Below are 57,671 nucleotides of genomic sequence, written 5' to 3' on the forward strand. Positions count from 1 at the left end.
TTTAGTCTTTTCTTGACTTTCCTTCTTTAAAAAGGAATCTCAAGGGTCGTTACTTTTTCTTATTCGCATTGTTCAATTTTCAAGATGCTGTTTACTGCCCCTTCCGAGACAGCTTTAATATTATATCACTTTCTTTCAGAGTTGTCAAGTGCTTTTTCAAAATTTCTTTGAAAAAATTTTCTCTCGACTTGCTGTTTTTTTCCAGCTCCCTGTCGGACAGTGATTATATTATAGCACCCTTTTTGAGTTTTGTCAAATCAAATTTTATGAATTTTTCAAGAACTTTTTTATATAAAATCACAACTTATAAACAACAGCACCCCATTGCTGAGGTGCTGTCAATATTACTCTGCTGCAAGAAGCTGCTTATACGTATCAATATAGAGCTCAGCCGATGACGACCAGCTGTGATCGCACTCCATAGCGCGTTCAACAAGTTCTTCCCAAACCTGCTTATCTTCATAGTCACGGCGTGCACGCTTAACAGCATCAAGCATATCATTAGCATTGTATGTCTTGAATGTGAAACCGTTTCCGTTCTCGCCGCCGTTATCACGTACAGAATCTCTTAATCCGCCTGTTTCTCGGACTATAGGAATTGTTCCGTATCTCATGGCAATCATCTGCGCAAGTCCGCACGGCTCGCTCTGAGACGGCATAAGGAACATATCCGAGCCCGCATATATCTTATGCGAAAGCTCGGGAATAAATCCCACTGTCACCGACACCTTATCGGGATACCTTGCAGCCATTTCGAGGAAGAAATCCTCATATATCTTCTCACCGCTGCCAAGCACCGCAAATTTAACGCCGCTGCGCACGATCTCTTCAAATACACATCTTATCAGATCAATGCCTTTATGCTTTACAAAGCGCGTAACTATGCCTATAACAGGCTCATCACCGGGAGCAAGACCGAGCTCTGCAAGGAGAGCTTCCTTGCATTTTGCCTTGCCTTCGAGCTTTTTTGAAGAGTAATTTTCTGCTATCATTTTATCCTTATCAGGATCATACAGCTTTGTATCAATACCGTTCATTATACCGCGCAGCTTATACTGCTTGGTAACGAGTATCCTGTCGAGGCCGTGAGCATACCACGGGTCAAGTATCTCCCACGCATAGCTTGGGCTGACCGTTGTTATCATGTCACTTGTCTCGATAGCCCCCTTCATCATATTGACAGAGCCGTCGTACTCGATAAGTCCTGCATTGTACATAGGGATACCCATGAGTTCGCTGAGAACTTCTTTTCCGTATTTGCCCTGATACTCTATATTGTGTATGGTATAAACAGTCTTGATACCATCATATCCCTGCTGATACTTGTAGTAAACATTATAGTAAACAGGTATCAGCGCAGTCTGCCAGTCATTGCAGTTGATGATATCCGGAGTAAAATCAATATACTTCAGCATTTCAAGAACAGCCCTGTCAAAGAATACAAATCTTTCACAGTCGTCGTAAAATCCGTAAAGTCCGTCTCTTGAAAAATAATACTCATTATCAATGAAATAATAGGTCACACCATCTTTTATTGCCATGAATATGCCGCAGTACTGCTTCCTCCACGAAACATCTACTGTGATATTTGTGAGAAATACCATCTTATCGCGGAATTCAGGCGCAACTGATTTATACAGAGGTATTACCACTCTACAGTCATGCCTTTTTGACTTTATAGCCTTTGGAAGTGAACCTACTACGTCTGCAAGTCCGCCCGAAGCTGCAAAAGGTACAGCTTCACTGGCAGCAAATAGTATTTTCATATTTTATCACCGCCGTCAGATCTTACCGCCTTTTCCTATATATAGCGGGTATGTCTCGGAGCCTGTAAGCACCTTTTCATTGCTTATCTCAACGTTTTTATCGGTTATTACCGATGCGATGCTGCAATTCTCTCCCACCTTTGTTCCCTGCAGGAGCACGCAGTCCTTGACCACTGTATCCTTTCCGACTTTAACGCCTCTGAAAAGTATAGAATTGATAACTGTACCTTCAATGACGCAGCCGTCTGCAATAAGCGAATCCTTTATATTTGACTCAAGACCGTATTTTACAGGTCCGTTATCACCTATCTTTGTAAGAACAGGCATATTCTTCGGGAAAAGTGCGTCTTTCTTTGCAGGATCAAGAAGAAGCCTGTTAGCCGCATAGTATTCCTGTATGCTGTCTATCCTTGTGAAGAAGCCTTCATGCTTATAGCCCATTATCTTGAATTCGTCCTTCTTGCGCTGGAGTATCTCACGGGTAAAGCTGTACTGATTGCGGCTTGCCGCATCGGAAACGATCTTCTTTAAGAAGTCCTTTGTAACGATACACATTTCCAGCCAGATATTGCACTCGCCTGTTATCTGCGGATCAACAAGAACGTCCTTTAATCTGTTCTCGTCATCGAATTCAAGAACAGTTGTGCAGTTATCCTTCTCACAGTTATAAAGCCCTCTGCTGTACACAAGGGTAATATCAGCCTCTGTATCCATATGCTGCTTGAGCACAGGATTGAAGTTAAGGGTAGTAACTACATCACAGCTTGCCATAATGACATATTTGGCATTTGAATGCTCAACATATCCCCATATATTATTCAGCGCGTCCAGTCTGCCGTTATAGATACCGCCTGTCTGGCTGTACGGCGGCAGAAGATGAAGTCCGCCCTTTTTACGTGAAAGGTCCCATTCACGTCCTGAGCCGAGATGATCGAGGAGCGAACCGTAATTCGACTTTGTGATTACGCCCACCTCTGAAACTCCCGAATGAACGAAGTTTGAAAGCGGAAAATCTATCAGTCTGTAACGTCCGCCGAACGGGATAGAACCCATAGTTCTTCTCTTAGTCAGTTCACTGACATAAGAATCATGCATACTTGCAAAGATAAGTCCCAAAACATTATAATTAACACTCATAGTAACATTCCCTCCGTCAGATATTTTCGCCGATGATCTGTTTTGGCTCAACGACCTTTTCTGCCGAAACAGTCACGTTATTACCGACAACGGCAATGCCCCATTTATCCTTGTCCTCAACACTTTCGGGACTTGATCCGACATGAGCACGGTTTTCGATAACGCTGTCGCTTCCGATTATCGCATACTCAACAACAGCGCCCGATTTTATAACAGTTCCGGGCATAACGATACTGTAGTTTACAGTTGCGCCTGCCTCGATGGTAACGCCTGAGAAAAGTATTGAGAAATCGACTGTTCCGTCGATAGTGCTTCCCTCTGATATCATTGAGTTTTCAATGCAGGCATTGTCGCCAACATACTGCGGAGGCATATTGCTGTTGCGTGAATATATCTTCCAGTTGGGATCGTAAAGATCAAGAGGAACATTCGGGCTGAGAAGATCCATATTTGCTTCCCAGAGTGAATCGAGAGTTCCTACGTCCTTCCAGTAGCCCTCGAATTCATATGCGAAAAGTCTCTGCTTATCGCGGAGCATAGATGTGATGATATCCTTTCCGAAGTCCTTTGACCACGGCTCACTCTTTTCGCGTTTTGCGTTAGCTTCGTTTTCGTTTTCGATAAGGTATTTGCGGAGCTTCTCCCATGTGAACACATAGATACCCATTGAAGCCAGTGTGGACTTTGGCACCTTGGGCTTTTCAACGAAATCTGTGACCTGCTTCTTTTCGTCACAGATCATTATACCGAAACGTGAAGCCTCAGCCTTTGGAACATCAATTACGGAGATAGTACAGTCCGCATCATTTTCAACATGGAAATCCACCATTTTTGAATAATCCATCTTGTATATGTGATCTCCCCCGAGTACGACTACATACTCAGGATCATAACGCTCGATAAAGCGCATATTCTGGTAGATAGCATTAGCAGTACCTTCATACCATGAAGCACCTGCCTGAGTCTCGTAAGGCGGGAGAACGTGTACGCCTCCGTTCATCTTATCAAGGTCCCACGGCTGACCGCTTCCGATATATTCATTCAGTACAAGGGGCTGATACTGAGTAAGGACACCCACTGTATCAATACCCGAATTTGTGCAGTTTGAGAGAGGGAAATCTATCAGACGATATTTACCGCCGTATGGTACTGCGGGTTTTGCAACATTTTTGGTCAGTGCATATAGTCTGCTGCCCTGACCGCCTGCAAGGAGCATTGCAACGACTCTTTTTTTAGTATACATATTCTTCCTCCTGGATATTAAAAAACATAATGGAATTTATTTTGCCTTGGCAGAGATCTTTTTCTTTGCTGAGGTCTTTGGCTTTTCTGCATTATCAGTCGCCTTTGCCGACTTTGCAGAAGTTTTGACTGCCGAGGCAGTGCGCTTCCTTACGGGAGCTTTCTTTGCTTCGGCATTTTCAGCCTTTGGCTCTCGCTTTTTCACAGGTGAATATTTAAGATATATCACCGAGAGAGGCGCGAGGGTCATTGAGATACTGTTATCATGTCCATGCATCGGCACACTATCCGACTTGAACGAGTTTTCGGTAATACCCGAACCGCCGAAATCGGCAGCATCGGTATTGAATATGAGCTTGTATCTTCCCTTCTGCGGAACGCCGATCCTGTAATCGCGGCGTTCAACGGGAACGAAATTGCATACCGCTATTATCTCATCACCGTTATCATCGGTACGCCTGAAGGAAATAATGCTCTGCTTGTAATCGTCATTCGATATCCAGCTGAAGCCGTTCCATGAGTCATCATTCTGCCAGAGGGGCGGATTGTCAACATAGAATTTATTCAGTTTTTCCGAGAACTTTATCAAATTCTTGTGCGAATCCAAGTCCATCAGATGCCAGTCGAGCTGTGCTTTATAATCCCACTCCTTCATCTGACCGAATTCCTGTCCCATAAACAGAAGCTTCTTTCCGGGATGCGCCATCATATACGCAAGGAATGCACGGTACGAAGCAAATTTCTGCTCATATTCCCCGGGCATTTTATTTATCATCGAACATTTTCCGTGTACTACCTCATCATGAGAGATAGGCAGGATATAGTTCTCAGAGAACGCATAGAAGAACGAGAATGTGAGCTTATCGTGGTTAAACGCACGATATATAGGGTCGAGCGACATATAGCTCAGCATATCGTTCATCCAGCCCATGTTCCACTTGAAGTTGAAGCCGAGTCCGCCTAAATCTGTAGGCTTTGTGACCAGCGGCCATGCCGTAGATTCCTCGGCTATCATAAGTGCGTCGGGGTGCTTGAGAAAAACAGCTTCGTTAAGATGCTTGAGGAACTCCACAGCTTCAAGGTTTTCGTTGCCGCCGTAGATATTTGCAGCCCACTCGCCCTCACGTCTGTCATAGTCGAGATAGAGCATTGAAGCTACGGCATCAACTCTGAGACCATCAACATGGAATTCATCAAACCAGTAATTTGCGCTTGAAATAAGGAATGAGCATACCTCAGCCTTGCCGTAATCGAAAACTCTCGTTCCCCATGCCTTATGCTCCTTTTTGCGGTCATCTGTATACTCGTAGCAGCAGCTGCCGTCGAACTCGTAAAGACCTGCTTCGTCCTTAGGGAAATGGGCGGGCACCCAGTCAAGGATAACGCCTATCCCTGCGGCATGGAACATATCTATCATCTTTCTCATATCATCGGGAGTACCGTAGCGCGAAGTAGGCGCAAAATAGCCTGTTACCTGATATCCCCATGAACCATCATAGGGGTACTCAGTAAGGGGCATGAACTCCACATGAGTGTATGACATTTTCTTGAGATACGGGATTATTTCCTTTGCGAATGTCACATAATCGAGGAATACCTCTTCGCCGTAATTCTTCCACGAGCTTAGATGTACCTCATAGACATTCATAGGGCTTTTGTAAATGCTCACATTGCTCTTGTTTTCAAACCATTTTGTATCTTCCCATTTGTAGTCGCTCTCATATATCTTTGAAGCCGTGCCCGGACGGGTCTCATAATGATGAGCATAAGGATCGGCTTTCATAAGTATCCTGCCGTCCTGAGCCTCGATGCTGAACTTGTAAGTATCATACTGTTTAAGTCCTGCGATCTCAGCCTCCCAGATACCATCTGAAATAAGCGACATAGGGTTTTGCGTTCTGTCCCAGTCGTTGAAATCGCCTACAACAGATACGCTTACAGCATTAGGAGCCCAAACTCTGAAAGTGAAAACCTTGCTTCTTCCTTTTTTCTTAGAATGAACGCCAAAAAATTTATATGCTTCATAATTTTTTCCCTGATAAAAAAGGTACAGAGGAAAATCGTTAAGATTGTTATTTTTATTAACAGACATAATTCAGCCTCCTTTGCTATAATACATTTTATCAGAATCAGCAGAATTATTCAAGCTTTTTTGAAAATCGCACATAAATTTTATAGGTTATGCTAATATTGCCATATCTAATTAGTGCAATTTGACATATTTGTTTTGAAGTTTTCTCCTGCACTCTTGTCAAAATGCACAGCTATCGACCTACTTTTGCTTATGCTGTATGACATTTGAGTTAATATTTTGTTAACAAAATCCTTTACTCCCTTACTCTGAAGGCAATTACTGTAACATCATCGGAATGAAGTGTCTGATTGAAAACATCAGCTTTTGTGCAAATTTCGTCTACGATATGCTTTATGTCATCACCTCCCATCAGCAGCTCCTTGATGAAGGGATAAGCGTTCTCTGATATGCCGTCGGAAAACATTATTGCTATGTCGCCTGCTTCAAATTCGCACTCTCTTGTGAACAGCTCGGAATGCTCGTATATTCCTATGGGGAACGTGGGTGCAGTTACTTTCAGTACATTGCCGCCGTGACGTATGAGCGTTGCCGCAGCTCCTGATTTTATCACCGTAAGACTGCTGTCGTCAAGGTCGATGCAAAGTGCATCAAGTGTAGCAAAGCTCTCCTCACGGGACTTTGTGACCATGAACGAATTTATCAGCTTTACTGCCGAAGCTACGCTTACTCCGCCGCTGACAAGTCTTCGGAAAAGTCCTGCTACCATTCGTGATTCCACGGCAGCATTCTTGCCTGTACCCATGCCGTCGGACAGCACAACATATCCCATTCCTGCACCGTCAGTAAACACAGTATAAGTATCACCGTTTGCAGCGGAATTATCAGCACATGATGATGAAGCATACACCTCCATGCTGTAATGAGGGCATTCATACACTCTGATACGCAGCTCATTTCCCGAGCGGATCAGCTCCGTGCATGACATCTGCAAATGAAACTCATCTGCTATAAGATCACATATCCTTGTACCGTTTTCGGGAGCATTTTCAGATGAAAAATACACCTCTGCAATAAGCCTGCTGCGGCTGTTGTAGTAAGCTATTACTGATGACGGGATATAGCCGAATTTTTCAAGCTTCAGCCTGATACTTCTCCCTGCTGTTTCCGAGCAGCGTATATCAAGCTTTTCGCCAGTTGATCTTATCAGCTCCTCGGTTATGAGCATCTGTTCATGCAGAAGCTGACGGCTCTCGGAGAAACGCATTTCCATAAGCTTTGCAGCTGCCTTTTCTCTTGCACTTTTCACAAATACTTCCGATATCTTCTCCTTGTGCAGACAGTCCGCAAGTTCCTGAGGAAAGCTTTCCTGTGCGAACTCGCCCATTTCCGCAAGCTTAGCAAATCCGCGGTAGGTATTGCCCTTATCAGACTTCCAGCAGAAGGGTCTGCGATAGCAAAGAGAGCAGACCTCTGCCGAATTTGCTTCGATCTCATCTTCCGTATCACAGCTTTTCGAGAGCATCTGCGATACCTTTTCCGACTCTCTTCTCAGCTCTCCCACAGTCTCGGAAAGAAAGCCCATTCGTGTATTTATCATATCTGACAGCGAACTGTCTTTAATATCCGTCCTTACCCATTTATCTGAAAATACCGATGCAGCAGGAATAAAAACAGCAACGGCGCATATAATATCTATCATGTCTCCCACATTACCACCGGACAGTCCTGTGAGCACCGTAAAAATAAAACATATCCCCACGAAAAAGACTGCCGCAGTCATGGTCTTCTGCCTTCGCATATATCCTGTCAGAAATCCTGCGGCAGGCAGAAGAACTACGCCAATGCCTGAATCTGTTGAAGATAAAAATGCTCCGCAAACTGTGAGCGCACCGCAGATGACTCCGCCTGTCTGACCGTAAAAATATGAGCCCATAAGTGTAACGGCTGCACCGAGAACTATCCCTGCATTCACTATAGGTATCTCAGCACTGCACAGTGAAGATACTGCAACTATGTAAACAACAGCACATGACAGTCCTCCGCTGCCCGAAATGTCTATGACCTTTTTATGCTTCAGATCCATAATAAACCTTGCAGCCGAATAAGCTGCAAAACCTGCAAGTCCGCCGTAAAAAACATAGAACATCAGCTTCTGCGGCAGCTCGCCTATTACTGCCGAAACAGCCGCTCCGGATATAAGTACGCTTACACCTGTATTAATGCCGCATATCTTCTCATCGTTTTTAGGCTCAAGAAACATTTTTATGATGACCACAAATGCTATAGACGAAAGCTTGACGATATTCCTTCCTACAGCATCATTTATGATACTGCGGACCATGCTCCCTGCAAATACCGCCGCAGAATATGGAAGTCCCACTGCTCCTGCTATAGAAATATCCGCAAAAGAAGAAACTCCTCCCACCTTTGCCCCCGACAGCATAAAGCCTGCCAGTACACAGGCTGCAAAGGAAAATACAAAAGGCGAATACTGCCATTCCCTTAGTTTTTTTATATTTATCATTGCACATCACCTCGCAAAATATACCAATGATTATACCATAATTTTTGCGTGTGATATGTCGAAGTCCGCTGTCGGAAATGCACTGTTTCTCTCAGGTTCTGGCACAAAAGAAAAAGCTGTGCAAATGCACAGCCGAATGAATTTTTCTTTTGTTTGATAAGAACAAAAACATATATTGATTTTATGCAAAACAGAGAAATCAAAAATTTCTTTTCTGATATTCAATGGTTTCCCATTGATTTTTTACATTTTTTCCCCCTTTTACAGAAGCACATTGTTCACCACATTGTTAAAATGTCATTATTATTCTCTGCCTGCTGCCATGTAAAGCAGGGCATTGCATATAGCCGCAGCTACATTGCTGCCGCCCTTTCTGCCTCTTGCAACAATGCAAGGTATACCGCTTTCGATTATGAGTTCCTTTGACTGCACCACGTTCACAAATCCAACAGGAACACCGATTATCAGCCTCGGCACAAAGCTGCCTGCATCAATATGCTCGCGCAGTCTGATAAGTGCAGTAGGTGCATTCCCAACTGCATATATAACAGGCTTGCCAAGCCTTGCAGCCTTGTCCACAGATGCAACGGCTCGGGTAGTACCGTTTGCAGTTGCAGTCTCTGCTACGTCACTGTCAGCCATGAAACATTCAACTGTACAGCCAAGCTTACCGAGAGCTTTTTTGTTCACTCCCGACTTAGCCATATTGGTATCGGTAACTATGACAGCTCCCTCTGAAAGTGCAGCAAGCGCCTTCTGAACAGCCCCCTCAGAGAAGTACATATTGACATAGTAATCAAAATCCGCTGTAGTATGTATCGCCCTCATAACTATGGGACGTATATCCTCGGGAAGCTTTCTGTCTCCAAGCTCAGACTCTATTATTTCAAAGCTTCTTCGTTCGATATCCTGCGGAAGGACATATTCAAGCTCCATTATATTCCCTCCTCGATTATCCTGTAAAGCATATCCGTATCAATACTTCTGCGTACTCCGTCAGCAAGCATATCGAACTGTGACTGCTTGTATTCTTCCCTGTTAACATTACCGCCTCGGTAAGCGATGCCTTTGCGTTCATACAAATGTCTGACAAGTCTTTCAGACACGTACTGACTGTCAAAAATTCCGTGTATGTAACAGCCGCAGACATTGCCCTCATAAGCACCGCCGCAGTCCAGAAGCTCAGGGCTGTCGCTTTCCGTAGTTCCCATATGTATCTCGTAGCCTCTGAACTCCGCACCGCTCAGAAAACTCCAAAATCCGTCGATATCGGAAAAATTGCCCTCTGACTGAGTCTGTACCTTTTCCACACCGAATACGGTCCTGCATTTCATCAGTCCCATGCCTTTTATACTTCCGCCGCCTTCACAGCAAAGCGGGTCTGAAATGCTTTCACCAAGCATCTGAAAACCGCCGCATATACCGAACACCGGAACACCTTTTGCAGCGCACCGTCCCACAGCCAGTTCCATGCCGCTCTCACGCAGCCATTTCATGTCCGCAATGGTACTCTTTGTACCGGGAATTATTATCATGTCGGGAGTTCCAAGCTCATCGTATTTCTTTACATATCTTACGCCTACACCGTCATACTGAGCAAACACATCAAAGTCGGTAAAATTTGACATTCTCGGCAAACTAATAACAGCGATATCAATAATGCCTTTACTGCTTTTGCTGTCAAGCTTGTGTGAAAGGCTGTCCTCGTCCTCAATGTCGCAGCCGAGATACGGAACAACTCCAAGAACAGGCTTTCCGCCTCGCTGCTCAAGTATATCTCTGCCGCTGTCAAACAGAGATATATCCCCTCTGAACTTATTCACCACAAGCCCCTTTACCATATCAAGCTCATGCTTTTCAAAGAGACCGAGAGTACCGAGAAGCTGCGCAAAAATGCCGCCCCTGTCTATATCTCCCACCAGAAGTACGGGAGCTTTCGCAAGCTCCGCCATACCCATATTCACGATATCGTCTGATTTAAGATTAAGCTCCACGGGACTGCCTGCACCCTCGATAACTATAATATCATTCATAGCCGAAAGCTTGGCATAGGACTCCATTATCTGCGGTACAAGCTCTTTTTTTCGTTTGAAGTATTCGGCAGCTGTCATATTTCCTACGGCTTTGCCGTTGACTATGACCTGTGATCCAACATCAGTGGTAGGCTTTAAAAGCACGGGATTCATCAGAACCGACGGAATAACTCCTGCTGCTTCCGCCTGCATAGCCTGAGCCCTGCCTATCTCGCAGCCATCAGAAGTTATGTAGGAATTAAGTGCCATATTCTGAGATTTGAAGGGGGCGCAGGAATAACCGTCCTGCTTGAAAATGCGGCAGAGAGCAGCCGCAAAAAAGCTCTTTCCCGAGTTGGACATCGTCCCTTGAATCATTATAGCCTTAGCCATTCAAACACCTCCCGAGTGCAGAAATAAATACTTCATTTTCTTCATGTGTCTTAACAGCGATACGATAAAAGCTGCCGTCGAGTCCGCTGTAATCATCGCAGCAGCGCAGGAGTATCTTCTCTTTCAGCATACTCTCTCCGAGTTTTTCATCTGACTTGAAAAGAATAAAATTCGCATCTGAATTATAATATTTTATCCCGAGATCATGCAGTTCTTTTTGCAGATATTCTCTTTCATTCTTCACAAGCTCAGCCGCTTTGCGAACATATCCTTCTTCATCTAAGGCAGCTATACCTGCCCCCTGTGCAGGTGCGGAAACGCTCCAGTACTGCCCTGTACAAGCGATCTTTTCTGCTATGTACTTATCTCCGCAAATAACGTATCCAAGCCGCAGACCTGCCATTGCATAAAGCTTTGTGAAAGACCTGAGAATTATAGTTTTATCGTTCATGCAGTTCATAGCTGAAAGCTTTTCAGCACTGTCTGTAAACCCAATAAAGCTTTCATCGCAGAACAATAGTGCTCCTGCATTTTGGCATTCACAGGATATTTTTCCGAGGACGTCAGACGCGATAACTCTGCCTGTTGGATTGTTGGGAGTACACAGAAACACCATATCATTACCGCTGATATGTGAAATAATATCTTCCGTGACTTCAAATCCATTTTCTTCGGAAAGAGTGTATTCATGTACCTTGCAGCCGTTTTCGGCAAGAGCTTTTTTATACTCGCTGAATGCAGGCGAAACTATAAGTGTGGTATTAGGTTTAAGTGCAGAAACAGTACGGTAGATAAGATCGTCAGCACCGTTTCCGCAAACTATATTATCAGCCGAAATGCCATACTTTTCCGACAGTTTTTCACGAAGCTCCCCACACATCGGATCAGGATATCTGTCAGAATAAACAACTGAATCCACAGCAGCCTGACGAACTCTTTCAGGCATTCCGAGAGGAGAAAGATTTGCAGAGAAGTCATGCTGTATATCCAGTGAAAGATCGTTGCCGCCGTGTTTTCCGTTCAGCATAATATACCTCCCACAATCACACATCTGACTGCAAGAGCAGCTGCGAATACAAGTGCAGAGCTTGCATACATGAGCCTGTTCGCACGACGTATATCCTCATACTCGATGGGGCGTTTCCTGTCCCCGATGAACTCCTTTTTGTGGAGCTCTCCGAAGTAATATGCATCGCCTGCGAGCTGAACTCCGAGAGCACCTGCACAGGCAGCTTCTGTCTGCGCAGAATTAGGACTTGCGTGTTTGCGTCCGTCTCGTATCCATATACGGTAAGCGTCCCTGCCGCTGAGTCCTATAAAAGGCGCGGTAAGCACCATTGCAAGAGCTGTCAGGCGTGAGGGAAAATAGTTGAGAACGTCATCGAGCTTTGCAGCAAATCGCCCTATATCGGCGTACTTCTCATTTGTGTAGCCTATCATGGAATCCATTGTATTTACGCATTTATAGAACGCTCCGAGGACTGCACCTCCCAGAGACATATACATGATCGGAGCTGTAACGCCGTCGGAAGTATTCTCAGCTACAGTCTCCACAGCAGCCTTGATGATACCATCTTTGTCGAGGACTGCTGTGTCGCGTCCCACTATCATGGAGACCGCCTTTCGTGCCCCCTCGATGTCATCTTTTTCAGCTGCATGATACACCTTAATGCTCTCATCTCTGAGGCATTTTGCCGCCACAAGATAGTAGCACATTATGCCCTCCGCAGCAGCTCCCAGCCACAGAGATACAGAGTACAGAGCAATGAGTATAACAAGGGACACCGATACCGAAACAAGTATCACTGTCAGGGCAAGAAATACTCCGCCCTTTCGCAGATCATTGCTCATTTTTCTGCGTATAAAAGCTTCAAGGCGTGATATGAGCCTGCCGATGAGCCTTATAGGGTGCGGCAGGCTGTAAGGGTCACCGAGGATACAGTCCAGCAGCGCTGCAATAACAAGCGGCATAGCCGCAATAATGTAATTCATATTTTCTCCGTTACAGTAATGTTTTTTCCGTCAAATTCCGTGATATAGCCGTGTCCGTTGGTAATATGCCAGTCGTAGTAGCTCTTATGCGGAACTGCAAAATGCTCAAGTATCGCCATGATAGTTCCGCCGTGGACTACAAATGTAAGGTGGTCGTCCTTGTCGGCATTTTCAAGGCACTTCATAAATCCCTCAATGCATCTTTTCTTGAATTCCGCAGGAGCTTCACCGTTGGGGAAAGCAGCCTCGCCGCCGCTGTCTATCCAGCGCTGATAACGGCTGTCCATAGAGAGCTCGATGTAATTCTTACCCTCAAAGTCGCCGAAATCACACTCTCTCAGTTCATCGCAGATCGTCATTTCACCTGACGGAAATATAAGCTCCGCAGTCTGTATACAGCGTTTCATGGGACTGCAAAACAGCTTTCCGCACTGAGGATAATCTATTTTCATCAGCTCCGCAATTCCCGAAAAAGCCAGCGGCTCGTCAGTTCTTCCAATGTATCTCAGCTCGGTATTTCCTGCTGTTTTACCGTGACGAATAAGGTCTATTCTCACTTATACTTCTCCTTTCAGGAACTCAGCTATTCCGCATATAACGCGCACTACTGTATCGCTTTCGGCAGCTATGATACAGCCGCTGCGTCCCACATTTTCACGGTATACACGCTCCCTCTTTTCCATAGGAACTATCCCACAACCTATCTCGTCCATAATGATGATACACTGACTGTTCTCACGGCAAAGACGCTGCGTAAACTCCACGGGATCATCTCCCATATCCATAAGCCTTGAAACAAGCCTGTGATAGTCAGTTATACAAGCTGCCGAGAAAGATTCTTCTATACTGCAATCCGAACCGTTTATTATCTCATCAGCCTTTATTCCAAAGAGTCTGCAGGCAGTCTCCTTCTTGTCCTGATAAGCCCCTCCTGTGATAAATCTCATGTTCAGATCACCTCCGTAAGCCTTAAAACTATGGCAGCTGTCAGTGCGATAACAAGCTCACACATTTGCAGGAACCAGCCTGCAAGATCACCTGTTATACCGCCAAATTCCCTGTATGAAATGCAACGGTAATACAGTACGGCAAGAAGCACAGCCGCAGTCACCGCCGCACCCGCACTCAGACTGACAAGCATCATGGCTGTGCATGACAAGACTGCCATAGCCGAAAGTACAATTAATGTTATTTTTTTATGTGCAGGTTCTGTGAAGCTTTGCAGCGTTCCCTCTTTTTTTGCCCCGCGGAAGGTCACGGCAGTTAGTCCGCTGAGTGAACGTGAAAGCACATATCCGAGACCTGTTATCACAGCTCCCTCAAAGGAAAAAAGCTCCGACAAAGCGGCTGTAGAAACGATAAGATATACACCAAGCTTTATAGCTGCAAATGCACCAATATGTGAGTCCTTGAGTATGGCAAGCTTTTTCTCCTTATCGCCCCATGAAGCCCTTGCATCGCAGGTATCGCAGAAGCCGTCCAGATGAATACCGCCTGTAACGAGAATATTAATCAGCATAACAACTGCTCCGAACATAAAACTGCCGAAGCACAGTCTCTCGCAAAGCAACTGCCACAGCACCGTCAGTACACCAATAACTGCACCGATAACAGGGAAAAAGCATAAAGAATAACGCCTGTTTTTTTCATTCCATTCTACCTTCGGCATTGGGATTCGGGAGTACATCTGGAATGCCGAAATAAACGACTTTAACAAACAACCTCCCCTTTCCGCGGTATGGGTATCCCGAAAACACACTCTACGACATTATCAGCAAATCCGGCTATTTTTCGGTTTATCTCCGCAAGCTGACTTATGTAGAGAAGAGTTTCTGCGGAGTAATTAATGCCGTCACAGCCAACTTCATTTGTAACGATGATAAGCTCAGAAACTTTCTCCGAAAGAGCTTTTATATCAGAAATGATTTTTTCCGCAGGCTTAATAATATCACTACCCACGAACATCTCATTTGCACAGAGATTGCCCATACATTCAATTAGAACACCGCTGTTTACCGAAACATCAGCATTGCAGATATCTCGCTGACATTCGACAGTAATATAGCCCTTTCCCTCGCGCATTTTTCTGTGGCGCAGGATTATTTCCTCAGCATCGCTCCCCACAGGAGACATAGTTGCGATATAGTATTTTTCACCGCCGAACATATTGAGAACTTTTTCGGCATAGCGCGATTTTCCGCACTTTGATCCGCCAGTAACAAGGGTTATCATTTCAGTTCAGTATACCTTTCTATACCCGAATTTTCAAATTTATGAGAATTGTAGTAAATAGACGCAGCGCCGTCAAGAAGCGGCAGGAGAAGGATTCCGCCAGTACCTTCACCAAGCCTCAGACCGCCGTTGATTATAGCTTTCAGTCCAAGCTTTTCGAGAAGTCCCTTTCCCGCCGGCTCGGCAGAAACATGGCTTGCAAGCATATAATCCTTGCAGTCATCAGAGTACATAGATGCAAGGACCGCAGAAACCGCTGATATCACGCCGTCTATGACCACAGTAACTCCATAGACTGCACCGCCGAGGAAAAGTCCGGTCATACCTGCGATCTCGTAGCTGCCAAGTTTTGAAATAAGCTCTGTCGGATCATCTGAAAACGGCGAATTAACAGCGATCGCACGCTTTACAACATCTATCTTATGATCAAGCATCTCGCTTGAAAGGCCTGCACCGCGCCCCGTAACTACTTCGGGAGAAAGTCCGAGAAGAACCGAGGAAAGAGCAGATGTTGGAGTCGTATTTCCAATGCCCATTTCTCCAGTAACTATGAGCTTCACCCGCTGTTCAGCAAGGTCTCTGACAATATCCATACCGACTTCAACAGCTCTTACAGCGTTTTCACGGGACATAGCAGTACCTATAGCAATATTGTCCGAACTATAAGCATTTTTTCGGTTGATAAGATTTTCACACTGTAAATCTTCAGCGATACCGATATCAACAGCTATAACCTTTGCTTTATAGATCTGCGCAAGAGCATTGATATTAGATTTTCCGCAAGCTATAGCCTCCGCACATATTCTTGTAACTGATCGGTCAGTCTGCGTTACCCCTTCATCAACTACACCGTTATCCGCACACATTACAACAACTGCTCTTGAAGAAATATCAGGAGTTGCAGTTTGCTGAACCGCAGCAATTTTGTTCCAGAAATCCTCGAGAACACCAAAGCTCCGCAAAGGTTTAGCAACGCTGTCCCAGTGCTCCTGCGCTAAAAGTGCATATTTTTTTTCAGTCGGAAGTATTTTATTGACCCTGTCCATATCTTTCTCCGTATTCTGCGCAGGCAGCAACAAAGCGCTCTGCAATTTTCACATTGGCGTAAAAATACAAGTGTGGAAAGCCTGCATACAGCGATTTATCAGAATGAATGCACTCCCAGTTCCTGCCGTCATTTTTCCTTGCTATAAAGTCAGAACCACAGTCGGTACTATCCCAGTAGTGAAACTCATGTGCAGCAATTTTATCCGATTTATCACATATAAGGCAGGCTTTTTTGGCTTCAAGAGTTACATAACCAAAACGCTGAAGCTTAGAAGTTGAGAAAACATTTCCTTTTATTGCTCCAACCATTTCATAACTTCTATCATCTGAAAGTATCATTCTTTCATGCAGATACATGAATCCGCCACACTCAGCAATCGTTGGCATACCGCTTTCAATAGCGGATTTTATAGTTTCCGTCATATGATGATTTTGAGACAGCTTTTCTGCGTAAAGTTCAGGATATCCACCGCTTAGGATAAGTCCGCAGCAGTTATCAGGAAGCTTTTCATCTCGCATCGGAGAGAAGTATTTAATTTTGCAGCCAAGCCTTTCCAGAAAAGCAATATTATCCGAATAGATAAAACAGAACGCTTCATCTTTTGCCACCGCAATAATCGGGTTTATTTTACGTTCTATAATGTGCAATCCTGGCTCTGAATACACTGGATAAGGCACATCTGACACTTTAATTATTTCATCGAGCATGATATTCTTCTCCGCAAGCAAGCTAAGCTCCGATAGTTTTTCTTTGATATCATCTATCTCATCAGCAGTCACAAGCCCGAGCCTTCGGCTCTCGAACGTAAAGCTGTTTGTCGGCATATAGCCAAAAAATATTGTTTCAAGTTCAATGCACAGCTCTTTCATACGCGGCACAAGTCTTTCGGGAAGTCTGTTAAAAATGAACCCTTTTATCATGTTGGGCTGCTTATATTCAAGGAAGCCTTTCATAATCGCGCCAATGGACTCACTCGCCCCCTTGCAGTCGATCACAACTATAACAGGGGTACCGGTAACAGTCGAAACCGAATGAGCAGAGCCTTTTCCTTCAACTCCGTCGTAGTATCCCATAACTCCCTCAACAACCGAAATATCTGCTTTTGCACCGTTTTCATTCATCAGATATTTCAGTGTTTCATCGTCGCAGAAAAAGCTGTCAAGGTTATGTGAAGGAACTCCGATCACCTTCTGGTGAAACATAGGATCAATGTAGTCCGGACCACATTTAAACGACGAAACATTCATACCGCGATGCTTTAATGCCGCAAGAATTGCACAGGTAACTGTCGTTTTACCGCAGCCACTGTGAGTCCCGGCAATCATTACTCTTTTCATGTAAATTTCCTTTTTATAATGAATATTGGATTTTCAGCCGACATCATAGTATATCCGCAGATTTTTCGGGTTCTGGTTACAGCTATCTGAGTAATTTCAGGCTCAATACCAAACTTATCAAAAATCTTGATACACTCTGACAATGTTTCAAGCGAAACCGCAGTTATAGTCAGTCTTATATTGCGATTTTTTTCAAGAGCTGTTTGTATTATACTATCCATTTTTCCGCCTGAACCGCCGACAAAAACGCAGTCGGGCGCTGGAAGCTCCTTAACTTTCTCAGCTGCGTCACCTTCATACACTTCAATATTGTCGCAGCCGAATTTTCGGCTGTTTTCTGCTGTCAGTCCAATAGCCTCGGGATTTTTGTCAATTGCGCAGACTTTTCCGTTTTCGCAGCAAAAAGCCATTTCCACAGACACCGAACCCGTTCCGCAGCCGATGTCCCAGCACACATTGTCTTTCCCTATTTCAAGCCCTGCGACGACATTTTCACGTATCTCCTTCTTTGTCATCGGCACCTTACCTCTGACAAATTCCTCATCGCTGATACCTCTTGGAACAAACCTCTCAAAATCCGGATTTTCAGCAAGCATCACGCTCAATCCGCCTGCACTGTACTCCGTAAGTTCACACGCACTTCCGACGGTTATCCTCTCGTCATCATAGCCGAGGTTTTCGCCGATAAATACGGAAATATCGCTTTTCCCGAAGTTGCAAAGCTTCTTGCATATATCAGTCGCTGTCACATCTCCGCCAAGCAGAAAGAATGTTTTCTCATGTGCGCAAACACTTCTGACCACGTTTCCACTCTTGCCGTGGAGACTTACAAAATGGCAGTCCGACCAATCTTTTTTTAGTTTTGACATAAAATAAACAGGTGAAGATATACCGCAAATAAATTCTGTCTCCGTATCAGGCAAAAGTTCAGCCAGCTTCTTCGCTCCGCTGAAAAATCCGCAGTCTCCTGACATGAGCACAGCAATGCGCTCACATTCACTTTCCTTGATATACCGAACTATTTCGGCACTTCTGTACTCCTCGAAAACAGGCTTTTCCAGTCCCTTGAACGGCTCGATCATTCGCTTTGCGCCGATAAGAACGTCCGCATTTTTCACAGCTTCAATCGCTTCTGCGGTCATGTTTTTCTCATTGCCCATTCCTATACCAATTATATATACCTTCACCTGCTCACCTCATCTGATATTATCTTTTTTATTTCGCCCAGTGTACAGCCCTTTTCGGCAGGTCTTTCAAGGGTGATCACCTCGACTCCGCACAGCCTTGCCGCCTCGATTTTTTCAGGGAAACCACCTGCGGCACCGCTCTCCTTTGTCACCAGTATCTCAGCTCCGCTGAGCCTCAGATGCTCCATATTCCGCTCAATGCTGAACGGACCTTTTTCTGCTATAACATGCTCTTGTGTGATACCGAGCTCCTCGCACTGTCTGATTATATCCTCATTTGGAAGCACCCTTACCCACAGTCTTTCAGCATATTTTTTCATAGCTGTAAGCTTAGGTATCTCCTTGCTTCCGAGGGTACTCAGAACCGTTTTATCTGTACTGTTCAGCAATTCCAGAAGCTGCTCCATATCTTTGACTTTTTTGCAGTCCGCAGTTTCCGAACTGCTTCGCAAAAGCCTGTAATACTGCATATTTACAGCTTCGCAGGCTTTTTTTATATTTGCGGTCACCTCCGTAGCGTAGGGGTGAGTTGCATCGACTATGCGCTTACATTGAAGCTCCGATATAAGCATCTCCATGCCGCTGCTGTCAAGTCTGCCTGTTATTATTCGCAGGTACACACTATTCGGCAGCAGCTCTGCACCGTACTCCGTAGCCACACATACAGCAGAAAAAATATGCTTTTGGCAGCAGAATTCCGCAAGCTCTCTGCCCTCTGTAGTACCGCCGAAAATAAGCAGCTCACACATTACGGTAGCCTCTCGGTGTAACCATTTTTCCGCCTATCACCTTGGTTTCTGAATTGCCTATAAATACGGTAGTGAACATATCCACCTGCGTATCACGAAGCTCTCCGAGAGTCAGCACACGGCTCTCCTGACCGTCCCTGCCTATGTTGCGCACATAGCCGCATACCGTATCCGACGGGCGGTATTCAAGGATAATATCACAGGCATTACAGAGATAGTCAGCTCGCTTCTTTGACGAAGGGTTATATATCGCCATGACGAAATCCCCCTCAGCCGCACATCTCAGCCGTTTAACTATTTTCTCCATAGGCGTAAGCAGATCTGAAAGGCTTATTATCGCCATATCATGAGTCATAGGCGAACCAAGTACAGCGCCGCCGCTGAGTGCAGCCGTAACTCCGGGGACTACCTCAACTTCCACATCGGGATAGCCTTCCGAAAGTTCTATTGCAAGCCCTGCCATGCCGTAAAGCTGACTGTCGCCGCTGCAAACAAGCGAAACTGTTTCCCCGTTTGAAGCCTTTTTCAGTGCGAGCTCAACTCTGTCCTTTTCCTGACGCATACCTGTGGAAAGACATTCCTTTTCGGGATAAAACTGCTTTATCTGCTCGATATAAACCGTATATCCGACTACGACAGAACTGCTCAGTATCACCTGCTCGGCTTCAAGAGTAAGACCGTTCCTGCTTCCGCAGCCAATTCCAACTACATAGAGCTTCATAATATTTTCCTCTCAAAATCAAGATATACTGCCCTTTCCGCAGCCGCTACAGTAACTCCGTCAACAGGTGTCTTGTGTATCACAAGCTTACCTCCGCTGCAAAGCACTGCGCTTCTCTCGCAGACATTATCTGCACCTGTAGTTTCAAGTACAAAATCCGAGCTGTCAAATTTTCCGCCTACGCTCATAAGCTCCTCGGCGGTATAAGTCTTTATGGGCAGTGCATACTTCTCCGCAAAGGCGCAAAGACCTTCCTCATTCTTTTTTATATCAATCGTAGCTATTTCCGATATCATACTGATATCAAAACGATACTGTGCAAGAGTATCAAGAACTGCTTTTTCTATAGCCTCTTCGGAAGTACCTTTTTTGCAGCCGATTCCAAGAACTATATTTTTAGGCAGAAGCCTTAAAGTTACATCAAAGGGCTTTGCACTTATATCATTTCCGACGTAAATCCCCGTGCGGCATATACCGAAAGCGGTGAGCTCATCGGGCAGGCTGCTGTGAGGATAATCCGAGGAAAAACCTATTTTCTCATCGTCAATAACTGCCGCAGCTATCTCCTTTGCGGCTTTAAAATCGGTTATTATAAGGTCGTTTGCAACTGCAAAGCTGTCGGGGGAAAACTTTCCGCCCACATCTGTGGCAGTAGTTATAACAGCTGTTCCGCCTACGGACTCGGCTATTATCTCCGCAAGGCAGTTTGCTCCGCCTATATGTCCCGAAAGTACGGGAATAGCGAATTTTCCGTGATCGTCCATAACTATGACAGCAGGATCGTCAGCTTTTGTACCGAGATAAGGAGCTACCGCCCTTACTGCTATACCGCAGGCACATATAAAAATAAAAGCGTCGGAACGCTCGAAAAGTCTGCCTACCATGCTTCCTAAATTCCAGAATACAGCCGAATCCTCATCAGCATGCTTGTGAAAGCAATACCTGCTGACGAAGTGCTCACCTCTCAGCTTTGCGGCAACGCGCTGCGAGAGCTGCCTGCCGTTTTCGGTAACAGAAAATATTGATATATTCATGTCTTATCAGCCTTTCTGAATTCAGTTTCAAACTCCTTATCGTAGAGCTTTGAAAGCTGATGATAGTCTCCGAGAAAATCTCCAACGGTTATGAGTGCTGTCTTTGTGATGCCGTTTTTCTTTGCGGACTCAGGCAGTTCACCCACTGTACAGCGTATCACCTTTTCATCGTCCCATGTAGCCTTGTATACTATTGCCGCAGGAGTGTCGCTGCTGTAGCCGCCTGCAATCAGCCGCGATGAAAGCTCATCAAGCATACCTGTACTGAGGAATATGACCATTGAAGCTCTGTGCGCTGCAAGGCCTTCGATGCTCTCCTTTTCGGGTACGGGAGTCCTGCCTGCCATACGTGTAAGTATAACTGTCTGTGATACGTCGGGAAGTGTGTACTCGGCTTTAAGTGCGGCAGCTGCTCCGCAGAACGAGCTTACTCCCGGAGTTACATTATATGCAATACCAAGCTCGTCAAGTCTGTCCATCTGCTCACGTATAGCTCCGTAAACCGAGGAATCACCCGTATGCAGGCGAACTGTATTCTTTCCTTCAGACTCAGCCTTTTTCATGACCTCTATTATCTCATCAAGGTGCATGAGAGCACTGTTGTATATCTCACAGTCCTTACGAGCGTAGCTGAGAAGCTGAGGATTTACCAGAGAGCCTGCATATATTATCACATCTGCATTGCTGAGAAGTCTTTGTCCGCGCAGTGTTATAAGGTCAGGTGCGCCGCAGCCTGCTCCAACGAAATCAACCATTTTCTTCCTCCGTTATTGCCTTTATAAGTTCATCTGCAAATGCAGTTTTTACATTTATCACACGTTTATACGAAAAAGCCAGTGCAGCTATTTTTATCTCGTTCTTTACTCGTCCGCGGAGATAATAGTCCATGCGCTGACTGAGTATATCAAGTGTTTTATCAAGATATCCTGCATCTGCAAGTATATCCATTGCCGCATCAGCCGTTGCACAGTCGGGGAGCTTTTTCAGCGTATCCGTATCAGCTCCCGCAAGGAGTCCGCAGGTGACGAGCACTTCCATTCTTCCGTCTGCCCATGAGGAATGGGTGTTCATTATGCCTGCTCCAAGCTTTACCAGCTTACCGATATGTCCCACTATGAGTATTGAACTGAAACCAAGCTCGATACCAATATCGATCGCATCACCGATAAAGTTGCTGCAAGTAACGCTTCTTTCCAGTGAAAAAGGCATTTCGTCCTGCACGAAGCTCTCACTGTAATTGCCGATAGTCAGCAGCATATTCTTCTGTCCCTCGGCACGGCGCATATTTGCTTCTGTACGTATAGTTTCTATAAGTGCGGTATTGCTCATTGGCTCAACGATGCCGCTTGTACCGATTATGGAGATGCCTCCTTCTATTCCCATTCGGGGATTGTAGGTCTTTGCTGCAAGCTCCACACCATCAGGTACTGATACTGTTACCTCAAATCCGCCTGAATAGCCGTACTTTTCGGCTATTCCCATTACTGCTGATGTTATCATTTTACGGGGCACGGAATTTATTGCAGCTTCGCCTACGGGCTGGTCAAGTCCAGCCTTTGTGACTCTGCCTATGCCGACTCCGCCTTTTATTTTCACGCCTTTCTGCGCAAAAGCAACAGCTGCAAATACCTTTACTCCGTTAGTTACATCGGGGTCATCGCCGCTGTCCTTTTCGACCGCACACGATGCCATGCTTTCGGTTATAACAGGCTCGATAATGTCTGGACGGATAACTATGCCCTTTGGCGTAAGTATCTCCGCAGCAGTCAGTACTCTTCCCGTAAGGAGCATCTCCGCTGCTGCCTTTGCTGCCGCAGCTGCGCATGAGCCGGTAGTATATCCGCATCTCATTTTCTGTGAGCCCTTGTAAATATACTCCTCAAGCTTCATCACGCTTCTCCTTATCATTTACTATAAATACCGTAAAATAGCCAAGCTCTTCATTAACTTCGTCAAGACTGTGATATATTTTTTCATCAGGCAGTCCGCAGTTTTCAACTGCTGACGTGTACTCAGAAAGACCTTTCCTGTGAAGTAAGTCTGCAAGCTCTGCTGAATGTCTGCCTGTTTTCATTATCACCTTTGTGCCGCGGATATCAAGGAGCTTATCAAAGTCCTTGCAGCCGTATGGGATAATATGCAGCGGCTCATTCCCGAGACAAAGTGGCAGTTTAAGTTCCGCTGCTGCCCCACAGAAGCTTGTAACTCCTGCGCATATCTCCGTCTCATAGTCATTTGCTTCAACTCGCTCCGCAATATAGCTGAACGTGGAATACACGGAAATATCCCCGAGAACAGGTACTGCAACATCGTTTTCTTTCAGCTCGCTGCAAAGAAACTGCGCTATCCTGTCATAGTTTTCACTGAGTATCTGCTTATCCCTTATCATAGGGAAATCAAGATATATTATCTGCTTGTCTTTAATGTCAACTGCCTGCTCAGCTATGGAAAATGCAAGAGTATTTTCACCATTTGTGCGTGGTACTGCCCAGACTTTGCAGCTTTCAAGTATATTCACCGCTTTGACAGTCATGAGCTGAGGGTCGCCTGCTCCCACGCTGACTCCGTAAAGCTTACCCATATCAGTCCTTCATCAGCCTTGCAGAAAAGTCGATGAGCTGTTCCATATCAAGCTGCTCAATACGTGCGGTTTCGGAAAGTCCCATATCCTTCAGTGAAGCATAAACCTTATCCTTTGGTATGCCCATTATGGACGCAAGTGAATTGGCAAGGGTCTTTCTGCGCTGTTCAAAGCCTGCCTTTACCACCTTGAAGAAAAATCGCTCGCTTTCTTCGTCAAGGCGGTGCTCGCTGTTAAGGTCTATCCTTATTACAGCCGAGTCAACATTTGGTGCAGGCATAAAGCTGCCGCGGGAAACGTCAAAGAGCTTCTTAACTTCGCCGTAGTAGTTTACACCCACTGTTATAGCTCCTGCGTCACGGCTGCCTACCTTTGCGCAAAGACGCTGTGCGGCTTCCTTCTGTACCATTACCGTTATGGACTCTATAGGCAGCCTGTTTTCAAGGAGCATCATAATAATAGGCGATGTGATATAGTACGGAAGATTTGCACACACAGCCACTTTAAGTCCGTCGAACTCCTCTTTTATGAGCTTGTGCAGGTCGCACTTCATTACGTCCTCGTTGATTATCTTCACGTTGTCAAATTCTTCAAGGGTCTCAGCCAATATGGGCAGCAGACGAGTGTCTATCTCAACTGCTGTCACCTTATCCGCACGCTTTGCAAGCTCTGCCGTGAGAACGCCTATACCCGTGCCTATCTCAAGAACTCCGAAGCCCTCGCAGGCATTGCCGTTTTCTGCTATTTTAGGACAGATATCGGGATTTATGATAAAGTTCTGTCCCAGTCCCTTTGAGAAGCTGAACCCGTGACGGGAAAGTATCTCCTTGACTGTGCCGATGTTAGTTAAATTCATTCGATATGCTCCTTAAACCTTGTGCCTTTCCTTTTCGGAAAACTCCTTCTGCTTAGCATCATTGAGCTTCTCCATTGTATTTACCAGATAGTCGGCAGAACGGTACGCTCTCTGAAAATCCATGTCCTTAAAATGGACCTTCAGATCTACATATTCTCCGTCTATGGTAATATCAAGCTCACCTATCTGTCTGCCGACATATTTCTGTCCTACATACTTTATGTACTCGTCTATCTCGCGTCTGTCCATTTCTCCGCCGATAACATTGATCTTCATAACTAAGCCTCCGTTTCGATTTTAAATTATAATTCTATACGCGAAACACCGAAGTCGGCGTCCCGCTGTTTTTGCATATTTTATCGCGGACGACCAATGGTCGTCCCTACAGTTTAACTGTTCAGGGCTTCAATAACTGCTTCAGCACACTTCATGCCGTCAACTGCTGCCGAAACTATACCGCCTGCATAGCCTGCTCCCTCACCGCAGGGATAGAATCCTTTCAGCGATACGGATTGCAGGTCGTCGCCTCTGTTTATCCTTACAGGTGAGCTGCTCCTGCTCTCTATGCCCGTAAGGAGAGTGTCATTATCATCAAAGCCCTTTATCTTCTTGCCCATTTCCTTTATGCCAAGTCTCAGGGACTCGCACACATAGTCGGGAAGATATTCCTCGGGAGCTGCAAATCTTATATCGGGACGATACGAGGGCTTGACTCTGCCAAGCTTTTCGCTGACTCGCCCTTCCATGAAATCACCGAGGACTGCCACAGGTGCATGATAATCGCTGCCACCTGCAATGAAAGCCTTTTCTTCAAGCTCACGCTGGAAATACATTCCTGCAAGAGGGTGATCGCTGCCGTAGTCATCGGTATTTATATTTACAAGCAATGCGCTGTTGGAGTTCTCTGCGTCACGGGAGAAGTAGCTCATTCCGTTGACCGCAAGTCTGCCTTTCTCAGATGAAGCTGCAACAACGTGTCCTCCGGGGCACATACAGAAGGTATACAGTGTACGTCCGTTGGGGAGATGTACCGCAAGCTTGTAATCGGCGGCTTTAAGTGCAGAGTGTCCTGCAAAATCTCCGTACATTGCTCTGTCAATGTCTTTTCTGAGATGCTCCGCACGAACTCCCACAGAGAAATTCTTCTGTGAAAGAGTTATTTTTTCATTATAGAGCAGTTCAAATACGTCCCTTGCACTGTGACCTGTGGCAAGTATCAGGCTCTGTGTTTCAAGACTATGCTCCTGACCGTTCTGTACGTATCTGACTGCGGAAAGGCTGCCGTTTTCAGCTTCAAATCCGCAGAATTTTGTGTTAAATCTGACTTCTCCGCCCAGAGATATGACTCTCTCACGGAGAGACTTTACAGCTCCGCGGAGCTTGTCCGTGCCGATATGTGGCTTCGCAAGATAGAGTATCTCATCGGGCGCACCGAATTCCACAAGCCTTTCCAGTATCCAGCCGATACGTCTGTCTTTTATGCCTGTGGTCAGCTTGCCGTCGGAAAAAGTACCTGCTCCGCCCTCGCCGAACTGCACGTTGCATTCGGGGTCAAGCTTTCCGCCGCTCTGAAATTCCTCAACCGCCTTTACACGGGAGTCCACATCGCCGCCTCTTTCGAGGACTATGGGCTTTGCTCCTGCCATTGCAAGTACAAGTGCAGCGAACATTCCCGCAGGTCCGAAGCCTACCACTACAGGGCGATAAGACGGATTATTCAGCTTGGGTACTCTGTAGTCTGTCTTTTCGGCTTTTGAAGCATTTTTCAGAGTTTTCAGCAGCTTTTCCTCGCCCTTTGCATCTATGTCAAGGGAAATAAGGAAATGAACATCGGACTTCTTTCGTGCGTCCACCGACTTTTTCGCAAGCTTTACACTGATTATCCTGTCACGGTTTATATGCAGTTTTTTCTCACATATCCCTGCAAGGTCGCTGAGGTCGGTATCAAGTGACACTCTTATGCCGCCTGCTCTTATCATAGTGACGCTCCTCTCAGCGACTCCGCACAGTTTCGTCCTGCGAATATTCCCGATGACCATGCCCATTGCAGATTATAGCCTCCGCAGTCACCGTCGATATCAAGTATCTCTCCGCAGAGAAAGATACCCTTTTCGCTTCTCAGCTGCAATCTGTCATCAACGCACTCGCCGCTGATGCCGCCTGATGTTACCTGTGCGTCCTTCCACGGGGCACTTCCAAGAATGTCAAAATCCATGTTCTTTATGAGCTGAGCTATCTTTCTGAGGTCAGTATCAGTAAGTGAAGCTATCTTGTCCGTGAGGGGCTTGCCCAAAGCTCTTTTGGTTATGTATGCCGCAAGATTACGCTGGAAAAGTCCTGTGAGCAGCTCGTCCGTGGTATGCTTTCCGCGCTGAAAGTGTATGATGCGGAGATAGCCCATGAGCTGTTCATTTTCCATATCTGCCGCAAGATCGAGCCTGAGTGTGAGCTTGCCATCGAACCTTGAAATAAGATGAGCCATATTAAATACGCAAATTCCCGAAAGCGAATTCTCGGTAAACTGTATCTCGCCCGTTTCGTCCTTGAGAAAACGTCCTCCCGAATAGGCTGTAACTCTGCCCTTTGCACGGACTCCTTTAAGTCCTTTCAGAAGCTCGGGACGTACTCTCAGAGGTGCTACGGCAGGGCATATCTTTGTGGTATGGCAGCCCTTGCTGCGGAGAAGCCTTATAACACTTCCGTCGGTTCCGAACTGCGGTGCAGCATAGCCTCCTGCCGCAACTATTATGCGTCTGCACGGATACTTCTCACCTGAAGCAGTAGATATCCTGAAGTAGTTGTCACCGCTCTCTATGAAATTGGCTTCAAAGCCGCATCTTTCGATGACACCAAGCTCCTCTGCCCTCATTCTCAGTGCATTGAGCACAGTTGCCGCATTATTGCTGCGAGGATATATCCTGCCCTTGGAATCGGCTGTACAGAGCACTCCGAGACTGCCGAAAAACTCCTTTGCCGAGGGAGTTGCCTGCATTATCCTCTTTGCGTTCCTGACGCTGCCGTGATAATGTCCTTCGCTGAGGTCGGTATTACTGAGATTGCAGCGTCCGTTGCCTGTTGCAAGCAGCTTCTTGCCTACTCTGTCAAGCTTTTCAAGTATGACTACCTTTGCATTCGGCATTATGGTCTTTGCTTCTATTGCTGCTGCAAGTCCCGAAGCACCGCCTCCGATTATAGCTATATCTGTGATTTTTTCCTTGCTCATACTTTTCACCTCTTTGGTTCAACGTCTAATATGACTATTTCGGGACGATTGTAAAATCTCACAGGTACGGGATATACTCCTACTCCCGATGTTATGAACATTTTCCCCCCGTCATAATCAAAAAAGCCTTTATCGTATATTTCAAGCTCCTTATCCGAGAGCTTTGGAAGCCATGTTTTTGTTTCCGTATGGTAAAGCGGTCCTATAAACGGAAGCTGTACCATATCGCCGTGAGTGTCCGCACATATTGTAAGATCTGCTCCGAAGGCTGCAAATTTCTCGTAGTTCGGTATATGTGCAAGCAGAAGATTGAAGCAGTCAGGATCATTTGAAAACTCATTTCTCAGGTCAAATGTGGGACTGTAATAAACATTGTCTATGCCCATGATCTGAACACGATTGCCGTTTACGCCGATGTATTCGCTTTCATACTCCAATACATCAGCACCAACAGCTTCAAGTTCCTTTATATACTCCGAATCGGTATCGTGCTCGCCTGTGACTGCATAGACAGGATATCCCGCAGTGGTGAATTTCTCAGCAAGCTCCACAGGTATTTTCATAAGCTCGCTGTCGCTTTCACTTGTGTACATATCACCGAGAAAAAGTATCGCATCAGGCTTTTCCTTATCAACGTTTTCAAATATCTTCTGATTTTTTATGCCATGTTTGGTGGCGTGAAGGTCACCTATTATGGCGAAACGCATTTTACTGCTGACCTTTGAGGACTCCATGCTGACGTTATTTACAGCAAGTGTATAATTATTGAACCACCATATAATAAACAATATCACTATCCACAGCCATATATGTGACTTTTTCTTTTTTGTCTCTTTCTTAGGTACTTCGCTCTGTTTTGCCTCTTTTTTTCCGCTCATTAAACCTTATCCTTTATGTGTATATCTAACTGATCAAACGGTATCTCTATGCCGTTTTCTTCAAATGCAGCCTTGACTGCTTCTGTCATACTGTAGCTCTCTTCAAGGAAGTTACTGTTATTCACCCACACAAGTACCGCTACAGATACCGAGCTATTGTTATGTGAGCTCATTCTCACTATTGGGGCAGGCTCTTTCAGTATCAGCTTTTCATTTGCGATAACATCAAGTATCACCTGCCGAGCCTTTTCAAAGTCAGAGCTGTAGCTGATATCAAAGCTCAGATCTATACGTCTCGTCGGAGTTTCGGTATAATTCACTATCTTTGCATCGGTCACCTTGCCGTTTGGTATGAACACGGTCTTTCCGTCAAAGGTAAGCATTTTCGTATAGAATATACCTATGTCACGAACTGTTCCAACAGAACTGTCAAGCTCTATTATATCTCCAGTTGTAAACGGCTTGGTAAACAAGATAATAAATCCGCCGCACAGATTTGAAAGACAGCTTTGCAGCGCAAGGCTGATAGCAAGTCCTGCTGCACCGAGTATGGTTATTATTGAGGACATAGGCACCTTTAGTACGGACAATGCCATGATGATAACTGCGATATACAGTATTATTTTTATCAGCGACACAAGAAAGCTTTTTGCTGCACCGTTTACATTTGACTTTGATACAGCCTTTTCCACTATCTTTGCTATGAGCTTTGAGATAAGTATGCCCAGAACAAGTATAAGCATTGCAACAATTATCAAAGGCAGTGCCTTTTTCAGATAGGCTGCCGCTTCAGCGAAAAATCCCGATGTCTTTTCAACTGATTCCTGTATCGTCCCTATAACTTCATTTGTTGCAGCTTCGGTAACTGATTCTCCCATAGTTGTCTGCTCTGTCATTTTATCATCTCCGTAAAGAGCAGAGCTCTGTTTTGCAGAGCTGCTTTAATATTATTAATGTATACTTATAATTATTATAACAGATTTTGCTAAAAACGTCAATATAAAAGCCATTGTCAAAATGCTCAAATCCGCAGCATATTTAAGTAAAAATATAAAATTATTTTCCAGAGCTTGCAATGAGCGGAAATATGTGATAAAATAATATACATAATGTGTCCCAATAGCTCAGTAGGATAGAGCGACTGCCTCCTAAGCAGTAGGCCGGAGGTTCGACTCCTCTTTGGGACGCTGAAAAGCTCCTCGCTGAAAAACGGGGAGCTGTTTTTTATTATTCACGAAAAATGACTTGACATTTTTCACTCATGGGTATATAATGTAAACCGCTGAAACATTAATGCAAGCTAATGCTGAGATGGAGATAATTATGGAAGATGTTGAAATTTTTCTGAGCAGACTGGCTACTATGGAAAAGCTCTATGCCGAGACTGCAAAAAAACTTGATGATCCCGATATAAACGACAAGTTCACACTGGCCGGAGCTATTGCAAAAATAGGTTCACCAGCTTCATATAAGGTCTATGTGTCAAACGAAAATACGGAAAACAAAGCCGTTGACGAGATAAAAGCGGTATTCGCAGAGGCTGCCGAGGAAAATCCCGAAATAAAGGTTGAATTCATAGTTGATGAATTTCTCAACCTCATCGACGATAAGGCAAGGATAACTGCCGACAGCAAACCGCGTACACTTGTTCACAGAGACGGTGATCTCCACCCGACTGTACATATATGGATGATAAAACGCCGTGACGGAGGCATCTTTGCACTTCTGCAAAAACGTGCCCACGAAAAGGATATCCACCCGGATTGCTATGACGTTTCGGCAGCAGGTCATGTTACACAGGGTGAGGAATTCCGTCATACTGCTCTGAAAGAAGTCCATGAAGAGCTTGGTCTCGATATCAACCGCAGCCAGCTTGAATTCATAGGACTGAAAAAAGCTGAATACTCAAACGGCAGTATTCACGATAACGAGCTTGTAGCTGTATACATATGCCGCGAGCCTATCGAGATAGAAGAGCTCACATTACAGTCCTCAGAGGTCTCGGAGGTAGGCTGGGCTGAAATAGACGAGCTTCTCTCGGTAATGAAATACGAAGATATCCCGAACTGCATCTCCCTCAAGGAGCTGGATATGATAAAAAAAGCTGTATTCTGATTAATCTTCGTTAAAAAATGATATAAGGGACGCCTTCTCTTGCAAGGCGTCCCTGTATTTAATGCTGCGGACTGCCAAATAAGCAGTGCTCCAAATCTTTGATTTGGTCAGCAATGCTATATGCAGAGCTGGCAGCCCCTACACATCGTATCTTGTTGTTTATATCGTGAGGTGCGGACGACCAATGGTCGTCCCTACTACTCACTACTTACTAATTTCTAAGTGCTAAAAAATAAGGCTTCCAGATCAATTGGAAGCCTTTCTTTGTATTATTCCGCTGTAGCAGCTCCGCCGCCTTCTACAGGTGCAGCAGCTCCGCCGCCTGTTGCTCCGCCGCCCTCTACAGGTGCAGCAGTTTCGCCGCCTGTTGCTCCGCCGCCTTCTACAGGTGTCTGAGTTTCGCCGCCGGTGCCTGTACCGCCGCCTTCTACAGGTGTTTGAGTTTCACCGCCTGTGCCTGTACCGCCGCCTGTATATCCGCCGGTGCCGCCGTTAGGTGTGCTCGTGATAGATGAACCGCCGCCTGTGTATCCTCCTACAGCAGATGTTGTTGTAGTCTGGAATGTAGGTGTGAAATAATTCTCACCGGGTGTTCCGCCTGAAGGTATCTTCTGTCCTGTATAGAACCCCGAACCCTGAGTTACCTTAGGAATATCAGTTCCTGTAGTTCTGCGGGCAGTAGTGGTTTTAGTCTTTGTAGTGGTCGCAACCACGATATCGTTATTTGAAGTTGATACTGCTGTGGAAGCAACTGTTGTTACCGTAGTATCATTTTTGTAGATGCTTTCGCGTCCGAATGCAGATATTACCTTTTCCGAAGGTGTTATTGGAAACATAACGAAGAAAAAGAGTATAGCTGCTGAAAGTGCAATGAAACAGCCACAAGATATGAGAGTTATCTTTGTGGATTTTTTCAGATTACTGAAAATTCCGTTTCCTTTACTCATGTACAAAACACGCTCCTATTTAATAAATATAGAATATTATACTACGTATTTCAGAAAAAGTCAAGCCTGAGTTTGTCTGCGTTTGTGATAGCAAAATGAAAATTCAGCTATTTACAAGGCTTTTTTCGCATATCGGGAAAAAATTACCGCAGCAGAACCGCTGCGGCTTGATTTTATTTACTGTTCTTTTTCAGCTTTGCCATTTTATAAACGAAAAGCTCCAGTGAGATAAGACCGACAACTGCTGCACCGCAGAGAAGTGCTAACTTGCCCAGACCGCCTGACTTATCGTCTTTTTCCTTCTTTGTGTCACTGCTGTCTGCTTTATCAGTCTTTGCTGCTGTAGTGTCAGACTTTGATTTTTTGGTAGTTGCCTCAGTCTCCTTCTCTTTCTCGGGCTTTTTGCCGTTGCTGTGGTGACTTATGGCAATACCCTCGTCGCTTGCTTCCTGAGCAGTAAAGGCTGTAAGCCATGCAAGTGAAGCGTTCCAGTTGATAGTACACTCATTTACAGACCATGCCTCGATGTTGTCAAGATAGCACTTCTGAGGCGGTATCTCGCCTTTCTTCCAGCCTGAACCCTGTACCCACGGATCCTGCATACCCGAGTTCGGTCCGCCGCACATTACGCCATTGGGTGCTTTCGGGAATGTATCGTCTATCTGCTTTGCCCAGAAACGGTGGTGAGGGTACTCTATAGCGTGTGAGCCGTAGCCTGTAACATAGGAGTAGTCCATAGCATTTCTGCCCAGGAGATAATCCATGCCGCCTATAGCTCCGTCAAGATACTGATCCTCGTCAGTGAGGAGATACGCATAGGACATAACAATGGCATTATCCGCAACGAATGAATTAGAGCCCCATATATAACCCTTATCGCTGTCGTTGTAGCTGAGTGTGCTTTGACCGTAGGGCAGTCCGTAGCCCTGATTTTCCTCAAGTGCGATATACTCGTCTGCAGCAGCGATTATAGCTTCCTTAACTATCTCAGCGTCGCCCTTGTCAAAATTCTCGGAATTGAGTGCTGTGCTGAGAGTTGCCAGCGCACCTGTGTTGCCCCAGTCGAAGCTTCCCACAGTATCAACGCTTTCTCCGCCGCCAAGCGACTTCGGTACACTGAGGAAGAATTTATTCTCTGCTGCGTCATCGTAATAGTCCTCATTGCCTGTTGTGATGAAAAGTTCAAGAGCTGCCCAGCAGAACTCGTCCTCAACATCATCGTCGCCGTAAGCTCCGCCGCCTACAGATTCGTCAAGAGGTGCATACATAGCAGGGTGCTTCTTTGCGGCTGCATATGCATTTTCCGCAGCTTCGAGGCACTCGTCGGCAAAATCCTTGTCGTAGTCCTTCCAGAGTCTTGCAGCCTGTGCGGCACAAGCAGCAAGATTAAGTGTAGCCGCTGTTGTAGGAGGCTTTACGATACGCTTCATATCATCATCGGCAGGAGCGATGCCAAGAGCTGTCCACTTCTCATCGTGAGCCTTGTGGTAAGCCATATCCTTGTATTCGCCCTTGTCCACTATCATTTTCAGCATCCATTCCATTTCCCAGCGGGCCTCGTCGAGAAGGTCGGGAGTACCGTTGTTGTTTTCGGGAATGAGCATAGTACCGTCGGCATAAGCCTTTTCAAAGCCGTATTTCAGTGCTGTTTCGTACTGGTTCTGCATGAGCCAGAGTGAGAAACCGCCGTTTACTACGTACTTGCCGTGGTCGCCTGCATCGTACCAGCCGCCTGTAACGTCGATAGAGCCGCTGCTTCCGCTGTAGCCCCATGTCTGCTCTATCTCAGCCATATCCTTCGGGTGACCTGCTGCACGTGCAAGCTCTGCGGTATCCCCTGACGAAATGAAGTCGCTCTCTATCTCGATGCCGCTGCGATTCTGATAGAAGTAGTTCAGAGAGTCGTAAAGCAGTGAGGAATAGTCCTCTGAGCCATCTATCTTGAATTCATGGCTTTTATTGCCGTCCTCGTCCTCGATGTAATATGTACCTGTCTTTTTGAAGTCAGAAAAATCAATGATATGTACCTCATCGTCGGAGTCGCTGTCGTGTCCGAATGGCACTGATTTTCCCTCGTATACTTTTTTGTCTGAGTCGTCTTTGATAGTGAAAGCAACAGGCTTATCCGAATCGCTGAGGAGAGTTGCCCTCTTGGCTCTGTCCTTGAAGTAGCCAACCTGATTTGTGAGTATGCTTGCACGTTCATACTTCACATTCTCGGGATAATCGTTCTCATCGCTTGTAAGGTCGATAAGGGACATATTATCAAACTTTATCTTTGTGCCCACAGGGAAGCAGTCACCGTTGGTGTACTGTCCGTCGCCGCCTAAATGGAATGCCCACTCTGCAACGTCAAGGGACTTATCGGCAGTAAATGTTAATTCCACTTTTTTTGTCTCGTTCTTGCCTATCTGTATGCAGTCCCATGTAGAATTGAAATCCGGACCGTTATCAGCCATCATGTTGTGCCATATCTCAACATCGCCGTCAAGGTTGCCTATCTTGGTGTAGTATTTTCCGCTCTCCGATGGAGTTATCTCATAGGACACCTTATACTTGTGTCCTGACACTATCTTCAGTCCTCTGTGTCTGAACTGGCAGTCCCAGCGATCCTCACCGCCTCGTGAAGCTCCGCCGGGGTTAACTATCTCAACTGTATAAACTCCGTTGTCTATCTCAAAGTCCATTTCTCCGGGGGCTGACTCCACTATATGCCACGGGAGTCCCACACCATCCTCAAAATCTGTCTGTCCAAGCTGCTGTCCTGCATTTGCGGTAAAAGGAATAAGCTCTGTCCCCGCCTGAAGGAAAGAGCTGCCTGCTATAACAGCTGCTGCCATTGCCGAAAATGCCCTGTAAGTCAGTTTTTTTCTTTTTTTCATTCATAAACCTCCGTTCATGTTTCCGTTTTCCAAATAATACTTTAATACTTTTTTTACCCGATGTAAAGCCATGAAACGGAAAATTTACAAATTCGCCTTTTAAAACAGTACATTTGCCCAGAAAAAACATCGTTGTCGATGAGATTTCGTTTATTTAGCCTATTTGTGATTATTCCAACAAAAAAGCGCAAATTTTGAACATCAGTCTACTTGATTTATTCCGTATATTATGATATAATTGAATATCGTGGAGTAATCTGCAAAAAAAATGATTTTATTTTCGGAGCTTGGAAATGAACCACATTTTTTATATCATGGGTAAAAGCTCATCGGGAAAGGATACGTTTTTCAGACGCGCTGTTTCCGAGCTGGGTCTTACCCCGATAGTCCTGTACACTACCCGTCCCATAAGAGACAACGAAAAGGACGGAAGAGAATACCATTTTGTCAGCAGGGACACCTTCGATGATATGATGAAAAACGGCAAAGTCATCGAAGAGCGCACTTATGATACCGTCTATGGCAAATGGACTTATTTCACAGCAGCTGACAGCATATCTCTCAGCAGCGGAAGCTGTATAGGCATCGGCACTCTTGAATCATACTTAAAAATAAAAGAGCATTTTTGCGGCGATACTGTCATACCGCTGTACATTGAGGTAAGGGACGACATAAGGCTCATTCGTGCCATTGAGCGCGAGCGCACACAGTCCGCACCGAAATATACAGAGCTATGCCGACGCTTTATTGCCGACAGCAGGGACTTTTCGGAAGAAAAACTGATTGAGGCAGGTATCACTTTCAGATTTGACAACAGCGGCGATGAAGAAGAATGCTTTTCGGAAATAAAAAGATATATAAATGATAAAGACGTTTTGAAGTAATTTCCCGCAAATGAAGCGGAGTTTTGGGAGGTTTATTGTGGAATCGAAAGTAAAAATCAGCGACAGCGCAAAAAGAACCCTGATAATCGGCGGTGGTTCTGCTTGCAAAATGCTCCTCAGGGAGATATTCAATGCTCAGAAATCCCCATACACAGGTGATAAGTATTCCGCACAGTTCAATCCACTGTGCATAATCGACAACGATCCTGCTAAGCTGGGTACCGATGTTCTCGGTGTAAAGATCGTAGGACGTTCGGAAGAAATACCTCGTTTCGTAAAGGAATACGATATCGAACAGCTTATCCTTGCCATACCTTCTCTTACATCTGATGAACGCAAGGGCATTATTGATATATGCAATGATACAAAGCTTCCACTGAAGATAGTTCCCTTTATCGGAACTCTTATCCTCGATGATTCCGCTACTTTGCTCGGACAGGTCCGTGATATCAAGGTAGAGGAGCTTCTCGGACGCGATCCTATCAAATTCGACAACAAGGACATAAAGGCTTTCATCAACGGCAAGATATGTATGGTAACAGGCGGCGGCGGAAGCATTGGCTCGGAGCTTGTACGTCAGATAGCAAAATATCACCCACAGCAGATAATCATTGTTGATATATACGAAAACAACGCTTATGAGATACAGCAGGAGCTCGTTATGGAATACGGCAGCGACCTTAACCTCGTTACCCTCATAGCTTCTGTACGTGATTATTACCGTATAAATCAGATATTTGAAAGATACAAGCCTCAGATAGTTTTCCATGCAGCTGCTCACAAGCACGTTCCTCTCATGGAAGTTTCTCCTATGGAGGCTATAAAGAACAACGTTGTAGGTACATTTAACGTAGCTACACTTGCTCAGTTCCACAATGCAGAGAAATTTGTCATGATATCCACCGATAAGGCTGTTAATCCTACAAATGCTATGGGTGCTTCAAAGAGATGCTGCGAAATGATAGTACAGTACCTCTCTCAGCAGCATGAGGGCAAGACCGAATTCGTTACAACACGTTTCGGCAACGTTCTCGGCTCAAACGGCTCTGTTATCCCGCTTTTCAAGAAGCAGATCGAGCAGGGCAAGCCCGTAACGGTCACACATGAGGATATCATACGCTACTTTATGACTATACCCGAGGCTGTAAGCCTTGTTATGGAGGCTGCTGCCATTGCTCACGGCGGCGAGATATTCGTACTTGACATGGGACAGCCTGTAAAGATAGTTACACTTGCCGAAAACCTCATTCGTATGTACGGAAAAGTACCTTATAAAGATGTACCTATCGTGTTTACAGGTCTCAGACCCGGCGAAAAGATAAAGGAAGAGCTTCTCATGAACGAGGAGGGTCTGAAAAAGACTTCAAACAAGCTCATCTTCATCGGCAAGCAGATAGATATCGACGAGGAATGCTTCGCTGCAAGTCTTAAAAAGCTCCGCGACGCTGCACTCAAGAACGATGAGGCTATCGCTATAAAGGCTCTTCACAAAATGGTGCCTACATTCATCACTCCCGAGGAATTCAATACCAAAGAGCTCCATATGCTTGAAGAATGTACGGAATAAACGTCATCATAACACCGCAGTTTAACAGCTGCGGTGTGTTTTATATCAGGCAGGGGAAAACAAGTTGTTAGCCCTTAGCCTATAGGGACGCGCAGTGCGCGTCCGCAAACATGCACATCAATCCGGCACGGACGACCATTGGTCGTCACTACAAATTGTTATCTATAATTCTTGAGTTATTCATTATTTTGTTTGCATATATAACAAATATAAAAAACTTTCAGTATTATACCTTTTATCTTTGCTTGACAGTGTTAAAGTCAAGTGCTATAATTACGTTATAAATGAATATTTTGCAGTCCGAAGCTGAGGGAAGCACGGTGAAATCCCGTCGCAGCAGTCACTGCCGTACAGTCGGATCGCTCGTCGGACATTGCAGGTATTTACCGTTTTTGGACAATGAAAAACGTATGCCGCCTTTTCTTCGCTGTGATGCGAAACTGCCCAGCTGCGCTTTTCTGCCCTGCGGAAAGGCTTTTTTGTTGCCCTATTAAATTTAAAGGAGTCGGTCTATATGAAAAAATCAATCGCTATGGCAGCTTCTCTGCTCATATCCTTCTCTGCTATCGGCATGACAGCAGGTGCAGAAGATGTAACAACAGTATATGTTACTATCTCTGACAATAACAGCAAGCTCGTTCTTACAGAAGAGCCTATTGAAGTCACAGATATCGACAGTGACGGCAAGCTCACTATCAATGACGCACTCTATATCGCTCACGAAAAATTCTATGAGGGCGGTGCAGCAGCTGGCTATAAGTCATCTGTAACTCAGTGGGGTCTCGGTCTCGACAAGCTCTGGGGAGTAGAGAACGGCGGCAGCTACGGCTATTATGTAAACCATAACATGGCTTCTGGATTAGCTGATATCGTGGCAAACGGCGCAATGATAGACGCTTACACATTCCCTGATCCGAAAAATCTTGATTATCACTACAGCTTCTTCAGCCTCAGAAACAATGCTGATCAGAATGCAGGCTATGAACTGGAGAACAGCCTTTCTTACGTTGATTTCGATGAGAACTGGGCACCTGTCAACAAGCCCATTGCAGGCGCAAAGATAACTGTAAACGGCAAGGATACAGGCGTAGTTACTGACGAAAACGGCGGTTTCAAGGTCACTCTTACAGAACCGGGCAAAAATGTTGTAAGCGCTGTTTCGGATACAGTAAACATCGCTCCCCCTTCATTTGTTGTAAATATCAACGGTGAGGCTGCATCAACTACTACAACTTCAACAACTACTACTGAAACTACTACAACTACCGTAACAACTACTACAGAAACAACAGCAAAAACTACTGCAAAGACAACTGCTAAAACTACAGCAAAGGCAACTACTGCAAAGAACAACTCGCCAAAGACAGGCGATAAAGGTGCAGGCGTAACTGTTTTCGCTCTCGGTGCAGCTGCCACAGTTGCTTTCGCTTTAAGACGCAAAGATGAGGAATAAGATACTTTCGGGTATCCTGTGCTCTGTCATCACTTTGATGCTTGCTCTCAGTCTTGTTCCGTTAAAGGCTGAATGTTACGAATATACCGCCGATGATGTTGATTCCGTCATCGGCGGTATCGTTGATTATAAGCTAAGACAGACAGGCTCGGGCAGCGTACAGGAATGGCTGCGCGGTGAAGCAGCAGAGGGTGCAGGCAGGACTTCCGACTGGTACGCTATCGCACTGAGTCAGGACGGATATACCGATCTTTCGGCGTATGAAAGCTCCCTGAGAAGCTATCTTGCAAATAATAACGTTGCTTCGGCAACCTCCCGTGAAAAGTACGCACTTGCTCTGTGTGCGGCAGGAAGCTCAGACAGCTACATCTCCGATATACTTGACAGCTCCATAGGCGAACAGGGCATGATGAGCTGGATATACGGACTTCATGTGCTCAATAACGGCTACACCTGCCATAACTTCACCGCCGACTCTGTGGTTGACACTATCCTTTCCATGCAGTACGATGACGGCGGCTGGGCTCTTTTCGGCAGCTACGGTGATATAGACGTTACGGCTATGACAGTTCAGGCTCTTGCTCCAAGCTGCGGCAGGAGCGATGTCTCGGAGGCTGTAGACAGGGCTCTTGACTTCATGTCACGCCGTCAGGAGAACAACGGCGGTTATCAGAGCTTCGGAACTCCCAATCCCGAAAGTGCAGCTCAAGTGCTTACTGCACTGTCGGCTTTGGGGATAGATTGCAGGTACGATGACAGGTTCATTAAGGACGGAAATAACGTCATAGACGGAATAACGGCTTATCAGCTGGGTGACGGAAGCTTCTGTCACGCTATGGGCGGAGAGTCCAACGAGACAGCAACAGTACAGGCACTATACTCCCTTATCTCGTTCAAGAGAATGACCGAGGGACGCTCTCCCCTGCTTGTGCTTGACAATTGCAGTCTCCACAGGCAGACTCAGCCCGATACTCACGAAGATAACCACAGCGACGGACATGGGGACAGCAGCGATAACAGTACAGATAAGCCCAATAACAATGCTCAGACTACTTCTGCAAAAAGCGGCAATTCTGCAAAGACTACTGCTCATACCACAGCTGCAAATGGTACGACATCAAAGACCGTAACGAAAGCTTCTGCGACTTCGGTAACTGTAGTTACAACTACTGTAACGGTCAAGGCTTCACACACTCAGATCACTGTAACGACTATTGCTCCGAGCACGGACAAGCATGGCAGCTATAAGCCCACTGTCATACTCATAATCCTTGTGGCAGCTGCGGTGATAGCTCTTATACTTTTTATCACAGGCAAGCGCAATTACAAGAACTTTATCTTCCTTGCAATCGTCGCAGGAGCTGCTGTTGTAATAGTCCTTGTTACGGATATATCCTCGCCCGAGGAATACTACAGCGGTGAGAAGAAGCACAAGGAAAATGCTGTCGGCACTGTCACTATGGAAATAAACTGCGGCACTATAGCAGGCAGGGCTGAACATATCCCCGAGGACGGAGTTATTCTTGCTCCTACAGCCTTTGACATTGAGGCAGGTGATACTGTATTCGATATCCTTACGGAAGCTGCTCAAACCTACGGCATACAGGTGGAGAATACAGGCAGCTCTGGCGGTTCACACGGCATGGTCTATATCGCGGGCATAAACTATATCTACGAATTCGACTTTGGCGACCTGTCAGGCTGGGTGTACCACGTAAACGGCATCACTCCCTCTCGCAACTGCGGTGAATATGTCCTCAGTGATGGCGATAAGATACAGTGGCTGTACACCTGCGAGCTTGGTCACGACCTTGATGAGGTATACGAAAAATGAGGAAATTCTCTGAATACAATCCCATAGTCGTTGCTGTATGGTTTTTCAGCGTTACGGGAGTCGCAATGTTCTGCAACTATCCCATACTTATGGCTATATCCCTTGTGGGAGCGGTTCTCTTCTTCACAGTCAGGAACGGTCTTTCCCACGGCAGGGAGCATCTTTTCTTCTGGGTGCTCTTTGCCGTGCTGGCTCTTGCAAATCCGCTTATTTCACACAACGGAAAGACTGTGCTGTTCGTTATGAACCATAATCCCGTAACTCTTGAAGCTCTGCTTTACGGCGTGAATTCGGCAGCTATGATAATCGGAGTACTGTACTGGTTCAGGTCGTTCACTCAGATAATGACAAGCGAGAAGCTGCTGTATCTCACAGGAGCGCTATCGCCGAAGCTGTCTCTGGTACTTTCAATGGCACTCAGATTCGTTCCCCTGTTCGGAAGACAGTCCGAGAAGATAAACAACGCTCAGACCGCTATGGGACTTTACAAGGACGACAACATCATTGACGATATAAAAGGGCGTTCGAGAGTTTTCTCGGTCATGGTCACATGGGCACTTGAAAACGGCATAATTACTGCCGACAGCATGGAGGCAAGAGGCTTCGGCACAGGCAGACGCACTCAGCTGAGGCACTTCGGCTTCCGTGCGGGTGATATAGTCCTGCTCATCGTAACGCTGCTGCTTCTCGGAGTTACCGCAGCGGCTGTGGGTACGGACTCGCTCAGCATCGACTTTTATCCCGAAATAAATATAAAAGCTCCCGATATCCTCGGCATATCCGGTATACTCTCATACGGCGCACTTATACTGCTGCCCCTTATCATCGAAACGGAGGTCAGATTAAAATGGAAATACTTGCGGTCAACGATCTGACCTTTACTTACCCGCTGTGCAGCTCTCCTGCCCTCAATAATATAAGTTTTCACCTTAACAGCGGCGAATTCACTGTACTCTGCGGAGCTACGGGCAGCGGCAAGTCCACTCTGCTGCGTACGCTGAAACGTGAGCTTACTCCTCTCGGAGATGTCAGCGGAAAAGTTATTTTCTGCGGAAAGGAATTATCTGCCCTCGATGGCAGGACTTCCACAGCGTCCATAGGCTTTGTGATGCAGCGTCCCGAACAGCAGATAGTCACGGATAAGGTGTGGCACGAGCTTGCCTTCGGACTGGAAAATCTGGGCGTAAAGTCCGATGAGATATACCGACGCATTGCGGAAATGGCAAGCTATTTCGGTATCGGGGACTGGTTCGACAGAGATACTGCGGAGCTTTCGGGCGGTCAGAAGCAGCTCCTCAATCTTGCTTCCGTACTCGTTATGCAGCCGCAGCTCCTTATCCTCGATGAACCTACTGCACAGCTTGACCCAATTGCCGCTGCGGACTTCATCGCTACACTGAAACGTCTCAATCAGGACTTCGGTCTTACTATAATCATGGCTGAACATCGCCTCGAGGACGTTGTCCCCATATGTGACAGGCTCATTGTTATGGAAAATGGCAGTCTCATCGCTGACTCTCCTCCCTCAGATGCCGTAAATACACTGAAAAGCCGTCCCGATATCCTCTGCGGTATGCCTGCGGCTTCGCGCCTGTACGCGAAGCTCAGCGGCAGCGAAAGCTGTCCGCTGACAGTCCGCGAGGGCAGGTCTTTCATCGAAAGCAATTACGGGAATACTACTCGCGGATTTGCGCAGGCATCATACGTGCATTCGGACACAGCTGCACTTGAATTCAGGGACGTTTATTTCCGCTACACACGTGACGGCAGGGACATTCTTGACGGCCTAAGCTTCAAGGTGTACAGCGGTGAGATATTCTGTATACTGGGCGGCAACGGTTCGGGAAAGACTACGGCTCTGTCCGCAGCAGCAGGACTTCTCAGAGCATACAGCGGCAGGATAACAGTGCTCGGCAAAAAGCTTAAGGACTACAAGAACCGCTCACTGTACAGGGAATGCCTTGCTATGCTGCCTCAGGACGTTCAGACCGTGTTCCTGAAAAATACTGTCCGCGAGGAACTGGAAGAATGCGGCGCGGAGCTGTCTAAACTGCCATATGATATCTCTCATCTTCTTGACAAACACCCCTATGACCTTTCAGGCGGCGAGCAGCAGCTTGCTGCACTGGCTAAAGTCCTTGCCGCAAAGCCGAAGATACTTCTCCTTGACGAGCCTACAAAGGGTCTGGACGCTGCCGCAAAGCTGAATATGATATCAGTCATGCAGTCACTGAAAGAAAAAGGCGCGACCATTGTAACTGTCACTCATGATGTAGAGCTCGCTGCTGTATGCGCTGACAGGTGCGCCATGTTCTTCGGAGGGAAGATAGTTTCAATAGGTACGCCAAAGGAGTTTTTCTCGCAGAGCAACTTCTACACAACGGCTGTAAGCAGAATGACCCGCGGTTACTTCGACAATATCATCACCGTGGACGATGCTGCCGAAATATGCCGTATCAACGGCAGAAAGGAGTTTTACGATGCTCCTGATAAAAAATAAAAGTCTCAGGGACTTCATAAGGTTCGCCGTACCATTGATCGCAGTTCCTGTTATTACAATTGCGGGAGCTGTCGCCTTTGACGAGAAAAAACACATCATCATATCCCTTGCAGTTGCAGTATCGGCACTTCTCCTCTTCGCGGCAGGCTTTGAGAAAAAGTCCACGGGAACGCGCCGAATGGTAATAGTTGCGGTAATGGCGGCACTTTGCTTCGCAGGACGCTTTATACCCTTTCTTAAACCCATAGCTGCACTGACTATAATCACTGCCCTGTATCTGGGCGGTGAAGCAGGCTTCCTCGTTGGTTCGCTGACGGCTATACTCTCGAATTTCTACTTCGGACAGGGTCCGTGGACTGCCTTTCAGATGCTTGCATGGGGACTAATCGGCTTCTTCGCAGGACTCCTTGCTGATAAGCTCCTAAAAAGCCGTGCGCTCCTGCTCATATACGGTGCTGCGGCAGGTCTTGCTTACTCCTTCATCATGGATATATGGACTGTCCTGTGGTACAATCAGGGCTTCGATGTTAAGCTCTACCTTGCGGCACTTGTGACTGCTATCCCCTATACTGCGTCATATGCAGTGTCAAATGTGCTGTTCCTGTATCTCCTTGCCAAGCCCTTCGGCGAGAAGCTGCAGCGAATAAAGGTGAAATACGGAGTGTAAGCTTTTAGTGATTAGTGGTTAGTGCATAGTGATTAGTGGAGGTGGTGCCTTTGGCAGTCCGAACCTTACGCTACAAACAACAAGATACGATGTGTAGCGGCGGATATTATCCGCCACTACTTAGTTCTTAGATCTTAGAGCTATATTACAATTATTGCTGTTTTTTACAATAATTATTGACAATTAGCAAAATGTGATGTATAATTCTTTGCATAAGGTGTTCACACCTTAAATATTTAACAAAGGAAGTAATACAAATGAAGAAAATCGTCAAAAAAATCTCAGCATTCGCAATGGCATTCACTATTCTCGGCACAGGTACATTCATTACAAAAGCATTCTCACCTGACTCTGACACAACCTTAGTTGCAATGGCAGCAGATATTAACTGGGACGTCTGGAATTACACTATGCCTGACTCTGATGACTGTATAGGCTATGGAAGCAGAGGCGATAAAGTAAAGTGGATACAGGCTGCATTAAACTATATTTCTGAATTTAACTGGTACTTGGGAGAGCCTTTGAAGGTTGACGGCATATACGGTTCAAAGACTAAACAGCGAGTTAAGGACCTTCAGAACTATGTAAACGATGTATATAAAAAATATAAAAAAGAAGGAAGAATAAAACTTTTAGAAGAAGCAGGAATAGAACTTTTAGCAGTTGACGGAATATTTGGTCCCAAGACTTTTCATGCAGCAGGTTTATGTTTAGATGGCTGTGATGATTGTCACTGATCTTCCGATACATATCTATAAAAGAAAGCTCTCCATAACGGGGAGCTTTTCTATTTTCCGTTTTTACAGTCTGATGGACTTCCCCACCGAGTATACACTGCTTTCTTAATCAATACTTATATTACATTTATTGCTGTTTTAAGTTACAAATATTGACATTCATAATAATATAGTATATAATTAAAATAAGGTTTACCTTAAATATTTAATAAAGGAAGTAATACAAATGAAGAAAATCGTCAAAAAAATCTCAGCAATTGCAATGGCATTCACTATTCTCGGCACAGGTACAGCTATAACAAAATACGTATCACCAAAGTCAGACAATACACTCATAGCACACGCTGAATGCAGAAACTGTCACAATATATTAACCTGTTGGTTTACTTACACTACAAAAACCGGTTCAGGTAATTCATATTTATACACAGTACACTGCGGTTCTTGCAGAAGAGCTCTTTATTCTTATTGGTGGTTCAGCTAATAACACTTAAACCTTTCCCTGAACGGAAAGGTTTTTTTGCAGCGTGACGCCGCCCCTACAGCGCAGAGCCTGCGCCCCCTTGCTCGTCCGCATATCATCAAAAGGGCAGTCGCTTCTCGACGCGGGAAGTATTATCGGGATTAACGGGCGAGCGAAACTCGCCCCTACACATGGTATCTTGTTATTTACATCGTAAGGGATATACGGGAGCCCGAGGGCGACTCCCCTACAATCTACTTTCTACTCTCTACTAATCATTAACAACTAACCTCTAATAACTGATTGACTTTACGGGGCAACTGTGATATAATAGTAAGGTAAAATTTAAATCCAATGGAGGTATCCTAAAATGGGAATGTTTGACAAGCTTATAGCAAACCTTAAATCCAGCAAGAAAACTATTGTCTTCACTGAGGGAAGCGATCCGCGTATCCTCTCAGCAGCTGACAGACTTATCAAGGAAAACCTTATGGGCGTTATCCTCTGCGGCAACGCTCAGGAAGTAAAGGCTGCTGCTAAGAACGGCGGCTTCAATATCGACGGTGCAGAGATAGTTGACCCTGCTACATATCCTGAAATGGACGCTCTCGTTGCTCAGATGTTCGAGCTCAGAAAGGGCAAGATGACAGAGGACGAGTGCCGCGCAGCTCTGGCTAAGTCCAACTACTTCGGTACTATGCTCGTTAAGGCCGGAAAGGCAGACGCTCTCCTCGGCGGTGCTACATATTCTACAGCTGATACAGTTAGACCTGCTCTCCAGATCATCAAGACAAAGAAGGGTTCTAACCTGGTAAGCTCTTCATTCATTCTCTTCCGTGAAAAGGACGGCAAGGAAGAAAAGATAGCTATGGGCGACTGCGCTATCAACCTCAGCTATGAGGACACAGTTGACAAGGAAGGCAATGTAGTTCTCACAGGTGCAAGAAAGCTTGCTGAGGTAGCTGTTGAGACTGCAAAGACAGCTGATTTCTTCGGCATTGATCCTAAGGTTGCTGTTCTCAGCTTCTCTACATACGGCTCAGGCAAGGGCGGCACAGTTCAGCTCAGCCACGATGCTGTTATCGAAGCAAGAAAGATAAACCCTGACCTCGTTATCGACGGTGAGTTCCAGTTCGACGCTGCTGTTTCAGCAGAGGTCGCTAAGACAAAGTGCCCTGACTCAAAGGTTGCAGGACAGGCTAATACTTTCATCTTCCCACTTATCGAGGCTGGTAACATCGGTTACAAGATAGCTCAGAGACTCGGCGGCTATGAGGCTTACGGTCCTATCCTTCAGGGACTTAACGCTCCTATCAACGACCTTTCAAGAGGCTGCAACGCTGACGAAGTTTACAAAATGGCTATCATCACAGCTGGTATGGCTTAAGCGCAGAGCCTGCGCCCCCTATCTCCGCGTAATTATTCTTATGCACGTATAATTATAGCCGCGAGGGATAATAAACCGCGCTATACTCTCATCGCGTGAGCGCAGAGCCTGCGCCCCCTTTCTCCGCGTAATTATTCTTATGCACGTATAATTATAGCCGCGAGGGATAATAAACCGCGCTATACTCTCATCGCGTGAGTGCGTGACGCTGCACCCTTGCTCCGCGATATAGTCAATACGTATGGCTGATTATATCCGCGAGTGACAATAAACGAAAGATGTATATCATCGCGTGAACTCTAAATGCGAAACATTGATCATTAATGCGTAATTATAAAAAATCGGGACTGCGTTTTTTGCAGTCCCTTTTTGTTTTATTTCGTAGGAATGGTATTTGTTGTTTGCATCGTAAGGCGCGGGACGCCGAGGGCGGCGTCCCCTACAAGCTAACGGCTTATGTTGCAGTCCCATTTTTGTTTATTGATCGCTTTCGCTTTCATCGACAGGCTTTTCCGTAACATCACTTATGCGCCAGCCGTTTTCGGTGTTCACGATAGTAAATGTGGTCTCAAGAGTAAAATCTTGTGACTCGATTTGATGCGTATGTCTTATAGCTGCAATTATATTGCCATTCTCGTCAAACTCACTATTTAAATCGTATCCTTCCCATTTTAATGTTTCTACACCGATATCGTGGATACCTTTTTCGATATAGTATCCATTATCCGTGGTGCACACGAATGTATGCTTTTTAGTATCTTCATCAATATCAGAACACATTTCAAGTACTTTATGTCCCAATTCATTATCCAGTATTTCTAAACAGCGCTTTTCGATATCAGCCCATGTAGGATATCTCGGGTCGGTAACACGATAGAACTCTAACTGATACTCATACTGACCGTCCTCTGTTTTCATTGTCTTTGTAATGGTATCAGACTTGTCAACTTCAAGGTCTCCTGCGTGAAGTGCACACATAAACTCCCTGTAAGAGTCTATAAGGTTCTTTGCTATAGCGTCAGCGTTGGCGTCTTGACTGCCCTCAGAAGACTGTTCATAATTCTTTTCTTCAGCCTTGCTTATTCGCCAACCGTTTTCGGTATTCACGATAGTAAACTTTGTTTCATAAACATGATCAGGGTCAACATCTAAATCAATATGCCTTCTGGTCGTGATTATATTTCCGTTCTCGTCGAATTCGCCCTTTACATCGTCATCTAACCATTTGTACAGCCTGTCACTGGTATCGCAAGTCTCTGTATTAACGTAGTATCCGTCAGCTGTAGTATATATCAGAGTCGCATAGTCAATATCCTCTTCCTTTGCACAGGAACAGTTATCAATAACGATCTTTCCAAGCTCTGCATCGCATACCTCATAGCAGCGTTTTTCAAGGTCTTCCCATGTTGGATATCTCTTATCGGTAACACGATAGAAGTCCCTCGTCATCTCATCGCCGCCGTAAGAAGTTATTGTCTTGGTAACAACAGATGACTTATCGACTTCAAGTGTTCTTCCGTGAATGTCATACAAGCAGGCAAGCCAATCGTCGGTAAGCAACTTAGCGATAGCGTTTGCATCAGTTACGTCCTCATCACTGCTCAGATTGATAGTATCTTCGGAATCTGTGGTAACTTCTGTCGCTGTCTCGATAATACTGCTTTCTACCTCTGCTGCAGGAGTCTGACCGTTACGGCTGATAAATGCCATACTTCCGCCTATTCCTGCTACAAGAAGCACAGCCGCAGCTGCAATGCTCGCTCCCTTGTACCACTTAGGTCTGCGGTATTTCTCAACTCCCGATACCTCAGCAGCGTTATTCTCATGCATTTCATTTATATTGTACTTTCTTTTACTCATGGCGTATAACCTCTCTCTCTTTTCGTCTTTGAGGACGGGATACTCCTTAGAGAGCCTGTCTGCCGTATTGTTGTCAATATCATTGAATAGATCATCAAATCTCATTTATATCCCTCCTCCGAGATACCTGCTTCACTCAGCAGCTCCATAAGCTTCTTTCTTCCTCTGCTAAGCCTTTTCTGTACAGCAGTATCGCTCAGTCCCACAAGTGAAGCTATTTGTTTTGTTTTCATACCGTAGTAATAGAAGTAAATGATGATAGTCGCATCGGGTTCGCCCAAGCTTTTCACACAGTCAAATACAGTCTCACGAAGTACTGTTTGTTCCGCCGCTTCTTCAACTCCCGCATCAGATGAAAGCTCGCCGAAGCTGTCGGAGTCTATAGATACAGTAGTATCACTTTTCACAGACAGCCGTCTGAAATAGCTTATGGCAGTACGCTTTGCTATTGTGCCGATTACGCCTTTAAGCTCTCCGTCCGCCCCTGTATGGCTGTCAAGATAGCGGAATACCGCAGCAAATGTATCACTGAGACATTCATCTGTATCCTCACTTGTGCCGCAGCCTTTAAGCTTATTTGCGCAGATAGCATACACATATCCGCAGTATTCATCAAACAAAGCCCGTCTGCCCTCTTCGGGAGACTGCTCCATTATGCGATGCAGCTCTTTGTCTGTCATCATTTCACCCCTTTGAATGCATTCACCTATTACACTCGCTTTGACCTGTTGTTTTCTGACCATTTTTTTAGCCGTTAGCCTTTAGCCCTTAGCTTGTAGGGGCTGGCGTCCTCGACAGCCCGCGTGGTTAGTGCATAGTGATTAGTATGTTGAGAGTGTATTGAACGTAATTATATAAAAATCGGGACTGCTTATTTTGCAGTCCCTTTTTGTTATTCATTTATATTCGGGGCATACGGGCGAACACTGTTCGCCCCTACACATCGTATCTTGTTATTTATGGCGTAAGGCGCGGACTGCCAAAGGCAGCCCCTACAGTAGTTCATGTTATTTGCATCGTAAGGCACGGGCGAGCGGAACTCGCCCCTACTCTCTTATCTCTTAGCTCTTAGCTCTTAGAGCTATGGGTGAGCATTTTTGCTACTTCCTCGACTGAGCATTTATAGTCGCCGTCGCCGCTTCGCTTATATGTGCCTGTGTAGATACTTCCGCCGATATATATTGGCTCCTCGCCCTTTTTTATACGCGGCACGTTTATAACGATTATATGCCTGCCCTCGGTCTCGACTATCCTCACATCTCTCTCCGTAAGGATATTCCTGCTGACTTTTCTCTTATCGTTGATTATCTCCCAGAAGTCGCTGATGAGCCACTCAGGGTCAGGCAGGTCTATGGGGTGCAGGGACTTGTCCTCACGCTCTTCTACTCCCAGAAGGATTATACCGCCAAGAGTATTCGCAAAGGCAGAATAGGTCTCCCACAGACTCATTGGCAGTCCGCCGATAGCTTTTTTGGCTTCGATACGGTTATTTTCCTTGTATTTCTCTATTTTCGTGAGGTCTATCAAGTCATCACCCCCTTTTTAATAGTTATCATTGAACAAAACATTACTATATAGCAGCGCGTTTATGTTGTTTTTATCGTTAATTGACGGGCTGTCGAGGACGCCAGCCCCTACAGCGCAAAGCCTGCGCCTATATAATTATGAATTAAATCCGCCGCGTCAGGCTGTATTCATAACGAAATGGTTCTTGTGATAGTCTATCAAGCCGTCGTCCTTCATACGGCTAAGCTCCTTCGACAGTGCTGTGCGCTCCAGATTGAGGTAATCCGCCATTTGCTGACGATCGAACGGAATATCGAACTCATTCTTTCCCGTCTGAAGTGAAACAGTGCTCAGGTAGGACATTATCCGTCCACGTGCACTCTTTGACGCTGTGTGGCAGCTTCGCTCCGACAGCCTGAGAGCTTTTTCAAGGCTGACTCTCAGCAGATTATCTTTCAGCTTTACTGCCCAGCTTTCATTTCTTCCCGTAAGCCTGCTCATGTCAAGCAGCAATATACTGCAATCCTCGTTTGCACAGTAATCCGCCATAAGCGGTTCATCGGCAAGAAAAGCGTATTCCTCCGAAAATACCTGTCCTTTCTCTATGATGCCGAGGCACATACGATTCCCCCATATATCGCAGCTCTCAGCCGCAACGCTGCCGTCAGCCACTATGCAAAGGTAATCAGTCATCTTTCCTGCGCTGAGAATATTCGCTCCCTTACTGTAGCTCCTTACCCTGAGCTGCATTTCTGTAAGAGCCGTTTCCAGCTCTTCTCTTGAAAAGTTCACGAACATTGCAGTTTTCAGCAATAACTCAGTGTTCATATCTCCTCCGAAAATAATACGTCAGCTCTGCATAAGCGCCTGAAATTCCTCTTCTGTGATTATAGGTACTCCGAGCTCCTTTGCAGTTTTGTTTTTTGATGAATTTGATGTCGAGTCGTTATTTATAAGGTAATCAGTCTTGGAAGATACCGAGCCTGCTGCCTTTCCCCCATTCTGCTCTATAAAGGCTTTCAGCTCGTTCCTGTTCTTCCAGATATGGACTGAACCCGTTATTACAAAGGTCTTGCCTGCTATGGCAGACTCGCCGTTAACGGCTTCTGCTTCTGTTATATCGAGCTCCGCAAGCAAATTATGGAACTCATCAAGGTTTTTACTGTCTCTGAAAAAGCTTACGTAGTCGTTTGCGAGCACATCGCCTATGCCGTCAATGGCTGTAAGCTCGGCTGTTGACAGCTTTTCTATCTCTTCGGCTGTTGTGTAAGTGCCGCAGATAAGTCTTGAAGCCTGTCTGCCTATATTTGGTATGCCCAGTGAATAAAGCACACGGCTCAGCTCTGTTTTTCTTGAAGCTTCCACTGCGTCTTTAAGCTTCTGATAGGACTTTTCACCGAAGCCCTCCAGCGTCACTATCTTTGCCTTATAGTCGTCAAGGTGGTAGAAGTCGCGGAACTCACGTACAAATCCCTCTGAGACAAGTGTCTCTATGGTAGCCGTTGACATTCCGACTATATTCATGGCATCACGCTGTACGAAATGCTCGAATTTGCCTATATGCTTGGCTGCGCAGTCCTTATTGGGACAGACCAGAGTCTCAACGTCATCGTCCGAGGTACGGACTTCCGTTGCTGCTCCGCAGACAGGACATACAGCAGGTATCTCAAGACTTCCCGAAGCTGTCTCGTTCTTCAGCACCTGCGGTATTATCATATTCGCCTTGAATATGGTAAGTGTATCGCCTATGCCGAGCCTCAGCTGCCTGACAATGCTCAGATTATGAACAGAAGCACGTGAGACCGTAGTTCCTTCAAGCTCCACAGGGTCGAATATTGCTACAGGATTCAGCAGACCCGTGCGGCTTGCTGACCATTCAACCTCGCGGAGAACTGTGTCCGCAGTCTCGTCACGCCACTTGAAGGCAATGCCGTTTCGCGGAGCATGAGAGGTCTCGCCGAGGCTCAGACCGTATGCTACATCGTCATACATGAGCACAAGTCCGTCAGATGGGAATTCGTTTTCGGTAATGGCTTTTTCAAAGTCAGCAACTGCTTTCTCAATGCTGTCAGCATCGACCTCTACGCCGTAAACGCGCTGAAAACCAAGCTCCTCGAGGTAGCTGAGTCTCTGTGAGAATGAGTTCTCCTCATAGCCATCGGCTGATACAAGATTGAACGCAAAGAAGTTGATATTTCTCTCCGCAGTCACACGGGAGTCAAGGTTGCGTACTGTTCCAACACAGAGGTTACGGGGATTCTTGTACTTTGCTCCCTCGTCTATCTCGGAGTTTACTTTCTCAAAGTCCTTGTACTTCATAAGTGACTCGCCGCGGACTACCATACGTCCGCTGAAGGGTATACGTGCAGGTATGCCCTTGATGTGCCTTGCATTGGCGGTTATATCCTCGCCTATCTCGCCGTTGCCGCGTGTTACAGCCTGTACAAGCTCGCCGTTCTCATAGGTCAGTACAAGGGTGAGTCCGTCAAGCTTCCAGCTGAGAAAGCCCTTATGACTGCCCAGCCAGCTTTTAAGCTCGTCAACGCTCTTGGTCTTGTCAAGTGAGAGCATCTTCGAGGGGTGGCGTATCTTTTTCAGTGCTGATGATACCTCATAGCCTACCTGCTGTGTACGGCTTCCGCTGAGAACTACTCCCGTCTTTTTTTCAAGTGCTTCAAGCTCGTCGTAAAGATCGTCGTACTGCTTGTCGGACATTATCTCCACGCCTGTATTGTAGTATGCGTCGGCAGCCTTCGCCAACAGCTCGTTAAGCTCTTTCATTCTGTTTATATCATTTACAGCCATAAGAATATCTCCTCATTATTAGTTGATATTATTATACCACATTCCGTTTAATAAATCAATCAGATGATAAAAGTGGTCAGTTATCAGTGGTTAGTTTTTCGTGAGCAGCAACGAGTACCTCATGGCTGAGCCGGGCGGCGGCGAAATGAAAGCCGTTCAGGTGCTTGTGGATAAGGCGGAGAAAATGGGGTTGAGCTATAGTAGTTTAACAAGAGCAAAAAATGAACTTGGGGCTAAAGCAATGAAGAAAGATAACTATTGGTTTTGGCAACTGAAAAAATGATGAATGCTTGCTTCCTTGCAATCTTGAATGGTTTAAATCGCTAAAGTACATTGCATAGAATAAATGTCAAGGAAGCAACCAACCAAGCAACCAACCAAGCAACCAAGCAAGAGTTTATGCGTGATTGACGGGCGCAGGTCATGCGCCCCTACAGCGCAGAGCCTGCGCCCCCTTGCTCCGCGATATAGTCAACGCGAATTGCAGATAATATCCGCGAGGGGCAATAAACGAAAGGGAAATATCATCGCGTGAGTGCGTTCTTGATATTTGCAGCGTAAGGCGCGGACTGCCACATAAGCAGTGCCCCAAATCTGTGATTTGGCTGGCAATGCTATATGCAGAGCTGGCAGCCCCTACAAATCTACTCACTACTCACTAATCACTACTCACTACTCACTTGCGGACTGTCAAATAAGCAGTGCCCCAAATCTGTGATTTGGCTGGCAATGCTATATGCAGAGCTGGCAGCCCCTACAGGCTAACGGCTAAGGGCTAAGGGCTGCTTTCTAAGCCTGTCCATTAATTCCATAACGGCAATAGTGTCGCTGTGAGGTATGAGGGGACTTTCAATCAGTCCCTTTTCGAGACAGCTGTGTACTTCCTCCACTTCGTACTCATAGCCGTTTATCGCATCGTGGTGTACGAACCTTTCTATCTCTTTTCCGTCCTTGCTGTAAAGCGTTCCCTCGCAGGTGCAGTGGAACCAGTTCCCGAGAATAATATAGCCCTTGCTTCCCGATATTACTGCATTGTTGCTGAGCTGTACCTCAAAGCCGTTATCAGCAGAAACAAATGCACCGTTTTTATAGCGGAGTCTTATGGAGTTGCTTATATCCACTCCGTAACGCATATGGGCATCGTATACTATCTCATCGGGCATACCAAGCAGGTCATGTGCAAGGGTAAGGGGGTATACTCCTAAATCAAGCAGACAGCCGCCTCCGCAGTCCTCGCGGAAAAGCCTGTCATTGGCATCATACGGGATATAGTTGCTGAAATCAGCCTTTATGTACTCGATATCGCCTATCTTACCCGAAGCTATCCATTCCTTCATCTTCCTGTACACAGGTCTGCACTTCATCCACATGGCTTCCATGAAGAAAAGACCCTTTTTCTCAGCAAAAGCAAGAAGCTTCTTTGTTTCCTCTGCGTGTACGGTAAGGGACTTCTCACAAAGCACATTCTTGCCGTTCTCAAGGCATAGGACTGCATCGTCAAAGTGCGATGACATGGGCGTAGCTATATATACTATCTCTGCATCGCTGTTTTCGGCAAAGTCCTTATAGCTGCCGTAGCTCTTCTCAAAACCGAACTCATTTGCAAATGCTTCTGCCTTTTCAGCCGTTCTCGAAGCGACTCCGCAGAGCTGCGCATTTTCGTCATGTTTAAGTGCTGTAGCGAATGTGTGGGCTATCTTACCTGTACCGATAATGCCCCATTTATACTTTTTCATATTGACCTCCTCGGCTATTTGGATCATATTGTTTGTTCTGCCGTTTACGATGTCATATCAAAGCTGTCTCATCTTCCAAGCTGCCAGAAAGCAACTGCGCTTGCTGCCGCTACATTAAGTGAGTCTACCTCATGTGACATGGGTATCTTCACCGTATAGTCGCAGTCTGCCACGGTCTTGTCCGCAAGTCCCTCGCCCTCAGTTCCGAGGACTATTGCAAGCTTTTTCTCAGCCGCAAGCTGGGGAGCATCAATACTCACCGAGTCATCGCTGAGTGCCATTGCAGCCGTTTTAAAGCCAAGCTCACGGAGCTGCTGTGGATAATCCCTGTCGCTGTCAAGGTAAGTCCACGGTATCTGAAAGACCGTTCCCATGCTTACCCTTGATGAACGCCTGTACAGTGGGTCTGAGCAGGCAGGAGTAAGCAGCACAGCGTCCATATTAAGAGCTGCTGCGGAGCGGAAAATAGCTCCCACATTTGTAGGATTTACAACGTTCTCCAGCACAGCTACTCTCCTTGCATTTCCGCATATATGGCTGACTGTGGGAAGCTCTCTGCGTCTGAAAGCACAAAGCGCACCGCGTATAAGCTTAAAGCCCGTAAGCTCGGTTATCTCGTCAAACTCTCCCGTATAAACAGGTACATCGCCGCATCGTGCAAGTATATCCTTCATCTGTCCGCCAATATCTCTGTGCTCCATGAGCATGGCATAGGGCTCATATCCGCCGTTAAGCGCACGTTCTATGACCTTGGGACTTTCCGCAACGAAGAGTCCGCCATCAGGCTCGAAATAGTGCAGGAGCTGAGGCTCGGAAAGTGCCGTGAATATCTCCGTTTCGCCCTTGTTTTCGGGAGTTATATCAATTATATCTGCCATAATATCATTCACCGTTTTTTATAAAAAGAGAGCCGAAGACATTCTCTGTCGTGCCTGCGGCTCTCTCTAAAAACTTATTTTGTACCGAAGATACGGTCTCCTGCGTCACCAACGCCGGGAACTATGTACTTATCCTCGTTGAGTCTCTCGTCCATTACACCTGCGTATATCTCAACATCAGGGTGAGCAGTCTGTACTGCCTTTACTCCCTCAGGCGAGCAGATGATACACATGAACTTGATATGCTTTACGCCCAGATTTTTCAGCTCTGTAATAGCTGCAACTGCTGAATTTCCTGTAGCCAGCATCGGGTCAACGATGATAGCATCACGCTCCTCGATATCGTCAGGAAGCTTTGAGTAATACTTTACAGGCACCTTTGTATCAGGGTCGCGGAAAAGTCCTATATGACCTATCTTAGCAGCAGGAACAAGTGTTGTAACACCGTCTACCATACCAAGTCCTGCACGGAGTATCGGAATGAAAGCAAGCTTTCTTCCCGAGATTATCTTAGTCTTTGCAACAGCAAGAGGAGTTTCAAGCTCTATTTCCTTCAGCGGAAGGTCTCTTGTTGCCTCATAGCATATGAACATTGCAATCTCGGATACCAGTTCACGAAATTCCTTTGTACCTGTGTTCTTATCTCTCAGAAGAGATATCTTATGCTGTACCAGCGGGTGGTCTATGATGTGTAATTCTGCCATATTTAACAGCCCCTTTCAGTTTTTCTTTTCTATCTCGGTTATAAGGTCGATACGTCTCTGATGACGGCCGCCCTCAAATCCCGTAGTAAGGAATATTTCAGCAAGCTCGCAGGCAAGTCCCTGTCCGAGAGTTCTTGCACCCATGCACATAACATTTGTATTGTTATGCAGGCGTGTGAAGCGTGTTGAGAATGAATCAGCGCACAGTGCAGCTCTGATGCCGTTTATCTTGTTTGCGGCAATAGACATACCGATACCTGTTCCGCAGATAAGTATGCCCTTTTCACAGTTTCCTGCAAGTACTTCGTTGCATACCTTTTCTGCCATTACAGGGTAATCGCATGGTTCTCCGTCAGTACCCATGTCCTTGAATTCAAAGCCCTTTTCTGAAAGAGCTTCGATAACTGCCTTTTTCATTTCCACACCAGCGTGGTCACAGCCGATAGCTATCATCTTAAACATCTCCATTGTTATTATTTATTTTTTGCTTCCAGATCCTTTTCAGCCTTTACCTTCTGCAAATAGGATACCTCAAGGTATTCGGGCTCTGCAAGCTTTCTTGAAACTCCTGCGAGACATACTCCCACAGCACTCTGTAACCTGCCCTGAGGCGGTGCTATGATGAATGCAGGAGAATTATATGTATTATAGAATTCAGCAGCTCCGTCACCGCAGAGCAGTGCTTCCTTGACATTGAATGCAAGATACTCCGCAAGCTCGTCACGGGATATTATCTGCTCCTCAGTGACCTGCTCAACGCAGTAGCCGTCACTCTTGTAGGTACAGGTGTAGACAAGCTCGCCTCTTGCTTTCATAATGGCACATATATGCCCCTTGTAGGCAAGATTATTGCAGGCAAGTCCCAGAAGAGTAGATACGCCGCAGCATTTTACTCTAAGGCCGAAGCTGAGCGCTTTTACGGCTGCAACGCCGATACGTAGCCCCGTATAGGAACCGGGCCCGTTTGCAGCAGCTATGCCGTCAAGGTCGGAAAGCTCCTTTCCTGCCTGTGCAAGAACGTCCCTGACCATAGGCATTATGACCTGCGAATGTGTCTTTTGGGTATATACCGTGCTCTGAGCAAGGAAAAGCTCAGTCTCAGAATCGAAAAGTGCGGCGGAAGCTGTCTTTCCCGATGTATCAATCCCAAGCAGCAGCAAATCTTCCACCGTCCTCAATTATAATTTCTCTGTCGTTTTCGCCAATGCTGTTTATTGTAACGTAAATAGTATCCTTAGGGAGAAAATCAGCGATATTCTCCGACCATTCAACTGCCGCAACGTTTTCCTCGAAAGGATAATCGTAAAATCCCGTAGACTCAAGGTCGTCCTCGGTATTTATGCGGTACATATCGAAGTGATAAAGCGTGATATTCTCGCCGCGGTACTCATTTACAAGGGCAAAGGTAGGCGAAGTCACGCTGTCGCCCAGTCCCATGCCAATGGCAAGACCTCGGGTAAAGGTAGTTTTTCCTGCGCCGAGTCCGCCCTTATATGCTATCATATCTCCTGCTTTAAGGAGACCGCCCAGCTTCTGCGCGGCTTCAATGGTCTCCGCAGGTGAATGAGTTATTATCTTCATATCAGAAAAGTCCTGTGATACAGCCGTTGTTGTCGCAGTCGATATTCAGTGCAGCAGGAGCCTTTGGAAGTCCCGGCATTGTAAGGATATCACCTGTGTAAATCACAACAAATCCCGCACCTGATGAAAGGCGTGCATCGCGGACTGTTATCTTGAAGTTCTTAGGCTTTCCGAGAAGATTTGGATTATCGGAAAGTGAATACTGTGTCTTTGCAACA

The 57,671-nt window shown here is 45.9% G+C and carries 54 protein-coding genes and 1 tRNA gene (1 of these 55 running past the window's edge); 13 read left to right on the forward strand and 42 right to left on the reverse strand.

All coding sequences use genetic code 11. The features are described 5' to 3' along the window. Positions 1-344: 344 nt before the first annotated feature. The 28 genes from glgA to L870_RS0110350 form a co-directional block, all read right to left on the reverse strand. Positions 345-1,766, reverse strand: a complete 1,422-nt coding sequence (gene glgA / locus L870_RS0110215) for a glycogen synthase GlgA (protein WP_028518062.1) — start codon at positions 1,764-1,766, stop codon at positions 345-347. A 15-nt stretch (positions 1,767-1,781) separates the two neighbouring features. Continuing rightward, positions 1,782-2,903, reverse strand: a complete 1,122-nt coding sequence (glgD, locus tag L870_RS0110220) for a glucose-1-phosphate adenylyltransferase subunit GlgD (protein ID WP_028518063.1) — start codon at positions 2,901-2,903, stop codon at positions 1,782-1,784. 16 nt (positions 2,904-2,919) lie between these two features. Next, entirely contained in the window at positions 2,920-4,146 is a 1,227-nt protein-coding gene (locus L870_RS0110225) for a glucose-1-phosphate adenylyltransferase (RefSeq protein WP_028518064.1), read from the reverse strand. Between the two features lie 36 nt (positions 4,147-4,182). Continuing rightward, positions 4,183-6,237 (reverse strand): 1,4-alpha-glucan branching protein GlgB, encoded by a 2,055-nt coding sequence (gene glgB, locus L870_RS0110230; protein WP_028518065.1) that lies wholly within the window; start codon positions 6,235-6,237, stop codon positions 4,183-4,185. A gap of 235 nt (positions 6,238-6,472) precedes the next feature. After that, entirely contained in the window at positions 6,473-8,704 is a 2,232-nt protein-coding gene (locus L870_RS0110235) for a SpoIIE family protein phosphatase (RefSeq protein WP_080676415.1), read from the reverse strand. Between the two features lie 303 nt (positions 8,705-9,007). After that, positions 9,008-9,640 (reverse strand): precorrin-8X methylmutase, encoded by a 633-nt coding sequence (locus L870_RS0110245; protein WP_028518068.1) that lies wholly within the window; start codon positions 9,638-9,640, stop codon positions 9,008-9,010. Beyond that, positions 9,640-11,109 (reverse strand): cobyric acid synthase, encoded by a 1,470-nt coding sequence (locus tag L870_RS0110250; protein WP_028518069.1) that lies wholly within the window; start codon positions 11,107-11,109, stop codon positions 9,640-9,642. The genes L870_RS0110245 and L870_RS0110250 overlap by 1 nt, the downstream gene beginning before the upstream one ends. Then, positions 11,102-12,136 (reverse strand): pyridoxal phosphate-dependent aminotransferase, encoded by a 1,035-nt coding sequence (locus L870_RS17260; protein WP_037271989.1) that lies wholly within the window; start codon positions 12,134-12,136, stop codon positions 11,102-11,104. Before L870_RS17260 ends, L870_RS0110250 begins: the two co-directional genes overlap by 8 nt. After that, on the reverse strand, positions 12,130-13,101 hold the full coding sequence (gene cbiB, locus L870_RS0110260) for an adenosylcobinamide-phosphate synthase CbiB (RefSeq protein ID WP_028518070.1): 972 nt from the start codon (positions 13,099-13,101) through the stop codon (positions 12,130-12,132). The genes L870_RS17260 and cbiB overlap by 7 nt, the downstream gene beginning before the upstream one ends. Next, positions 13,098-13,658 (reverse strand): histidine phosphatase family protein, encoded by a 561-nt coding sequence (locus L870_RS0110265; protein ID WP_028518071.1) that lies wholly within the window; start codon positions 13,656-13,658, stop codon positions 13,098-13,100. Before L870_RS0110265 ends, cbiB begins: the two co-directional genes overlap by 4 nt. After that, on the reverse strand, positions 13,659-14,048 hold the full coding sequence (locus L870_RS18560; protein ID WP_051411505.1) for a bifunctional adenosylcobinamide kinase/adenosylcobinamide-phosphate guanylyltransferase: 390 nt from the start codon (positions 14,046-14,048) through the stop codon (positions 13,659-13,661). It abuts the gene before it with no gap. Between the two features lie 2 nt (positions 14,049-14,050). Then, positions 14,051-14,818, reverse strand: coding sequence for an adenosylcobinamide-GDP ribazoletransferase (gene cobS, locus L870_RS0110275; protein ID WP_028518072.1), 768 nt, complete (start codon positions 14,816-14,818; stop codon positions 14,051-14,053). Then, positions 14,812-15,333 (reverse strand): bifunctional adenosylcobinamide kinase/adenosylcobinamide-phosphate guanylyltransferase, encoded by a 522-nt coding sequence (locus L870_RS0110280; RefSeq protein ID WP_028518073.1) that lies wholly within the window; start codon positions 15,331-15,333, stop codon positions 14,812-14,814. Before L870_RS0110280 ends, cobS begins: the two co-directional genes overlap by 7 nt. Continuing rightward, positions 15,330-16,379 carry a nicotinate-nucleotide--dimethylbenzimidazole phosphoribosyltransferase gene (cobT, locus tag L870_RS0110285; RefSeq protein ID WP_028518074.1) on the reverse strand — a complete coding sequence of 350 codons (1,050 nt, stop codon included), beginning with the start codon at positions 16,377-16,379 and terminating at the stop codon, positions 15,330-15,332. The genes L870_RS0110280 and cobT overlap by 4 nt, the downstream gene beginning before the upstream one ends. Further along, positions 16,363-17,718: a cobyrinic acid a,c-diamide synthase CobB gene (locus tag L870_RS0110290; protein WP_028518075.1), complete on the reverse strand. Its 1,356-nt coding sequence runs from the start codon at positions 17,716-17,718 to the stop codon at positions 16,363-16,365. Before L870_RS0110290 ends, cobT begins: the two co-directional genes overlap by 17 nt. Further along, positions 17,715-18,905 carry a precorrin-6y C5,15-methyltransferase (decarboxylating) subunit CbiE gene (gene cbiE / locus L870_RS17270; protein WP_037271994.1) on the reverse strand — a complete coding sequence of 397 codons (1,191 nt, stop codon included), beginning with the start codon at positions 18,903-18,905 and terminating at the stop codon, positions 17,715-17,717. The genes L870_RS0110290 and cbiE overlap by 4 nt, the downstream gene beginning before the upstream one ends. Further along, positions 18,902-19,654, reverse strand: coding sequence for a precorrin-6A reductase (gene cobK, locus L870_RS17275; protein ID WP_051411506.1), 753 nt, complete (start codon positions 19,652-19,654; stop codon positions 18,902-18,904). Before cobK ends, cbiE begins: the two co-directional genes overlap by 4 nt. After that, complete coding sequence (cobJ, locus tag L870_RS0110300) at positions 19,647-20,375, reverse strand: precorrin-3B C(17)-methyltransferase (protein WP_028518076.1); 729 nt, start codon at positions 20,373-20,375, stop codon at positions 19,647-19,649. The genes cobK and cobJ overlap by 8 nt, the downstream gene beginning before the upstream one ends. Continuing rightward, positions 20,372-21,409 carry a cobalt-precorrin 5A hydrolase gene (locus L870_RS0110305; RefSeq protein ID WP_028518077.1) on the reverse strand — a complete coding sequence of 346 codons (1,038 nt, stop codon included), beginning with the start codon at positions 21,407-21,409 and terminating at the stop codon, positions 20,372-20,374. The genes cobJ and L870_RS0110305 overlap by 4 nt, the downstream gene beginning before the upstream one ends. Further along, on the reverse strand, positions 21,406-22,164 hold the full coding sequence (gene cobM / locus L870_RS0110310; protein WP_028518078.1) for a precorrin-4 C(11)-methyltransferase: 759 nt from the start codon (positions 22,162-22,164) through the stop codon (positions 21,406-21,408). Before cobM ends, L870_RS0110305 begins: the two co-directional genes overlap by 4 nt. Next, entirely contained in the window at positions 22,157-23,299 is a 1,143-nt protein-coding gene (gene cbiD, locus L870_RS0110315; RefSeq protein ID WP_028518079.1) for a cobalt-precorrin-5B (C(1))-methyltransferase CbiD, read from the reverse strand. The genes cobM and cbiD overlap by 8 nt, the downstream gene beginning before the upstream one ends. Continuing rightward, positions 23,289-23,990, reverse strand: a complete 702-nt coding sequence (gene cobI, locus L870_RS0110320; RefSeq protein ID WP_028518080.1) for a precorrin-2 C(20)-methyltransferase — start codon at positions 23,988-23,990, stop codon at positions 23,289-23,291. The genes cbiD and cobI overlap by 11 nt, the downstream gene beginning before the upstream one ends. A gap of 1 nt (position 23,991) precedes the next feature. Further along, the gene (gene rsmA, locus L870_RS0110325; protein WP_028518081.1) at positions 23,992-24,846 is read right to left on the reverse strand and encodes a 16S rRNA (adenine(1518)-N(6)/adenine(1519)-N(6))-dimethyltransferase RsmA; all 855 of its coding nucleotides are present in this window, start codon (positions 24,844-24,846) and stop codon (positions 23,992-23,994) included. A gap of 12 nt (positions 24,847-24,858) precedes the next feature. After that, a complete protein-coding gene (locus L870_RS0110330; RefSeq protein ID WP_028518082.1) occupies positions 24,859-25,122 on the reverse strand; it encodes a hypothetical protein in 264 nt (87 codons plus the stop codon). A gap of 113 nt (positions 25,123-25,235) precedes the next feature. Beyond that, positions 25,236-26,825, reverse strand: a complete 1,590-nt coding sequence (locus L870_RS0110335) for an NAD(P)/FAD-dependent oxidoreductase (RefSeq protein ID WP_028518083.1) — start codon at positions 26,823-26,825, stop codon at positions 25,236-25,238. Further along, positions 26,822-28,069 carry an aminoacetone oxidase family FAD-binding enzyme gene (locus L870_RS0110340; RefSeq protein WP_037271998.1) on the reverse strand — a complete coding sequence of 416 codons (1,248 nt, stop codon included), beginning with the start codon at positions 28,067-28,069 and terminating at the stop codon, positions 26,822-26,824. Before L870_RS0110340 ends, L870_RS0110335 begins: the two co-directional genes overlap by 4 nt. A 5-nt stretch (positions 28,070-28,074) precedes the next feature. Continuing rightward, positions 28,075-28,947, reverse strand: a complete 873-nt coding sequence (locus L870_RS0110345) for a metallophosphoesterase (protein ID WP_028518085.1) — start codon at positions 28,945-28,947, stop codon at positions 28,075-28,077. After that, on the reverse strand, positions 28,947-29,843 hold the full coding sequence (locus tag L870_RS0110350) for a mechanosensitive ion channel family protein (RefSeq protein WP_080676417.1): 897 nt from the start codon (positions 29,841-29,843) through the stop codon (positions 28,947-28,949). Before L870_RS0110350 ends, L870_RS0110345 begins: the two co-directional genes overlap by 1 nt. Before the next feature lie 217 nt (positions 29,844-30,060). Between L870_RS0110350 and L870_RS0110355 the strand changes: the two genes are divergently transcribed. Then, positions 30,061-30,134: transfer RNA gene (locus L870_RS0110355), tRNA-Arg, on the forward strand. A 136-nt stretch (positions 30,135-30,270) separates the two neighbouring features. Continuing rightward, complete coding sequence (locus tag L870_RS0110360) at positions 30,271-31,062, forward strand: NUDIX hydrolase (RefSeq protein ID WP_242836502.1); 792 nt, start codon at positions 30,271-30,273, stop codon at positions 31,060-31,062. Positions 31,063-31,331: 269 nt separating this feature from the next. Here L870_RS0110360 and L870_RS0110365 read toward each other — a convergent pair whose 3' ends face one another. Next, positions 31,332-32,009, reverse strand: a complete 678-nt coding sequence (locus L870_RS0110365) for a hypothetical protein (RefSeq protein ID WP_028518088.1) — start codon at positions 32,007-32,009, stop codon at positions 31,332-31,334. A gap of 173 nt (positions 32,010-32,182) precedes the next feature. Next, entirely contained in the window at positions 32,183-34,891 is a 2,709-nt protein-coding gene (locus L870_RS0110370) for a glycoside hydrolase family 9 protein (RefSeq protein ID WP_037272002.1), read from the reverse strand. A gap of 293 nt (positions 34,892-35,184) precedes the next feature. On the opposite strand from L870_RS0110370, the gene L870_RS0110375 reads away from it, so the two are divergent. From L870_RS0110375 to pta, 10 genes are all read left to right on the forward strand, one after another. Continuing rightward, complete coding sequence (locus L870_RS0110375) at positions 35,185-35,775, forward strand: guanylate kinase (RefSeq protein ID WP_028518090.1); 591 nt, start codon at positions 35,185-35,187, stop codon at positions 35,773-35,775. A gap of 37 nt (positions 35,776-35,812) precedes the next feature. Next, complete coding sequence (locus tag L870_RS17280) at positions 35,813-37,342, forward strand: polysaccharide biosynthesis protein (RefSeq protein ID WP_037272005.1); 1,530 nt, start codon at positions 35,813-35,815, stop codon at positions 37,340-37,342. Between the two features lie 514 nt (positions 37,343-37,856). Continuing rightward, the gene (locus tag L870_RS0110385) at positions 37,857-38,795 is read left to right on the forward strand and encodes a peptidase associated/transthyretin-like domain-containing protein (protein ID WP_028518091.1); all 939 of its coding nucleotides are present in this window, start codon (positions 37,857-37,859) and stop codon (positions 38,793-38,795) included. Next, positions 38,785-40,629 (forward strand): DUF4430 domain-containing protein, encoded by a 1,845-nt coding sequence (locus L870_RS0110390; RefSeq protein ID WP_028518092.1) that lies wholly within the window; start codon positions 38,785-38,787, stop codon positions 40,627-40,629. Before L870_RS0110385 ends, L870_RS0110390 begins: the two co-directional genes overlap by 11 nt. Further along, positions 40,626-41,504: an energy-coupling factor transporter transmembrane component T gene (locus L870_RS0110395; RefSeq protein ID WP_028518093.1), complete on the forward strand. Its 879-nt coding sequence runs from the start codon at positions 40,626-40,628 to the stop codon at positions 41,502-41,504. The genes L870_RS0110390 and L870_RS0110395 overlap by 4 nt, the downstream gene beginning before the upstream one ends. After that, positions 41,477-43,129, forward strand: coding sequence for an ABC transporter ATP-binding protein (locus L870_RS17285; RefSeq protein ID WP_037272008.1), 1,653 nt, complete (start codon positions 41,477-41,479; stop codon positions 43,127-43,129). Before L870_RS0110395 ends, L870_RS17285 begins: the two co-directional genes overlap by 28 nt. Then, positions 43,110-43,796, forward strand: coding sequence for an ECF transporter S component (locus L870_RS0110405; protein ID WP_028518496.1), 687 nt, complete (start codon positions 43,110-43,112; stop codon positions 43,794-43,796). Before L870_RS17285 ends, L870_RS0110405 begins: the two co-directional genes overlap by 20 nt. 257 nt (positions 43,797-44,053) lie before the next feature. Continuing rightward, the gene (locus L870_RS0110410; RefSeq protein WP_028518094.1) at positions 44,054-44,533 is read left to right on the forward strand and encodes a peptidoglycan-binding domain-containing protein; all 480 of its coding nucleotides are present in this window, start codon (positions 44,054-44,056) and stop codon (positions 44,531-44,533) included. 226 nt (positions 44,534-44,759) lie between these two features. Then, a complete protein-coding gene (locus L870_RS0110415; RefSeq protein ID WP_028518095.1) occupies positions 44,760-45,017 on the forward strand; it encodes a hypothetical protein in 258 nt (85 codons plus the stop codon). A 349-nt stretch (positions 45,018-45,366) separates the two neighbouring features. Continuing rightward, positions 45,367-46,383: a phosphate acetyltransferase gene (gene pta / locus L870_RS0110420; RefSeq protein ID WP_028518096.1), complete on the forward strand. Its 1,017-nt coding sequence runs from the start codon at positions 45,367-45,369 to the stop codon at positions 46,381-46,383. Between the two features lie 477 nt (positions 46,384-46,860). Here the strand turns inward: pta and L870_RS0110425 are convergent, their stop codons facing one another. From L870_RS0110425 to ligA, 5 genes are all read right to left on the reverse strand, one after another. Continuing rightward, complete coding sequence (locus L870_RS0110425) at positions 46,861-48,348, reverse strand: hypothetical protein (protein WP_028518097.1); 1,488 nt, start codon at positions 48,346-48,348, stop codon at positions 46,861-46,863. Next, a complete protein-coding gene (locus L870_RS0110430; protein ID WP_162148442.1) occupies positions 48,345-48,926 on the reverse strand; it encodes an RNA polymerase sigma factor in 582 nt (193 codons plus the stop codon). Before L870_RS0110430 ends, L870_RS0110425 begins: the two co-directional genes overlap by 4 nt. A gap of 385 nt (positions 48,927-49,311) precedes the next feature. After that, the gene (locus L870_RS0110435; RefSeq protein ID WP_028518099.1) at positions 49,312-49,770 is read right to left on the reverse strand and encodes an AlbA family DNA-binding domain-containing protein; all 459 of its coding nucleotides are present in this window, start codon (positions 49,768-49,770) and stop codon (positions 49,312-49,314) included. A 156-nt stretch (positions 49,771-49,926) separates the two neighbouring features. Beyond that, on the reverse strand, positions 49,927-50,577 hold the full coding sequence (locus tag L870_RS0110440) for a Crp/Fnr family transcriptional regulator (protein ID WP_028518100.1): 651 nt from the start codon (positions 50,575-50,577) through the stop codon (positions 49,927-49,929). 21 nt (positions 50,578-50,598) lie between these two features. Then, positions 50,599-52,554, reverse strand: a complete 1,956-nt coding sequence (ligA, locus tag L870_RS0110445) for an NAD-dependent DNA ligase LigA (protein ID WP_028518101.1) — start codon at positions 52,552-52,554, stop codon at positions 50,599-50,601. Between the two features lie 121 nt (positions 52,555-52,675). Here ligA and L870_RS19320 point away from each other — a divergent pair, with 121 nt between their 5' ends. Further along, a complete protein-coding gene (locus L870_RS19320) occupies positions 52,676-52,837 on the forward strand; it encodes a hypothetical protein (protein WP_155250187.1) in 162 nt (53 codons plus the stop codon). A 478-nt stretch (positions 52,838-53,315) separates the two neighbouring features. Here the strand turns inward: L870_RS19320 and L870_RS0110455 are convergent, their stop codons facing one another. The 7 genes from L870_RS0110455 to L870_RS0110485 all read right to left on the reverse strand — a co-directional run. After that, positions 53,316-54,290 carry a Gfo/Idh/MocA family protein gene (locus L870_RS0110455; protein ID WP_028518102.1) on the reverse strand — a complete coding sequence of 325 codons (975 nt, stop codon included), beginning with the start codon at positions 54,288-54,290 and terminating at the stop codon, positions 53,316-53,318. 68 nt (positions 54,291-54,358) lie between these two features. Then, positions 54,359-55,168, reverse strand: coding sequence for a TrmH family RNA methyltransferase (locus L870_RS0110460; RefSeq protein ID WP_028518103.1), 810 nt, complete (start codon positions 55,166-55,168; stop codon positions 54,359-54,361). 74 nt (positions 55,169-55,242) lie between these two features. Continuing rightward, positions 55,243-55,872, reverse strand: coding sequence for a uracil phosphoribosyltransferase (upp, locus tag L870_RS0110465; protein ID WP_028518104.1), 630 nt, complete (start codon positions 55,870-55,872; stop codon positions 55,243-55,245). A 15-nt stretch (positions 55,873-55,887) separates the two neighbouring features. Further along, the gene (rpiB, locus tag L870_RS0110470) at positions 55,888-56,325 is read right to left on the reverse strand and encodes a ribose 5-phosphate isomerase B (protein ID WP_028518105.1); all 438 of its coding nucleotides are present in this window, start codon (positions 56,323-56,325) and stop codon (positions 55,888-55,890) included. Positions 56,326-56,345: 20 nt separating this feature from the next. Beyond that, the gene (gene tsaB / locus L870_RS0110475) at positions 56,346-57,032 is read right to left on the reverse strand and encodes a tRNA (adenosine(37)-N6)-threonylcarbamoyltransferase complex dimerization subunit type 1 TsaB (protein WP_028518106.1); all 687 of its coding nucleotides are present in this window, start codon (positions 57,030-57,032) and stop codon (positions 56,346-56,348) included. Continuing rightward, positions 57,013-57,453 (reverse strand): tRNA (adenosine(37)-N6)-threonylcarbamoyltransferase complex ATPase subunit type 1 TsaE, encoded by a 441-nt coding sequence (gene tsaE / locus L870_RS0110480; protein ID WP_028518107.1) that lies wholly within the window; start codon positions 57,451-57,453, stop codon positions 57,013-57,015. The genes tsaB and tsaE overlap by 20 nt, the downstream gene beginning before the upstream one ends. Before the next feature lies 1 nt (position 57,454). After that, a protein-coding gene (locus L870_RS0110485; RefSeq protein ID WP_028518108.1) for a formate--tetrahydrofolate ligase crosses the window boundary here: on the reverse strand, positions 57,455-57,671 show its 3' end. It continues 1,457 nt past the right edge of the window; only the last 217 of its 1,674 coding nucleotides appear in the window; the start codon falls outside the window, past its right edge — the gene reads right to left on this strand; it ends in the stop codon at positions 57,455-57,457.

The organism is Ruminococcus flavefaciens ATCC 19208 (assembly GCF_000518765.1).
Taxonomy (GTDB): domain Bacteria; phylum Bacillota; class Clostridia; order Oscillospirales; family Ruminococcaceae; genus Ruminococcus; species Ruminococcus flavefaciens.

Coding starts and splice junctions, on each gene's coding strand:
- glgA (WP_028518062.1), bottom strand. CDS start 1,766: ATGAAAATACTATTTGCTGCCAGTGAAGCTGTACCTTTTGCAGCTTCG.
- glgD (WP_028518063.1), bottom strand. CDS start 2,903: ATGAGTGTTAATTATAATGTTTTGGGACTTATCTTTGCAAGTATGCAT.
- L870_RS0110225 (WP_028518064.1), bottom strand. CDS start 4,146: ATGTATACTAAAAAAAGAGTCGTTGCAATGCTCCTTGCAGGCGGTCAG.
- glgB (WP_028518065.1), bottom strand. CDS start 6,237: ATGTCTGTTAATAAAAATAACAATCTTAACGATTTTCCTCTGTACCTT.
- L870_RS0110235 (WP_080676415.1), bottom strand. CDS start 8,704: ATGATAAATATAAAAAAACTAAGGGAATGGCAGTATTCGCCTTTTGTA.
- L870_RS0110245 (WP_028518068.1), bottom strand. CDS start 9,640: ATGGAGCTTGAATATGTCCTTCCGCAGGATATCGAACGAAGAAGCTTT.
- L870_RS0110250 (WP_028518069.1), bottom strand. CDS start 11,109: ATGGCTAAGGCTATAATGATTCAAGGGACGATGTCCAACTCGGGAAAG.
- L870_RS17260 (WP_037271989.1), bottom strand. CDS start 12,136: ATGCTGAACGGAAAACACGGCGGCAACGATCTTTCACTGGATATACAG.
- cbiB (WP_028518070.1), bottom strand. CDS start 13,101: ATGAATTACATTATTGCGGCTATGCCGCTTGTTATTGCAGCGCTGCTG.
- L870_RS18560 (WP_051411505.1), bottom strand. CDS start 14,048: ATGAGATTTATCACAGGAGGGGCTTATCAGGACAAGAAGGAGACTGCC.
- L870_RS0110280 (WP_028518073.1), bottom strand. CDS start 15,333: ATGATAACCCTTGTTACTGGCGGATCAAAGTGCGGAAAATCGCGCTAT.
- cobT (WP_028518074.1), bottom strand. CDS start 16,379: ATGGACAGGGTCAATAAAATACTTCCGACTGAAAAAAAATATGCACTT.
- L870_RS0110290 (WP_028518075.1), bottom strand. CDS start 17,718: ATGAAAAGAGTAATGATTGCCGGGACTCACAGTGGCTGCGGTAAAACG.
- cobK (WP_051411506.1), bottom strand. CDS start 19,654: ATGTGTGAGCTGCTTATTTTCGGCGGTACTACAGAGGGCAGAGAGCTT.
- cobJ (WP_028518076.1), bottom strand. CDS start 20,375: ATGAAGCTCTATGTAGTTGGAATTGGCTGCGGAAGCAGGAACGGTCTT.
- L870_RS0110305 (WP_028518077.1), bottom strand. CDS start 21,409: ATGAATATATCAATATTTTCTGTTACCGAAAACGGCAGGCAGCTCTCG.
- cobM (WP_028518078.1), bottom strand. CDS start 22,164: ATGGTTGATTTCGTTGGAGCAGGCTGCGGCGCACCTGACCTTATAACA.
- cbiD (WP_028518079.1), bottom strand. CDS start 23,299: ATGAAGCTTGAGGAGTATATTTACAAGGGCTCACAGAAAATGAGATGC.
- cobI (WP_028518080.1), bottom strand. CDS start 23,990: ATGGGTAAGCTTTACGGAGTCAGCGTGGGAGCAGGCGACCCTCAGCTC.
- rsmA (WP_028518081.1), bottom strand. CDS start 24,846: ATGAATTTAACTAACATCGGCACAGTCAAGGAGATACTTTCCCGTCAC.
- L870_RS0110330 (WP_028518082.1), bottom strand. CDS start 25,122: ATGAAGATCAATGTTATCGGCGGAGAAATGGACAGACGCGAGATAGAC.
- L870_RS0110335 (WP_028518083.1), bottom strand. CDS start 26,825: ATGATAAGAGCAGGCGGCATAAGAGTGTCACTTGATACCGACCTCAGC.
- L870_RS0110340 (WP_037271998.1), bottom strand. CDS start 28,069: ATGAGCAAGGAAAAAATCACAGATATAGCTATAATCGGAGGCGGTGCT.
- L870_RS0110345 (WP_028518085.1), bottom strand. CDS start 28,947: ATGAGCGGAAAAAAAGAGGCAAAACAGAGCGAAGTACCTAAGAAAGAG.
- L870_RS0110350 (WP_080676417.1), bottom strand. CDS start 29,843: ATGACAGAGCAGACAACTATGGGAGAATCAGTTACCGAAGCTGCAACA.
- L870_RS0110360 (WP_242836502.1), top strand. CDS start 30,271: ATGGAAGATGTTGAAATTTTTCTGAGCAGACTGGCTACTATGGAAAAG.
- L870_RS0110365 (WP_028518088.1), bottom strand. CDS start 32,009: ATGAGTAAAGGAAACGGAATTTTCAGTAATCTGAAAAAATCCACAAAG.
- L870_RS0110370 (WP_037272002.1), bottom strand. CDS start 34,891: ATGAAAAAAAGAAAAAAACTGACTTACAGGGCATTTTCGGCAATGGCA.
- L870_RS0110375 (WP_028518090.1), top strand. CDS start 35,185: ATGAACCACATTTTTTATATCATGGGTAAAAGCTCATCGGGAAAGGAT.
- L870_RS0110385 (WP_028518091.1), top strand. CDS start 37,857: ATGAAAAAATCAATCGCTATGGCAGCTTCTCTGCTCATATCCTTCTCT.
- L870_RS0110390 (WP_028518092.1), top strand. CDS start 38,785: ATGAGGAATAAGATACTTTCGGGTATCCTGTGCTCTGTCATCACTTTG.
- L870_RS0110395 (WP_028518093.1), top strand. CDS start 40,626: ATGAGGAAATTCTCTGAATACAATCCCATAGTCGTTGCTGTATGGTTT.
- L870_RS17285 (WP_037272008.1), top strand. CDS start 41,477: ATGGAAATACTTGCGGTCAACGATCTGACCTTTACTTACCCGCTGTGC.
- L870_RS0110405 (WP_028518496.1), top strand. CDS start 43,110: ATGCTCCTGATAAAAAATAAAAGTCTCAGGGACTTCATAAGGTTCGCC.
- L870_RS0110410 (WP_028518094.1), top strand. CDS start 44,054: ATGAAGAAAATCGTCAAAAAAATCTCAGCATTCGCAATGGCATTCACT.
- L870_RS0110415 (WP_028518095.1), top strand. CDS start 44,760: ATGAAGAAAATCGTCAAAAAAATCTCAGCAATTGCAATGGCATTCACT.
- pta (WP_028518096.1), top strand. CDS start 45,367: ATGGGAATGTTTGACAAGCTTATAGCAAACCTTAAATCCAGCAAGAAA.
- L870_RS0110425 (WP_028518097.1), bottom strand. CDS start 48,348: ATGAGATTTGATGATCTATTCAATGATATTGACAACAATACGGCAGAC.
- L870_RS0110430 (WP_162148442.1), bottom strand. CDS start 48,926: ATGATGACAGACAAAGAGCTGCATCGCATAATGGAGCAGTCTCCCGAA.
- L870_RS0110440 (WP_028518100.1), bottom strand. CDS start 50,577: ATGAACACTGAGTTATTGCTGAAAACTGCAATGTTCGTGAACTTTTCA.
- ligA (WP_028518101.1), bottom strand. CDS start 52,554: ATGGCTGTAAATGATATAAACAGAATGAAAGAGCTTAACGAGCTGTTG.
- L870_RS19320 (WP_155250187.1), top strand. CDS start 52,676: ATGGCTGAGCCGGGCGGCGGCGAAATGAAAGCCGTTCAGGTGCTTGTG.
- L870_RS0110455 (WP_028518102.1), bottom strand. CDS start 54,290: ATGAAAAAGTATAAATGGGGCATTATCGGTACAGGTAAGATAGCCCAC.
- L870_RS0110460 (WP_028518103.1), bottom strand. CDS start 55,168: ATGGCAGATATAATTGATATAACTCCCGAAAACAAGGGCGAAACGGAG.
- upp (WP_028518104.1), bottom strand. CDS start 55,872: ATGGCAGAATTACACATCATAGACCACCCGCTGGTACAGCATAAGATA.
- rpiB (WP_028518105.1), bottom strand. CDS start 56,325: ATGATAGCTATCGGCTGTGACCACGCTGGTGTGGAAATGAAAAAGGCA.
- tsaE (WP_028518107.1), bottom strand. CDS start 57,453: ATGAAGATAATAACTCATTCACCTGCGGAGACCATTGAAGCCGCGCAG.